The organism is Streptomyces sp. MspMP-M5, assembly GCF_000373585.1.
Lineage (GTDB): Bacteria > Actinomycetota > Actinomycetes > Streptomycetales > Streptomycetaceae > Streptomyces.
Genome location: NZ_KB891904.1, coordinates 1 through 57,671, shown reverse-complemented (window position 1 = coordinate 57,671; position 57,671 = coordinate 1). Strand labels below are relative to the sequence as shown.

The following is a 57,671-nucleotide window of genomic DNA, read 5'->3' as shown; positions in this document are numbered from 1 at the left end:
GGTTCCCCCTTATAGGTCAAGAGGAATCAGCCGCGTAACGGGGAGTCCAAGGGCATTGTCTGCAGGTCGTTTCAGGTCGAAGTCAGTGAACTGAGAGCCGACTTCCCGTTCAATTCTTCGCTGTTCGGCGCCCGAGAGAGGGAACACATGGCCTTGCGCGTGGGGATCGTCTACGGAACTCGCCCCGAAGCCATCAAACTCGCGCCGCTGGTGCTCGCGCTCGACGCCGCCCCCGGTTTCGAGCCCGTCGTCATCACCACCGGCCAGCACCGGGACATGCTCGACGAGATCAACGAGCTCTTCGGCCTCCGTCCGCAGTACAACCTCGACATCATGCGTCCCGGCCAGCGGCTCAACGCCATGGCGAGCCGCATCATCCACGAGCTGGGAGAGCCGCTGCTCAACGAACTCGTCGACGTCGCCGTGGTACAGGGAGACACCACCACCGCGTTCGCCGCCGCCTATGCCGCGGCGTGCGAGCGCATACCCGTCGCCCATGTCGAGGCCGGTCTGCGCACGGGAGAAAGATTCGAGCCGTTCCCCGAGGAGATCAACCGGCGGCTGATCACCCAACTCGCCGATCTGCACTTCGCCCCGACGGCCGAGGCCGCGGGAAACCTGCTCGCCGAAGGGGTGCGTTCCGACGACGTGTACGTCACGGGGAACACGGTGATCGATGCCCTGCACCTCGTGCTGGACCGTCCCGACGACACCGTGAGCCGTGAGCTGGGCGCTTTCGCCGACGGTCACCCGACCGTCCTTGTGACGATGCACCGAAGAGAGTCCTGGGGGCCTGCCATGGCCGGGGTCGCCGCCGCCGTGGCGGAGTTGTGCCGCGCCCAGCCGGCGTTGCGTTTCGTCATCCCGCTCCATCCCAATCCGGAAGTCCGTCGCGTTTTCCACAGTCGCCTCTCCTCCTTCGCGCAGGTGTTGCTCTGCGAGCCGCTGCGCTATTCCGAGTTCGTCAAGCTGATGCACCGAGCCGTGCTGGTCCTGACCGACAGCGGCGGGGTACAGGAAGAGGCACCGACGCTGGGGACGCCCGTGCTGGTGCTGCGGGACCGCACGGAGCGGCCCGAGGGCGTCGCCGCGGGCTGCGCCCGGCTGGTGGGCACCGATCCGGCACTCATCGTCAAAGAGGTCGGCCGACTGCTCGACGACCCCCAGGCGTACGAGGCGATGCGGCGCCCGGGCATCGTCTGCTACGGAGGCGGCGACGCCGCCGCACGGTGCCTGGAGGCACTGAGCGAGCGCTGGCTTCCCTCCCCCGATGAGCCGGCCGGACTGCGGACGTGCCGGTGAGGGGCCCACCCCAGGCCGTGCACACGGCACTACGACGCCGGGCCCGGCAACCACCCGACGCCCCCTCTCACGCACGATCGAGACCAGCCACGAGGAAAGGCAAGGACGCCATGACCCTGCGTCTGCTCGTCGAGCCCCAACAGGGCACCACCTACGACGCGGTGAGCACGTTCGCGCAACGGGCCGAGAACCTCGGCTTCGAGGCTCTCATGACCAGTGACCACCTGGTCCGCATCGGCGACGGGTCCCCCGGTCCCGGGCCGCTGCACGCCTGGACCCTGCTGGCCGGCCTGGCCCGGGACACGCAGCGTATGCGGCTGGGCACGATGATGTCCGCCGTCACCTTCCACCACGCGCCCGTCCTTGCGTTGATGGCCGCACAGGTGGACGCGATGAGCGGCGGCCGTCTCGAACTGGGGGTGGGGGCGGCCTGGTTCGAACGCGAGCATCAGGCGTACGGCATTCCTTTCCCCTCCGTCACGGAGCGGTTCTCCCGGCTTGAAGAGACGCTGGAGGTGATCCGGCGACTGTGGACGGCCGACCCCGGAGCGGAAGTCTCCTATCAGGGGCGGCACATCCGCCTCGACCGTTGCCCGGCGCTGCCCGTGCCGTATCAGAGGCCGCACCCCCCGCTCGTGGTCGGTGGTCTGGGCAAGCGGTGGACGCCACGTCTCGCGGCGCGCTACGCCGATGAGTTCAATGCTCCGTTCACCACCCCCGAGCAGGTGCGGGCGGCCGCCCGGCGGGTGGCGATCGCCTGTGAGGAGGCCGGGCGCGATCCGGGGGACATCACGGTGTCCGCGTCCGTCGTCCTGTGCCCCGGACGCGACCGGGCCACGGTGACGCGACGGGTGGCGGACACCGGTGAGCCCGCCGCGGAGATCGCCGGCTTCGGCGCCGTGGGGTCACCGGAGCAGGTGGCCGAGGTCCTGCGCGCCTACCGCGACGCCGGCGCCGTCCGCTGCTACGCGCAGATCAACAATCCCCTCGATGTGGAACTGCTCGACGAACTGGCCGAGGTGGCCGAACTGGCGGGCCTGCGCCTGCCCGGCTGACCGGCAACGCCGACGCCACGGGACTTCCCTCCTCGGAGCGTGCAGGAACGGGCCTTCCAAAGGCGCCCTGTCGGGCGGCCGCGTTGCGCTCCTTCGCCTCTCCTGCACGCACCGACGACTTCGTCCCGGCCGTTGTCCGCGACGTCCGATCGCTTGGACGTCGCGGACAAGGGCCGGGACGAAGTGCGCCGAGTCCGAAGGCGTCGAGACCACAGTGCGATGCGAGGAGGCGGTCCAGCGCTCTGGGCACCGGTGGCCGGTGGCGGTGACACCTCAGCGGCTCGACGCCCGGCAGACGGTCGGCGACCGCTCACGGCGGCGCCGGGATGCGAAAGCCTTCCGGGCGCTGCGGGAAGGGGCCGCCGCCGGGCCCGCCACGGCAGTCGCGTAGCGGGCCCGCCTTCAGTCCGACTCCCGGATGCCCAGGACGTGCGCCGCAGGGCCGGACGGTTCGGACGGCGGCGTGAGGACCAGGCTCTGGAAGAACAGCCACGAGACGGTGGACGGCGGTGGCTCGGGGAACAGTGCCGTCGGCGCGAAGAGACGGTCGCAGACCGTCCCCACCAGCCAGTCGGGCAGGAACAACCGACGGTTCTCGGGAGCGTAGAACGCCGCGGGGATACCCGTCATGGTCGTCACCGTCAGATCGTCGATGCCTCCCTCGGCCAAGGACGCCGCGTACATCAGCAGATCACGTTCGAGCGCGGACAGCAGGGCGGCTTGCGGTACCTGCTCGGCGGGCACGGAGTTCGGCTTCCGGTTCCAGACGGGAGGGACAAAAGCCGGTGCCCCGCCGTCGTCCTCGGCATACCGGCGCCGGATGCCGGCCAGGATCGGCCCCGGGATGCGCACCTGGCGACGGGTCGCCCAGCGTTCCAGCTCGTCGAGGTGGTTGCTGCTCCAGTCGAGGAGGGCCGTCGTCTCGTCCGCGTGCGGCTGCGCCGCACGGAGGGTGAAGGAATTCATGGCAATCTCCGGGCCCGTCAGTACTTGGTGGCGAATCGGGTGTGCGGGCGCAGCGGGCGCCCGTAGCGGAAGCGGTCCAGGCTCAGGCCGGGGGCCTCGTCGTCGACCAGTGCCGCCACGAGCCGGCCCGTGACGGGGGTGAGCAGCACCCCGTTGCGGTGATGTCCCGTTGCCACCACGATCCTGGGGTCGTCGGCGCGGCCGACGATGGGGAGTTCGTCCGAGGTCATGGGGCGGAATCCGCTCCACATTTCGTCGATGCGCCACTCCGCCGCCTCGGGGACGACGGCGCACAGCCGGCTGAGGACGGCACCGACCACGCCGGCCGTGTTGTCCGCCTCCGGCCGTAGGTACTCCTCGCTCGTGCCCACGATGTATTCGCCGGGCGACCGCGAGACGATCGATCCGCAGCCACCGCTGGGCATGAACACCACGCTGCGCAGGAGTCCGGGCGGGCCGGCCAGCCGTAGGATCTGCCCCTTCACCGGGCAGACCGGGATCTGCAGGCCGAAGGCGCGGCCCACCTGTCCGCTCCACGAACCCGCCGCGATGACCACCCGGTCGGCGACGATCGTGTCGCCCTCGCTCGTGGTCAGGCGCAGCCGGTCCTGCTCGTCACCGACCCCGGCCAGGCCACCGCCGAACACCTGGCTGCCCTCCTCGGACGCCCAGTCCGTCATCGCTTGGAGCAGGGCCCGTGGATTGACCACCGCTTCCCCCTTGATGCGGATGGCTCCGCGGAAGGCTCGGGGGGACAACTGCGGCTCCATGTCGCAGACTTCCGCGGCGCTGAGCCACCTGTTCTCGATGCCGTACTTGTCCATCCACTGTGTGCGGGGCTGAAGGCTGTCCGGGCGTTCCACGAGGTCCAGCAGGGTGAAATCAGTGGAGCGGTATCCAACCGTCTCGGGAGCGAAGCCGAAAGCGGACAGGAAGTGGGGGTAGTAGTCGAGTCCCTCGTGCAGTAACTCGTAGAAGGGTTCCGGCATCCAGGGGTCGTACTCGCATGCCGGGGTGAGCATCCCTGCGGCTGCGGTGGACGCGCGCCCCTGCGTCGTCCCCCCGATGACCGCGACGGACAGATACCTGCGACGCAGATGAAGGGCGGTCGACATGCCGATCAGGCCATTGCCCACCACTGCCACGTCAACACGGATGTTGCGGCTCATCGGGCCGTCTTCCTTTCAGGGAGTGCTGGTCGGATGGAGATACCACGGGAACGGCCGCTGACCGGTGCTCTGGTGATCGTCCGTGCGCCATGGCTGGTGCGGGCCGCACAGCTCGGCGTCGAGGCACGGCACCGTCAGGCGGGCTGCTTGCCGGTCCCCGCGTTTCCCAACGGGCTCGCCACGACGGTGGCCCTCCGGTGCCGAAGGCGAAGAGGAAAGGCTCGGCCTCGAAGAGCGGGGCCCGGTGGCAGAATCCGGTAACTCCGGCTCCTTTTCCGAGAATAGGGAATCACCGAAGAGATGGGATATCCCGCCGGCCCGCGATGGTGGAAGCCAGGGGACCTGGTGCAAGCCTCGGCGTCGTTGGCGCCCGCTGGGAACGGTGATTTCTCCGACGGCCGGTGGAACCATCACGGTCGGCGAATCCTTCATGACGCCTCCATGGAGAAGACTTCTGGCGAGAGTACACCGCATTTCTCTCGTTCGATAATTCCGGTCAGGAAAAAATTGCCGACGTGTGCGGCGAAAACCGTATGGAGATGGGCGGTGTTGACGGGTGAAAAGAAGCCCGCCGACCCGCACGGTGAACAGTCGGGCGTGTGGCCGGAGGTCCTTGCCATGGGCGGAATCGATTTCGGCGCGACGCCCGGGGAGGGGATTTCGGCGCACTGACCGGGGCCCTTCGGTGACGGCAGAGTTCAAAGCGGGCCGCACACGGCTTCGGGCGGCCCGATGCGATCGGGCCGCCCGACAGGGACAGCTGCCCTCACGGCGCCCTCCCGCCCGGCGCATCCCCGCGGGGCTGCGGTGCCTGGCTGCTCCCCGGCGTCACACCGGGGCCGTCACGACGTGAAGTTCAGCGACCCGTCCCGCCGGCCCTTGCCCGCGATGCGTTCGAAGAACACCAGCGTCAGCGCCGCCCACAGACCTGCGACGCAGATCTCAAGCCCGAGTTGGCCGACGACGACGGAGAACGGGCCGGCGGCCGCCAGGGTGCGCATGGCGGTGAGTCCGTGCGTAAGGGGCAGTACCTCTGTGGCCCACTCGATCGGTGTGGGCCAGAACGACCGCGGAACGTTCGCACCGCAGAAGGTCATCAGGAGCGTGAAGCCGAAGTTGAGGTACAGCCAGCGGAACTTGTGGTGGCGCAGCGAGCACGCGGCCAGGAACGTCCCGTACGCATAGGCGCTGATCCCGATCAGTGCCAGGCACGGCAGGGCGGCCACCGCCGCCCGCCAGTTCCAGTCGGGCCGGAACAGGCCCCACACGAGCGCGAAGACCAGGACGGAACTGCCCAGTCCGGCCGCGACCCAGTGCAGACCGCGGCCGAGGTACACCAGCCCCATGTTCGTGGGCGAGACGATGAGCATGGGGTAGGTCCCTTGGAACCGCTCCAGCGTCGCCGTGGTGATCACGAGCGTGGCCTCGATCGCGATGACCGTCACCGCGTTGCCCAACAGGACGTAGTCGGCGGTGATGTGGTCGCCGGCCATCTTGCCCACCAGGCCGAAGAAGACCACCTGGCTGACCAGGCGCAGCATCCATCCCGTCAGCCACGTCTTGAGGGTGTACACATGCTTGAACTCGGCGAAGCCCACGACGGCGGCATGGCCGATGACCTGCTTCACCGTCATGCCAGGCTCACCATCCCGGTGCGCCGGGCGCGGTCGGCTGCCTTGCGGATGAGGACGATGCCGAGGAGGAGCGCGACGGCGCCCAGGCCCGCGATCGCCCCCAGGCGCGGCACCACGTCATGGACTTCGTCACCGGCCAGGCTGTCGCGTAACAGGTCGGCCGACCAGGACAGGAAGATGACTCGCCCCACGGGCTGGATCCAGTCCGGCAGCACGGAGAGCGGGAACACTACGCCGCCGAGGATGTAGAAGGGATAGCTCAGCGCGTTCTGGTAGATCGTCGTATCGCGGCTGATCACGAAGAACGTCGCCAGCATCGTGGCCGTGCACGCGGTGGCGAGCAACGTCACGGTCAGGGCGGCCAGCGCGATGCCGGGGTGCCGCACGGACAGGTGGGCCCCGAAGCCCACTGTGGCCACCAGCCAGGACTCCAGCAGGGTGAGGGCGCCGATCAGCATCACCGGCAGGATGCGTCCGCAGACGACCAGGGCGAAGGCCCGCGGTGCCGCGAGGACGAGATCCAACGTGGACATCCAGCGCTCGTTCTGGATGACGCCGCCGGCAACGTCGACGGCCACGAACCAGATGCCGAACAGCCCGGTACCGATGACGGCGTTGGCCACGAGGTCGTCGCGGTCGTTGTACCGCACGATGGACAGGAAGATCACGGACATCACCGGCGCCGTGATGAGGATCGACATGTGCTCGGGGGCCCGCCGGCTGGTGTTCCACTGCACTTTGGCCGCCGCCGCCATGACGCGCACGCTCATACGGTCAGCCCCCGGTTCCCCACGAGATGGACGTAGACCTCTTCCAGGGTGGGCCGCCCCGTCCGCAGGGTGTCGACACCCGCGTCCAGCAACCAGCGCAGTACGGCGGGGTTCGCGTCCGCCGATGTGGTGTGGATCCGTGCGGTTCCCGGTTCCGAGAGCTTGTCGACCCGCTCCACCTGGGACAGGCCGGCGAGTTCGGCCAGCAGATGCGACTGCTCCTCGCGCAGGGTGATGTCGATGCGGTCGTGCCCGGAGAGCATCTGTCCGATGGTGGCGGTCGGCTCGGTCACGAGGACCGTTCCGTGGTCGACGAGGGACACCCGGTCGCACAGGGCCTCCGCCTCGGACATGTCGTGTGTGGTGAGCAAGATGGTGCGTCCCTCGGCCTTCAGCTCGTGGACCAGGTCCCGGAAGTCACGGGTGGCGAGGGGGTCCATGCCCATGGTGGGCTCGTCGAGGAACAACACGGCCGGGTCACCGATCAGGCCCCGCGCCAGGTGCAGCCGCTGTCGCATGCCGCGAGAGAAGCCCTCCACGGGCTCGTCGGCCCGGTCGGCGAGCCCCACCCGTTCCAGCAGTTCCTGGCTGCGTCGCTTGACCGCACTTGCGTCGACGCGGTACATCGTCGCCCAGAACGCCAGGTTCTGGCGGGCGGTGATCCGGGTGTAGAGGCCGTGATCGCCGCCGAAGACGATCCCGATGCGGCGGCGGACCCGGTCCGCCTCCGCTGTCACATCGTGTCCCGCGACCAGCGCCCGGCCGGAGGTCGGCAGGAGCATGGTGCTGAGAATCTTCACGAGGGTGGTCTTGCCCGCCCCGTTGGGCCCGAGGATGCCGTGGGTCTCGCCCTCGGGAACGGAAAGGTTCACGCCGTCCAGCGCGACGATACGGCTGTTGCGCGCCGCCGGTCCGCCCTGCCTGTCGCGTTTCGCCTTCCGCCCCCTTTTGACGAAGACTCGGCCGAGGCCGGTGACCTCGATCATGCGCTTGGCTCCTTGCTCGGTGTCAGTGGTGGGGCCGTTCGCTCATCAGCGGCCCGAACCGGGGCCCGCAACACCTGCCTCCCACAAGGTGGTCGGGGCGCCCCGACGTCTCCCGGCCCCTCGCGGCTGCGCGGTCACCGGTGGCTCGGCCGGGGCCGCGGAACACCCGGCATCGCTGTCCGCACGGTCGTTCCGCAGGACCGGCCCGGAAGTCGGCCGGCCCATGAACGATGTTCCTCCGGAAATCCCGGATGCCCCGGAACCTGAAATGCGTCCGGCCGTACAGACGATTGCACCGGGTTCGCGGACTCGGACACCGCCGCGTCCCAGGGGATTTCGGGGTCACCCGACGTGCCATTCTGCATAATCCCCCACACGCTCATATCGGAGGCAGCCGATGAGCAACTGCCATGCTGCCGGAACTTTTTCAAGCAGTTCCTCATAGCTGCCGGTAAGGGCTTGCGAGACACATGGCCGATGAAGTGCGGTTCCTGTGATCGTCGCCGACCCTACCGTCCCAACCAACGTTGTACCAGACAGCTTTGATGTGAGGGGACCGTGCAGCAAGGTGGCCCGACCGGTGGCCCCATTGGCGTCGACCGCGCGCTGCCGGCCATGCGGTACTTCGAGAAAATCCTCTTGGTCCCGAAGCGCACGCCGACGCGAAGGCGGCGACTTCCTCAACGGACATCGAAGGCAGCGGCGCAGGAATCGCAACGACGTGGCGGAATGCCTTCGGTGTTGCGAGAGGCGGCGGGACATACCGGTGGGTTCGCCCCGGGCACGAGGCCGGCGGCGGCCCGTTTTCTCGAAGGCTGCCCCTGGGCGCGCAGCGCACGGCGTCAGTGCAGGCGCTGGACGACGTACGGCGCCAGAGCCAGCGTGGTGAGGCTCGGGTTGGCCGCTCCTGCCCGGGGGAAGAGGCACGGACCGGCGACGGCCACGCCAGGGGCTTCCCGTAGCTGTCCGCTGACGTCTACGTGCTCCCCGTCCAGCGCCATGCCTCCGCTCTCGTGGTCGAGTTCCCCGATACTGGCGTCGTAGACCACGGCGGTGCCCGGTTGCGCCTCGGCCTGGGCCAGGGCTTCGTCGAAGGAGACGTACTCCTGGCGGAAGCGCGCGGTGAGCCCGGTGAGCCCGGCCAGTTTCCCCAGCAGATTGCGCTGTTCCCGGCGTACCACGTCCAGAGCGGCACGGGCCGGGGGCTCCAGGACGATGCTCGTCGCGTCGCCGATCACGACGGTGGACGTCGCCTGCGGCGGTTGCTCCCCCATGGTCCAGGCGTCCAGGAGGACCCCTTCGCCGTGCCGTTGGCGTTCAACGATCAGATTGGAGCGGGACGGCGCATCGAATCCCGCGTGCACCGAGGACTCCATCGCCTCGTGCTGACCGTCGCAGTGCACGACGAGCATCCCGCAGGCCATGTGGTCGACGAGGGAGTATCGCCGCGGTTGCGGGCTGCGACCGTGCAGCAGGCCGTCGACGAGTTCGATGTTGCCGACGGTGCCCGCGCACAGGACGACGTGCCGGGCATCGAGTGCGGAGTCGTCACCGTCGTCGAGGACCAGCGAGTAGCCGCCACCGGCTCGCTTGCGCACGGCAGTGACACGATGCCCCGCAAGGACACGCTCCGGCGGCAGGTCGGCGACCGGGGAGTACGCCTCCCAACGCCCCTGCCCCAACATCCGTATCGCCCGGGGAGTCGGCACGGCCGGGTATCCGAGCCCGGCCAGTTCCTTCACCATCGTCTCCTCCGTCGCGGTGCGGGCCCGTGTCAGCCCGACTCCCCCGCACCACGTCTGCAGGGCCGCCTCGGTTCGCGCGTAGAGTCCCGGCTCGTCGCCGGTTCCCAGCAAAGCGCGCTGTACCTCGACCGGCCACTCGCGCAAGACGTCGTCCTCGACGCGCAGGCAGATCCCGCGCCAGTACAGGCTCCGCCCGCCGAGGCGTCGCCGGTACCCGGACATCGGGCCGTACAGTGTGCCGGGCTGCGCGAGGAACGGGGCGAAGGACGGATCCTGCGCCGGGTCGGCCAGGTGAGCGGAGTCTTCGTCTGCGGCGATGTGCCGGCGTCCTCGGTTCGGGCCCGCCTCCAACACCATGTAGTCGCGACCGGCTCGCGCCAATTCGGCTGCCACCGCCGCCCCCGCCATTCCAGCCCCGATTACCGCCGTATCCAGCACAGTTCGGCCTCTTTTCCTTGTGGAAGACACTTCTGGTGTACCGCTGTGGCGCCGTTGCGCCGTTGCGCCTGTGAAGGATTTTGTCGTTCCGCATCTCCACAGGTGGGAATCTCGTGTGACGAGCGAGAGCGTCAAGAAGTGTCGAGCGCTCACCCGAGTGCGGGCAAGGTCGAAAGTCGGGCTGCACCGACGTCGGTTTCCGACGGGCTGGGGCAGTCCCGTCGGTACGGGAGCCGTGTACGTCAGCGTCACGCCCGCCCGCGCCACTCGTGTTCAACCAGGGAATTTCCCGGGTTGAACACCACCTCCCGTGACGGGATCACGAGGTCGCTCTGCCGCCCGGTGTATGGCAGAGCGACCTCGCGCGGCTTCAGCCGTGTTCTGCGACATCGCCCTTCGGACCCGTTGTCCTCGCGGCACCTCCGGCGCTGGAGAGGCGCTGGATCCTGCGTACCTCGTCCACCATGATGAGCAGTGCGTCCAGGTTTGCCATGGAGAGCCCTTCCGCACGCAGCGCGAGACTGCGGACCTTGGCGTGGCGCAGTTCCCCCGCCGGCGCGAGTTCGGAGTCGACTCGGTCGGCCGCTTCATCGTTGAGGAAGTACTCCGGGGGAACTCCGAAGAACTCGGCCAGTACAGCGAGTTGATCGAGCGTCACATTCCCTTTTTTCCCGGTCACAAGTTCCCACAGATACGTCCCGGAAATAGTCCCTCCGGTGGCTTGCCGGACTTCTCTGGCCAACCGGGCATATCCGGGGCGCGTATGTTCGTCGGGATAGATGTCGGAAATCAGCTGGTTGAGACGCTGACCGAATCTTCGCGGTAGTGCGCCCTCGCCCCACCGGGGGGCTGGAATTCTGGTCATCCCCGCACCTACTCGCAGTCGGGGTCGGCCGAACGTGACGGCTGACCGGCACGGACAAGATCTGTGCCGAATTCCTATCGCCATTCTTCCTGGTTTACAAGAGAGCTCGTAAGGGAACTGTTGGGAACCGGTTCGACGTCACCGCAGAGTCTCGTGCCCCTTCGCACACGTCACGCACCGGCCTGTCAGCGCCGCTCCAGTTGTGCGGCGAATTCCTGCCAGACCCCCGAACAGCCCCGCGCCAGTTCCGCGATGGCTGCCGTACAGTGCCTCGGCACGCTGTCCAGCAGGCGCTCCCATTCCTCGCCCTCCACTGCCTGAACCTCCAGCCAGCGCAGCAGGGCGCGCCCGACCTCGTTGCACCGCAGTGAGGGATCCTTGCGCAGCTTCCACAGCATGACGCGCCGGTTCTGCATCATGACTCTCGGATCAGCCGCCCCGCGCCGGCTGCCCGGTGCCGTGCCCCCGGCCGGTGACGGCGCAGCGGCCGTCCGCCGTCCGGCCGGGACCGGGTCCTGGCCACTGCGGATCCGCCGGCGCACGTCGGAGGCAGTGCCCAGCGACACCCCCGCCGCACGGGCGATCTGGCGCAGCGGGGCGTCGGGGCGCTCAGCCAGCAATTCGCCGGCCAGCATGCGTCCTTGCGCCCCGTCGAGCGGTCGGATCCGCCCGTCCCTGCCGATCCGGGCATCCACGTGAGGCACGCCCTCGGTGGACCGTCGCAACGCCGCAATCGTCTTCGCGTGCAGCCCCGTCACCTCGCCGATCGCCTGGTTCGACCACTGGGCGTGGGAACGGATGATGCGTTTGGCGGCCGCCGCGCGCTCCTCCAAGGACAGCGGAAGTCCGTGCACGATGTTGGACCTGACCGCGAGGGGGAAGCAATCCTGTTCCGCCCCGTCGAAGAACCGGACCTCGATCTCGGTCTCACCGCGGAGCACGGCTGCCCGCAGCCGGTGCATTCCGTCAATGACGCGCATGGTCGAGCGCTGCACGACGATGGGTGGCAGCCGCGCCCCGGATTCGGCCAGCAAGCGGGTGTGCTTGATGTTCTCTCCAGTCGCACGGGGAGAGTCGGCCGGCAAAAGCGACCTGATGTCCACCCGAGTGGTCCATTTCCCGACAGCGAGACCGCCGCTCTCGACCTCGGGTGCAGAAAAGTTTCGGTGGCTGTTCTTCACGGGCACATCGGCGTGAACTGTCTCGGTCACCAGGCAGCCTCTCGGTCAACGATCTGGTTGCTTGCCGGCCCCGTCACGGCGAAGCGGAACAGAGCCTTCTCGAGCCGATCCGAGTCACTCTCCGCTCAAGCGGCTATCGGATTCACGCAGCCTACGTTGGACAACAACTTCCTCGTCAACAACAGCGAATGACACAGCAAAGGATCAGCCATGACACGAGATCAGCCATTCTCTCCGAGGAATGCACGGGGTGGGTCGACAGTGTCGTTCCGCAGGTGTGACGGTTGAGCATGGGGTGTGAGCAGGAGCCTTGACGTTGACGTACTTTCCGGCCTGAAGGCCGGGGATTTGGGCCTGGGTCGTCCGGCCCTTCCGGTGGCTTCCTGCTTCGACGCGCTGTGCGGGGACTTCGCCCTGGTCTTACCGGCGCTCTGCGAGGCGTTTGGACGGTCCGCTCGTCCAGCGGACCGGATGTTGCGTGCTGCGTTCACGTCGCGGTCGTGGACGGCCCCGCCGGCATCGCGACGAACGTCGACCGGCCCGCGTCGGGTACGGACGTGGCCAGGCGGGTGCGGGCCAGGCCCTTGACCGCAAGGTCTTGCGCACAGGGCGCTTGGTTGTCGCGCATCGTGTCTGTGGAGAGCTTGTGCGGCCGGTCACGTCGCCGGTCCGTCACCTTGGCGTGCCGGCGTGCGACCTCGGCCCGTGCCTGGCGCGGTTGCAAGGGGCTCGGCTGGATGAGCTGGGATCGATCCGGGCCGCCGGATCGGTTCTCAGGGCCGGTCCGGGCGGCGCACCAGGGTCAGCAGCACCAGCGCGCACAGGCTCGCTCCCACGGCGACCGCCGTGAGCACCGTGCCGACCGAGAGCTGCTCGAACAGTACGCCCGCCACCCCGTAGGCGATCGGGCTCGCGACGAAGACGGCGGCGCCGAACACCGGGAACACGTGCGGCCGCAGGTGCTCGGGTGGGCGCAGCATCATCAACGACACGGCGGGCGCGGTCACCCCGGGCAGGAACATGCAGCTGGCCGCCACGGTCAGCACCAGTGTCGTGACCGGCTGGTCCCAGGGCAGCAGCCACAGCACGACCGCGGCGCCGGCACCGCCCGCCGCCGCCAACCGGGTCGGGGGGATCTTGCGGGCCAGCCGGGCGACCACGACGGTGCCCAACGCGGTGCCGCCGCCCCACGCGGCCAAGAGCCAGCCGGCCGCATGAGGGTCGGCGTCGTAGCGGCTCTTGGCGATGACGGGCAGCGCGAGCAGCACAACGGGCATGAGCGTGCCGTATCCGAGCGCGGCGAGCGACATCGTGCGCAGTACCGGGTCCTTGAACAGGTAGCGCACGCCTTCGGTCATGTGGTGCGTCGAGGACGCCACCGGCATCGGCGCGCGGTGTGGGAGCCCGGTCAGCAGTGCCGCCGACACCGCGAACGACGCCGCGTCGATCCACAGCACGTTGAGCGCGCCGAGCTGGGCGATGAGGAAGCCGGCGATGGCCGGGCCGACCAGGCGCGCGGTCGAGGTCGCCGTCTCGAACAGGGCGTTGCCCGCGGTGACGACGCCCTCGTCCAGGTCGATGGTCTCGGTGAGCAGCATGCGTTGCGCGGAGAGATAGGCCGATGCGACACAGCCGATGCCGGCCACGATCACCAAGAGGGCCCAGAACGGCAGCATGTCCGCGACGTACAGGAGGGGGACGGTCGCGGCCAGGGTCGCGCTGCACAGGTCTCCGACGATCGTGACGCGGCGGGCGCCCCAGCGGGCCACGAGCAGCCCGGCGGGCATGCTGAGCAGCGGCACCGGCAGGATCTGGACGAGGAAGACCAGGCCCATGCGGGCCGGTGAGCCGCTGGTCATCAGGACGAACCAGGGCAGCGCGAGCGTCGTCATCTGGGTACCGACGGACGAGGTGAACTCCGCGGCGATGACCCTGCGGAACTGCGGGCTGCGCAGGGGCGACCGCGCCGCCGTCACGGTCGTCACCGCCTCGCCCGCGTCGAGGCCGGGCGCAGGTCGAGCCAGTGGGACTCGACGTGGTCGACGCAGGCGTCCCGGGTGTCCGGGCCGAACACCGGCGACCAGCCGGCGGGCACGCGCAGGTCGTTCGGCCAAAGGCTGTGCTGTTGTTCTTCGTTGACGAGGACCTGGTAGACGCCGTCGGGGTCGTCGAACGGATGCGTCATCGTGCTCTCCTTGTCGCCGCTGCCGGTCACCACGTCACCGGCAGCCGGTGCACGCCGTAGACGGTCATGTCGGAGCGCATCGGGATCTCGTCCGGGTTCCCGGCGATGCGCAGGTCCGGGAAGCGGCGCAGCAGCGCGGTGTAGCCGATGCGCAGCTCCAGGCGGGCCAGTTGCTGCCCGAGGCACTGGTGGATGCCGTGGCTGAAGGTGAGGTGGCTGTGCCCGCCTCGGGTGATGTCGAGGCGGTCCGGGTCGGTGAACTGCTCGGGGTCGCGGTTGACGGTGGGGAGGTGGATCAGCACCGTCTCCCCCTTGCCCAGGGTCACGCCGTCGATCTCGACGTCCTCGGTGGGAGAGCGCTGTACGCCCACGTGCACGATGGTCAGGAAGCGGAGCAGTTCCTCGACCGCGCTGTCGATCAGTGCCTCGTTCGCGCGCAACAGCGCCATCTGGTCGGGGTTGTTCAGGAGTGCGTACGTACCGAGCGAGAGCATGTTGGCCGTGGTCTCGTGCCCGGCGACCAGGAGCAGCAAGGTGGCGCCGACGGACTCCTCGATCGTGATGTCGTCGCCGGTCACCAGGACGCTCAGTACGTCGTCCGCGGGGTCGGACTTCTTGCGCATGAGGAGCTCGCCGGTGAGGTCGACGAGGTCCTTCAGGGATGCCTGCACCTTCTGTGGCTCGATGTCCAGGCGGAGGAGGTTCTCCGAGTTGCCCACGAACCGGTCGCGCTCGGCGACCGGTACCCCGAGCAGCTCGCAGATCACCTGCGAGGAGACCGGTACCGAGTAGTCCGTGACCAGGTCGGCGGGCGGTCCCGTGCGCAGCATCGCGTCGGTGTACTGGGCGGTGATCTCCTCGATGCGGGTGGCGAGCAGACGCATCCGGCGCAGGGTGAACTGGCCGGCGAGCCGCTTGCGGAAGCGGGTGTGGTCCGGCGGGTCCAGATGCTCGAACAGGCCCGGGATGTCCGCTTCGAGGTCCGAGGGGCGGTTGGAGGGGAACGCCAGGTGCTTGTGCGAGGCGTGTGAGCTGAAGCGCTTGTCGGACAGGATCTGCCGGCCCTGCCGGTACCCGGTGACGAGCCAGCCCTGGTAGCCGTCGGGGAAGGTCATCCGGCGGATCGCGCCCCCGGCACGCAGCGTTCCGGGTGGGTCGAGTGGCCGTTCCCGGAGCGTCGGCAGGCCATTGGTGACGGCTGTGGTGGTGTCAGTCATGTTCTCTGTATTCCGCCGTCGATCGGGACAACGGCTGGTCTGGTGGTGGAGGTGGCCTGGCCCAGGTGGCGGTCAGCGGTCGTGTCGGTGGTCCGTGGTGTGGTCGTGTGCGGCCGTGCCGGCGTCCTGTCCGGCCCGTACCAGCTCGCGCAGCTGCGAGATAGTCAACTCCGGGTGGTGTGCGACGAGTTCGAGGACCCGTGGCCATTGGCGTACCAGCGCGCCCATGACCTGCGGCTCGATGGAGTCCGGGTCGTACACCCACAGGCCGTGCAGTTCGCCCTCGACGTCACGGGCCACCAGGTACAGGTCGAGGTTGTGCGGCTCGATGGCGGTGATCAGCTCCGGGAGCGGGGTCTCGTCGCCGATGCGCACGTCCAGGGGCGTCACCTCGAGCCCGTCCAGGGTCAGCGACTTGGCCGGCACACCGAGCAGGTTGAGTATCACGCGCAGCGGCAGCTTGTTGCCGTCGCCGATGACGCCGTCGTGCACCAGGGCGCGCACCGGCACGTTCTGGTGTATGTACGCGTCGAGTTCGCCCTGCAGGACCTGCTGGACCAGTTCGTGGAAGGTCGGGTCGTCGGCCATCCGTGAGCGGTTGAGGACCATGTTGATGAACGGGCCGACCATCGACTCGGTCTCCGGTCGTTCGCGGCCGGCCAGCGGGTGGCTGACCGCGATGTCTGTCGCGCCCGAGTAGCTGTGCAGGAGCACGTGGAACGCCGACATCAGCATCATGAACAGGGTCACGCCCTCGCGGCGTGCGGCCTCCTTCACTGCCGACATGACCTCGGCGTCGACCACGACGCTGTGGCTGAAGCCTTCGATGAGATCGTGGAGTTGGTGCTCGGGTGCCTCGAAGTCGAGGCTGCGCGCCGCACCCGCCAGTTCCGTACGCCAGTGCTCGATGTGCTCGTCGAGTGCGCCGCCGGCGAGCAGTGCCTGCTCCCACGCCGCGTAGTCCAGGTGCTGGACCCTCACGTCGGGCAGCTGCGGCCGGCGTGCCGCCGTGTGGGCGGCGTACAGCTCCGACAGCTCGTCGGTGACCACGAGGAAGCCCCAGTGGTCCACCAGGATGTGGTGCGCCACGAGGACCAGTGCGTGTTCACGGTCGGAGAGTTGTACGAGTTGGCCGCGGACCAGGTTGCCGTCCTCGATGCGGAACGTGCGCTGGGTCTCCTTGGTGAGCAGCTCGCGCAGCTTTTCACGCTGTGCTTCCCCCTGGTACGTGCGCAGGTCGGCCGTCTCGATCGGCCACTCGGGACGGCCGTCGGCGAACTGCAAGGTGGCCGAGCCGCGCTGGACGTAGCGCGTGCGCAGGATGTCGTGGCGGCGCACCAGGTCGTCCAGGGCGCGGCGCAGGGCGGGGGCGTCGAGTGCGCCGCTCAGCCGGAACGCGAAGATGACGGCGTGGTGTGCGTGGTTGGGGCCGACCGGCTGGAGCAGGAATTCCAGTTGTCCGAAGGACAGTCCGGCGCCGTCGCTGCGGTCGGCCGTGGGGATCGGGGCGGTCAGCGGGTCGGCTGCGCCGGGGGTCGCGGTGTGTTCGTGGTCGTCGCGGGCCAGTGCGACCGTGCCGTTCTCGACGGCGGCCGCGCAGCGGGTGAGGGCGCGCAGTGCGTCGAACCAGGCGTCCGCGAGTTCGCGGACCTCGTCCTCGGTGAGCAGTGAGCCTGCCCAGCTCCAGTTGGCCACCAGCTGCGGGCCGTCGGGCCCGTCCTGGGTGACGGCGTTGATCTCGAGCGGGTGGGTCAGCGGCCGGGTGCCGGTGGTGCCGGGGGTGGTGTCGTCGCGCAGTGGCAGCCAGGGTGTCTCCTCGTCGGTGACGGGTACACGGCCGAGGTAGTTGAACAGCACCTGTGGCTGGGGCAGTGCTGCGAGCAGCGGCGCGGTCTGTGGGTCCAGGTGGCGCAGGAGGCCGTAGCCGAGGCCGTTGTCCGGTATCGCCCGCAGCTGCTTGCCGGTGCGGGCGACGGCAGCGGCCAGCTCGCCGCCCGCATCGGTCACGTCCTGCCACGGCAGCGCGGCGCAGTCGAGGCGGACCGGGTGGACGCTGGTGAACCAGCCCACCGTGCGGGACAGATCGACGCCGTCGACCAGGTGCTCGTGCCTGCCGTGGCTCTCCACGTCGAGCACGACCGGGGCGCCTCCTTGGCCGGACCGGCGGGCGCGCCGGCGTCCGACGGCGAGGCCGAAGGCGGTCAGGAGGATGTCCTGGATGCCGCGCCGGAACACGGCAGGCACCTGCCCGAGCAGCGGCGCGGTGTCCTCGGCCGGCAGGGTCAGCGACAGGCGTCCCTCGGTGCCGGTGACGTCGCGGTCCGCGTCCAGCTTCCCGGCCACCAGGGGCTCGGCGTCGCGCAGGAGGTCCTGCCACACCGGCAGTTCGGCCCGGTGCCGGGCGAGGCTCTCGTCGCCGGCGACCCGGTCGGCCCAGCCGCGCAGTGATGTGGTCACCGGTGCGAGGACCGGCTCGCGGCCGGCGGCCACCGCGTCCCAGGCGACGGAGAGGTCGGACAGCAGGATGCGCCACGAGACACCGTCGACGGCGAAGTGGTGCACAGCGAGCAGCAGCCTGCCCGGGCGGTCTGCGCCGGTGTCGAACCACACCGGCTGCAGCATCACGCCGTCGGCCGGGTCGAGCCGTCGCTTGGCCGCGGCCGTCTCCTCGGCGATCAGCGTCCGTGCGTCGGCGTCGGCGAGCCCGCTGATGTCCACGCGGCGCAGGATGTCGGCGACCCGGACCGTGCCCGGCTCGTCCGCGTGCAGCGACCACTGCCCGTCGGGCGTGGTCTCCAACCGCATACGCAGGGCGTCGTGTTGGTCGACGACCGCCTGGAGCGTGGTGACCAGACGGGTCTGGTCCACGGCGGCCGGAAGGCCGACGGTCGCAGACAGGTCGAAGCCGACGACCGAGCCGCCCAGGTTCCGCTGGCGTTCCATCACGGGCAGCAGGCGGATCTCGCCGGTGCCGGTGTCGGTGACGCTCGCCGTGGCGTCCGCGTCGGCGGCCTTGGCCACCCGGGCGATGCCCGCCACCGTCTGCTGGGCGAACACGTCGCGGACGGTGAACACCAGGCCCGCCGTGCGGGACTGCGCGACCAGTTGGGTGGCCTGGATGCTGTCCCCGCCCAGGTCGAAGAAGCCGGCCTCGGCGCCGACTTCCGGCAGGCCGAGCACCTCGGCGAACACGGCGCACAGGGTCTGCTCGGCCGGCGTCCGTGCGGCGCGGGACTCGGTGCCCGCGCCGAGGGCGAGGGCGGGCAGCGCGCGGCGGTCGAGCTTGCCGTTGCCGGTCATCGGGAAGGCGTCGAGGACCATCACGACGACGGGCACCATGTACTGCGGCAGCCGTTCGGCCACGTACGACCGCAGTTCGGCGGGCTCGGCGTGCGCGCCGTCGGCGAGGACGACATGGCCGACGAGGTCCTTGCCGCCGGTGGGCTTGTGGTGCACCACGACGGCGGCGTCCGCTACGGCCGGGTGGGTGCCGAGCGTGTTCTCGATCTCGCCGGGTTCGATGCGGAAGCCGCGGATCTTGACCTGGTCGTCGGTGCGGCCGAGGTACTCGATCGTGCCGTCGGTGCGCCAGCGCACCAAGTCGCCGGTGCGGTACATGCGTTCACCCGGCGGGCCGTAGGGGCAGGCGACGAATCGCTGGGCGGTCAGGCCCGGCTTGTCGAAGTAGCCGCGGGCCAGGCCCGCTCCGGCGAGGTAGAGCTCGCCGGGCACACCGACCGGCACCGGGCGCAGCCGGTCGTCGAGGACGTAGGCGCGGGTGTCGTCCATCGGTGTGCCGATCGGCACGGTGCCGTCGGCCACCTCGCGGGTGCTGTGCAGTACGGCGAACGTCGTCGTCTCCGTCGGACCGTATCCGTTGGTCAGGACGGTCTTGGGCCATGCGGCCAGCGCCTTGGCGACCACGGGCGGCGAAAGCGCCTCACCGCCGGCGAGCACCTGGCGCATCCCGGCCAGGGCCTCGGGGTCGCGTTCGACCAGCAGATTGAACAGGGCGGCCGTGAAGAACGCCGAGGTCACACCGCGCTCGCGGATGGTGCGCACCAGCAGGCCCGGGTCGAGCTCACCGGCCGGTGCGACCACCACCTCGCCGCCGGAGAGCAGGGGCACCCACAGCTCGTAGGTGGAGGCGTCGAACGCGGTCGGGGCGTGCATGAGCACGCGGGTGTGGTTCTCGTCGCGCCACACGTGGTCAGCGGCGAGGCTCGCCACGTTGCGGTGGGTGACCGTCACGCCCTTGGGCTGCCCGGTGGAGCCGGAGGTGTACATGATGTACGCCGCGCGGTCGGGCCCGTCCGCGGCCCGGGGGACGGCGATGCCGCCCGACTGGCCTTCGGTGGCGGACAGTTCGGCCGTCACATCGAGTACGCGGACCCCGTCGGCGGTGGGATGCGCCGGTGCGTCGCCGTCCACGAGGAGCACGCTCGCCCCGGTGTCGGCCATGATCAGGCGCATGCGGGACTCGGGGTAGCGGGGGTCGAGCGGTACATACACACCGCCGGCCTTGAGCACGGCCAGGATCGCCACGGGCACCCGCACCGAGCGCTCCATCAGCAGGCACACCGCGTCCTCGGCGCCGTCGGCGCCGATCCCCAGGGCACGCAGCCGTGCGGCGAGCCGGTCGGCGGTGGTGGAGAGTTCGCGGTAGGAGAGCTGCTCGTCGCCGCAGCTGACCGCGACGGCGTCCGGGGTGCGGGCCGCCTGTGCCTCGAACAGTTCGGGCAGCCCGGCCACCGGCTGCCGGCCGCCCGTGCCGTTCCACTCCTCGAGTACGCGATGCCGCTCGGCCGGGGTGAGCAGGTCGACGTCGCCGACCGCCTGGTCCGGGTCGGTGATCATCGCCAGGACCACCTGGCGCAGCCTGCGCAGCATGGTGCGTACGGTGTCCGGGTCGAAGACGTCGGCGTTGTACTCGATGCCGCCGTCGATGCCGCGTGGTGTGCCGTCGCCCGCGAGGTGCTCGTGCAGGAGCAGAACGAGGTCCATGCGCGCCGTGCCGGTGCTCCGCACCACAGGCGTCGCCTCGACGCCGGGCAGGTCCAGGGTCTCGTCGGTCACGCTCTGCCAGGACAGCATGACCTGGACGAGCGGGTGGTGGGACATCGACCGGGTCGGGCGCAGGCTGTCCACGAGTGACTCGAAGGGAATGTCCCCGTGCGCGAGCGCGTCGAGGGTGCGATCCCGTACCGCGGCGAGCAGCTCCCGGAACGTCTGCCGTTCCTCGATCCGCGTCCGCAGCACGAGGGTGTTGGCGAAGAAGCCGATCAGGTTCTCGGTGGCCTGGTCGTCACGGCCCGCGGTGGCCACGCCGATCGGGATGTCCGTGCCGGCGCCGAGGCGGCCGAGCAGCACTGCCATGGCCGCGTCGAGCACCATGAACATGCTGACATCGCAGCCGCGGGCCAGTCGGGCCAGGCCCTCGTGCAGCTCCGCGTCCCACTGGAAGGTGAGCGTGTCGCCGTCGTGGGTGGCCTCGGCCGGGTGCGGGCGGTCGACCGGCAGGGCGATCCGCTCGGGCAGGCCGTCCAAAGCGCCGCGCCAGTAGTCGAGTTGGCGCGACCAGGTGCTGTCGGCCTCGTCCTGTGCACCGAGGTACTGGCGCTGCCACAGGGCGTAGTCGGCGTATTGCACGGGCAGTGGCGGCCAGTCGGGAGCGTGCCCGGCCAGGCGTGCCCGGTAGGCGGCCGCCAGGTCGAGCCGCAGAGGGGCGAGGGACCAGCCGTCCGCTGCGATGTGGTGGACGACGACGGCCAGGACGTGCTCGTCGGCGCCGAGCGAGAACAGTTCCGCGTGCAGCGGGATCTCCCGGGCCAGGTCGAACGCGTACCGGACCGCCGCTGTCACCGCGTCGTCCAGTCCCCTCTGGTCGGTCTCGGTGACCGGCAGGGCGGGGCGCGCCTGTTCGGGGGCGAGTATCTGCTGGCAGGCCACCGCGCCCGTGTCCGGGAACACGGTGCGCAGCGCCTCGTGCCGGGCGACGACATCGGCGAGGGCGTCCCGCAGGCAGTCCACGTCGAGGGCGCCGGTCAGGCGCAGCACCACCGGCAGGTTGTAGGTAGGCGAGGGGCCTTCCATCTGGTGCAGGAACCATAGGCGTCGCTGGGCGAACGACAGCGGCAGGGGGTCGGGTCGGGTCATCGGGCTCAGCGCGGGCCGTGCCTCGCCGCCGCTCTGCCGCAGCAGTTCGGCCAGCTCGGCCACGGTCTGCTTCTCGAACAGGGCGCGTACCGGTACCTCGACGCCGAGTGTGGCGCGGATCCGCGCCACCAGGCGGGTGGCGAGGAGCGAGTGCCCGCCCAGCGCGAAGAAGCCGTCGTCGATGCCCACTTGAGGCACCTGGAGGAACTGGGCGAACAGGTCGCACAGGGCCCGTTCCTCGGCGTCGCGGGGGGCGACGTACGCCGCCGTGCGGGTCTGCTGCCCTTCGGGCGCGGGCAGCGCGCCGCGGTCGGTCTTGCCGCTGGGGGTCAGCGGCAGCGCGTCGAGGAACACGAACGCGGACGGGACCATGTAGTCGGGGAGCTTCTCGGCGAGGGCGGCCCGCAGTCGGCGGCGCAGCTCGTCGGTTGCGTCGACCGTCGGGTCCGGCACCACGTAGGCGACAAGGCGCTGGTCGCCGGGCTGGTCCTCGCGGGTCACGACGACCGAGTCCTTGACGGGGTCCTGGCGCAGCAGAAGCGACTCGATCTCGCCGAGTTCGATGCGGTAGCCGCGCAGCTTGACCTGGTGGTCGAGGCGGCCCAGGTAGTCGACGGTGCCGTCGACGCGGCGCCGCACCAGGTCGCCGGTGCGGTACAGGCGGTCGGCGAGGTCGGACGCGAAGGGGTTGGGGATGAACTGCTGCTGTGTCAGCTGTGGTCGGTTGAGGTAGCCGCGGGCCAGTCCGCTGCCGCCGATGCACAGTTCACCGGGTACGCCCGGCGGTACGGGTCGGCCCTCGGGGTCGAGGATGTGGACCTCGGTGTTGGCGATCGGCCGGCCGATGGTGATCGTGTCGTCGACGATGCGGGTGCCCAGGGAGTAGATCGTGGTCTCGCTCGGGCCGTACATGTTCCACAGGTCCACGCCCTTGGCCAGCAGGCGCCGCGCCAGGTCGGGGGGCAGGGCCTCGCCGCATATGAGGCCGCGCAGGCCCGGGCGGCCGGGCCAGCCGGCGTCGAGCAGCATCCGCCAGGTGGACGGGGTGGCCTGCATCATGGTCGCGCCGGTGGCGGCCATCTCTTGCGCCAACAGTCTTCCGTCGGTGGCCACTTCGCGGGTGGCGAGCACCACGCGGGCGCCCTCGACGAGCGGAAGGAGCAGTTCGAGGGTTGCGATGTCGAACGACAGGGTGGTGACCGCGATCAGGCTGTCGTCGGCGTCGATGCCCGGCCACTGCTTCATCGCCCGGAAGAGGTTGCGCAGCGCGCGGTGCGGCAGCTGGACGCCCTTGGGGCGGCCGGTCGACCCCGAGGTGTAGATGACGTAGGCGAGGTCGGCGCCGTCGACCGGCTCGCCGAGGACCTCGGTGGACTCGGCGGCGAGATCCTCGCGCAGCTCGTCCACGCACAGCGTCGTGGCTGCGGAGTCCGGCAGGCCCGGCACCACCGAGCTCTGGGTGATCAGGACGGGAAGGCCCGCGTCCTCGATCATGAACGCCATGCGGTCCTTGGGCAGCTTCGGGTCGAGCGGTACGTAGGCGCCGCCCGCCTTCAGGACGGCGAGCACCGCGACGACCATGTCGAGCGAGCGGTCCAGGCAGATCCCGACCATGACATCACGCCCGACGCCGAGGCGCTTGAGGCGGTGCGCCAACTGGTTGGCGGATGCGTCGAGTTGGGCGTAGGTGAGTGTCTGGCCCTGGCAGTACACCGCCTCGGCGTCGGGGCGCAGTACCGCCTGCCGCTCGATGCGCTGGTGGGTCAGGAGTTCGTCGGGCCACTCGTTGCGGGTGTCGACCCGCTCCTGGCCCTGGGCGCGCTGCTCGTCCTCGGTCAGCAGCGCGACGTCCAGGATCGGCTGGTCCGGGTCGGTGAGGAGGTTGTCGAGGAGCACCTTCAGGTGGCCGGCCATGCGGTCGATCGTGTCCGCGTCGAAGAGTTCGGCGTTGTACTCGAACCAGCCGCCGAGCTCGTCGCCCTGCTCGAACACCTGGAGCTCCAGGTCGAACCGCGCGGTGGAGCTGGCCACGTCCATCAGCTCCAGGCGCAGCCCGCCGACGCCGAACTCCGGCACCGGGATGTTCTGGTACACGAACGACACCTGGAAGATCGGTGAGCGCGACAGGTCGCGCTCCGGGCGCAGTTCCTCCACCAGGCGCTCGAACGGCACCTCCTGGTGGGCGAAGGCGCCGAGGGCCGCACCGCGTACCCGGCCGAGCAGCTGTGTGAACGTCGGGTTGCCCGACACGTCGTTGCGGATCGCGAGCGTGTTGACGAAGTAGCCGATGAGCTGCTCGACCTGGGACTGTCCGCGGTTGGCCACGGGCACGCCGACGACGACGTCGTCCTGCCTGGTGTACCGGTGCAGCAGGGCGATGTAGGCGGCGAGCAGCGTCATGAACGGGGTGGCGCCGGTGCGCCGGCTCAGTTCGCGTACGCCGCTCATCACCGAGGCGGGCAGCCTGAACGGCCGTGAACCGCCGGCCGAGCCGAGCACCGCGGGCCGCGGCCGGTCGGTGGGCAGTTCGAGGATGGGTGTGGCGCCTTCGAGGGTCGTCTTCCAGTACTCCAGTTCGTCGGCGAAGCGTGGACCCGCCAGCTGTTTGCGCTGCCAGGCCGCGTAGTCGGCGTACTGGACGGACAGCTCGGGCAATTCGGCCTGGGTGCCGGTGAGGTGGCTTTGGTACAGGGTGACCAGCTCGCCGAACAGGACCGAGGTCGACCACAGGTCGGCGACGATGTGGTGCATGGTGAGCAGCAGGACGTGCTCGTCGGGGGCCAGGCGCAGAAACCTCATCCGCATGAGCGGCCCGGTGCCGAGGTCGAAGGGGCGGGCGAACTCCCGGCGCGCCAGCTCCTTGACGCCCTCCTCGCCCTCGGGGCCGCGCAGGTGCGCGCACTCCTCGACGGTCAGCTCCAGCTCACCGGTCTCGTGGACGACCTGCACGGGCTCGCCGTCGGCCTCTTCGAAGGTGGTGCGCAGCGATTCGTGCCTGCAGACGATCTCAGCGAGGCTGCGGCGCCAGAGCTCCACGTCGAGCGGGCCGTGTACGCGCAACGCGGCGGGGATGTTGTAGGCGGCGCTGCCCGGGTTGAGCTGGTCCAGGAACCACATGCGCTGCTGGGGGAACGAGGCGGCGAAGCGCCGCTCCCGTGCCGCCGGCCGGTGGCCGTTCTTGCGCCGCAACCGCTCTGCCAGCAGCGCGCGCTTCTGCTCCGGCGTGAGGCTGGTCAGGTCGATGTCGGTCATGCGCCAGTCTCCTGATCGTCGGTCTCGGCGGCGCGGAGTTTCCGCACGTGTGCTCCCGGCTTCGCGTCGGTCTGCGTCTGTGGTGTCCCCGGCTCACCGGCCGTGCCTTGCGGGGCCGCGGTGCCGGCGTTCGGGCTCGTCGAGCTGTCTCGACGCGGCCTGGTGGCCGGTCGGTTGGGGTGGGCGAGTACCTGAGAAGAGTTGAAGCCCCTGCGCTGTGCGGCCACGATCGGCCTCCGCTCGGAGCATCCCGTGCTTGTCTATCCAGCGGTGATCGATCTGTCCATGTTCGACACCCGCAGGCCGGCTGGTCGCACACCTGCGCTCGGCAGGGTCGAGCCGCGCCATGGATCATCGTCCTTCGGGGCGGACGGAGGCAACTGCGCACGCGCAGCGCCGAGTCGGCGCGGGTGAACGAGAGTGCGGCCGGCGAGGCCCGGACAGTGCAGAGCGCAGGCATGGACGGACCGTGCCTGCGCCGTGGGTTTGGCTCACCGTGACCGGGCGGAGGTCCTCCGGTATCAGGGGAAACCTCCTCCGGTACCCACCGGTGCGGCCTGTTGGACGCGTCGGCTCGGGGTTGACGTGAAGGGGGATGTTCCAGATCGTCGGCTGTCCCCATGGAGACCGACCGGGGATCGGCCGGAGATCCACGCCGACGGAATGCAGCGTTCCCAGGACTGCGGAGCCGTGCCTGTTCAACTGTTCGGTTCGACCAGTTGAACGCCCCCAGGGCGCCCACCCGTCACCCTCGCGCGACGGTTCCGCCGGACGGGCGGCTGGCTGCGCACCGGCCGATCCGCGGTGCCGGCGCGGAAAGCGTCAGCCTTCCTCGGACTCGGCCGACCTGCGCAACGCACGGGCAACGGACTGTGCAATCGCCCTGAGGTGAGGGCCCGCCTTCGAGCACCCTTCGATGCACCGTGTGCGAACCTTTGGCCACTGGACTCGGCCATCGGCCAAGTGTCAGCATTCATCCCGCACTTGCCTCCACAATTCGGCAAGGCGACCGCGGAACAGACACCAGGCGACTCCCCTTTGCGTTCCCTCTCCCGAGGAACGCAAATAAACCGCGCCCTGTTCTTCGCAGACCGAGCCGGAAAGAGGTCCGGAACCCATGCAAAAGATCCTCGATGCGATCCTCGCGGGCGAATTGGGCGAGGTGGGCCACCTGCCGGTGCCCGAGTTCTACCGAGGGGTGGTTCTCCACGCCGATGAGACGACGATGTTCGACGGCCTCGCGAGCCGGGACAAGGACCCCCGCCGGTCACTGCACCTGGAGGAGGTGGCGACGCCGGAGCCGGCCGCGGGCGAGGTGCTGGTGGCGGTGATGGCCAGCGCGATCAACCACAACACGGTGTGGTCCTCGATCTTCGAGCCGGTACCGACGTTCGGTTTCCTGTCCCGCTACGGCCGGACCTCGCCGCAGGCGGCCCGGCACGATCTGCCCTACCACGTCCTCGGCTCGGACCTGTCCGGTGTGGTGCTGCGCTGCGGCGAAGGAGTGACGGGCTGGGCCCCCGGCGACGAGGTGGTCGCGCACTGCCTGTCCGTGGAACTGGACCGCCCCGACGGCCACTCCGACACCATGCTCGACCCGGAGCAGCGGATCTGGGGATTCGAGACGAACTTCGGCGGGCTTGCGGAGCTGGCTCTGGTCAAGGCCAACCAGCTGATGCCCAAGCCGCGGCATCTCGCCTGGGAGGAGGCGGCCGCCTCGGGCCTGGTGAACTCCACCGCGTACCGGCAGCTGGTCTCCGCCAACGGCGCCCGCGTCAAGCAGGGCGACACCGTGCTCATCTGGGGCGCATCCGGTGGACTCGGCTCGTACGCCACGCAGTTGGCGCTCAACGGCGGGGCGATCCCGGTGTGTGTGGTGTCCAGTCCGCAGAAGGCCGAGGCGTGTCGGCGCATGGGCGCGGAGCTGGTGATCGACCGGAGCGCCGATGACTACCGGTTCTGGAAGGACGAGCAGACGCAGGACCCGCGTGAATGGAGGCGGTTCGGCGCCCGGATCAGGGAACTGACCGGGGGCGACGACCCGGACATCGTCTTCGAGCACCCGGGCCGCGAGACGTTCGGTGCGAGCGTGTACGTGGCCCGCCGGGGCGGCACCATCGTGACCTGCGCGTCCACCTCGGGGTACCAGCACGCCTACGACAACCGGTACCTGTGGATGAACCTCAAGCGGATCATCGGCACCCATTTCGCCAACTACCGTGAGGCGTGGGAGGCCAACCGGCTCATCGCCAAGGGCCAGATCCACCCCACGCTGTCGGAGGCGGTGCCGCTCGAACGCGCCGCCCAGGCCGTGTACGACGTGCACCACAACCTGCACCAGGGCAAGGTCGGGGTGCTGTGTCTGGCGCCCGAAGGCGGGCTCGGGGTACGCGACGCGACGCTGCGGGCCCGGCACGAGTCGGCCATCAACAGGTTCCGCACAAAGCCGGTGGGCGCGTGATGCGTCAGGGCGTTGTCTTCGCGCGGCCGCGATTCCGCGGGGTCCGCCACCTGCCTTCTGCATGCCGCTTGTTGACGGGTCGGCGGGACGTGATGGATGCTGCCGTGCGCATGGCGTAAATCCCGGGGGAATTCCGGTCGGCGTATCGACCGCTTTCTTTCCGGCCCCCTGGGCACCGCCTTTTCTCGATTCTCCCGGCCGCACTCCGGCCTCTTCGCTGAACACGGCGCACATGACAAGTACGGTCGGCAGCCGCATGGTTGCCCGTGACAGGCGTCCGGGCGCCGTCGCCGAAGTCGAGCTGAAGGCGAACGGAAAAAGGCAGCAGGAATGCGCGGCGCGCCCCGCGCGCGCAAGGAAGTTCACGCAAGGTCACGCATATGGAGAGGACGGTCGGATGCCGGGTCGGGACACACGATCGCTTGTCGACCATTCCCGCACGGTCCTCAGCAAGGACTCCGAGGACCGGATCTTCCGGTTCCTCGTGGACGGCGACGGTGAGCCACCGGCCCTCGGCGACGCCGCGTCGGGCCTGCGGGGCCGCACGGTCGCCGCGACGCTGTGGGACCGCTTCCCCGCCGGGGGACGGGTCCCGGTCATGTGCCCGGCCGGGCTTGACCACGTGTACGCCGACACCGCCGCCGCGCCGGCGCCGCCGCAGGCAGCACCCGACCGCGCGGGCGCGCCCGCCGCGGACGGCCCGCCGGACCTCGATGCGATGTCCGCCGCGGAACTCGAAGCACTTCTGACGGCCAAGACCACACAGATCGACGAGGGGGCTCAGCGATGACGCCATCGGGACCGGACGTGACAGCGGCTGACGCACTCAAGCGCGCCTATCTGACGATGGAGCGCCTCCAACACCAGGTCGCCGAGTACGAGCGGGCCCGCTGCGAGCCCATCGCCATCGTGGGCACCGGCTGCCGCTTCCCCGGCGGCGTCAAGGACACCGCCTCGTACTGGCGGATGCTGGCCGACGGCACCGACGCCGTGGGCGAGATACCGAGCGGGCGGTGGGACCACGGGGCCTTCTACGACGAGGAGGCCGGCAAGCCGGGGAAGATCTACACCCGCGCCGGTGCGTTCCTCGACGACCTCGAGCACTTCGACCACGACTTCTTCGGCATCTCCCGGCGCGAGGCCGTGGAGATGGACCCGGCCCAACGCCTGAGCCTGCAGGTGTGCTGGGAGGCGCTGGAGAACGCCGGGCAGGCCCCGTCGGACCTGGCCGGCAGTCGCACCGGGGTGTTCATGGGCACGGCCTCGTGGGACTACGTCACCGCGCAGCTGCGCCACCCCGACGACGTCAGCGCCTACACCAGCTCCGGCGCCGCGATGTCCTTCATCCCGGCTCGCATCGCCTACCTCCTCGATCTGCGGGGCCCCAACCTCACCGTCGACACCGCCTGTTCGGCCTCGCTCGTGGCCGTCCACCAGGCGTGCCAGAGCCTGCGCCTGGGCGAGTGCGACATGGCCCTGGCCGGCGGCGTCAACGTGATCCTCTCGCCGCTGATGATGATCTCCCAGTCGCAGTTCGGCTCGGTCTCCCGGCAGGGCCGCGCCATGACGTTCTCCGACAGCGCCGACGGTTATGTGCGCGGCGAGGGGTGCGGCGTCGTCGTCCTCAAGCGGCTGTCCGACGCCCTGCGCGACGGGGACCGCCCCCTCGCTGTGGTGCGCGGCGGCGCGGTCAACCAGGACGGCCGCAGCGCCGGCATCACCGCGCCCAACGGCGCCGCGCAGCGCGATGTGTTCCAGTGCGCCCTGGACGCCGCCGGGGTGGCGGCCGACCAGGTCGGCTACGTCGAGACCCACGGCACCGGCACCCGCCTCGGTGACCCCATCGAGGCCGAGGCCCTCGCCGATGTGTACGGCCGCGAGAGCGGCTCACCGGTCTACCTCGGAGCGGTCAAGACCAACATCGGCCACCTGGAAGCGGCCGCCGGCATCGCCGGACTCATCAAGGCCGCGATGTGCCTGGACCGCGCCGAGATCCCGCCGAACCTGCACTTCTCGCGGCTCAACTCCAACATCTCCTTCGACGGCACCACCTTCCAGGTGCCCACCGAGCTGACCCCGTGGCCGGACACCGACGGTCCCCGGGCGGCGGCGGTGAGCAGCTTCGGGCTGAGCGGCACCAACGTCCACATGATTTTGGAGCAGGCACCCGTGGCGCCTGCCCGCCCTGCCGACGACGACCGCAGGCCCGCCTCCGTCCTTGCGCTCTCCGCCCGCAGCGAGACCGCACTGGCCGCACTCGCCGACCGGTACGCCGAGCGGCTCGCCGGTGACGACGACGCCTCGCTGGCCGACCTGTGCCACTCGGCGGGCACCGGCCGCTCCCACTTCCGCCACCGCCTCGCCGCCGTCGGCGCCACCCGCGAGGAGGTCGCGGGCCAACTCGCGGCCTTCGCCCGCGGGGAGAGCGCTGCGGGCCTGGTCCAGGGCGAGGCCGACAGCCCCGAAGTCGTGTTCCTGTTCACCGGTCAGGGCGCCCAGCGCCCCGGGATGTCCCGCGCCCTGTACGACTCACAGCCCACCTTCCGGCGTGCCGTGGACGAGTGCGCCGAGATTCTGCGCCCGCTGCTCGAAAGGCCGCTGCTGTCCGTCCTGTTCCCCGACGACCCCGACGACCTGCAGATCAACGACACCGCCTACGCCCAACCCGCCACGTTTGCCGTCGAGTACGCCATGGCCCAGCTGTGGCGCTCCTGGGGTATCACCCCTGCGGCCGTCCTCGGCCACAGCTTCGGCGAATGCGTCGCCGCCTGTGTGGCGGGCGCGATGTCCCTCCAGGACGGTCTGACCTTCGCGGTGGAACGCGCCCGCATCATCCAGGAGCACTCGCTGCCCGGCATCATGGCCGCGATCTTCGCATCCGAGCAGGAGGTCGCCGCCGAACTCGCCGCGCACCCCGGCCGGATCGCCGTCGCCGCGGTCAACGGCCCGGCGAACACCGTGATCTCCGGTGACCGCGACCTCGTCGAGGCCGTGTGCGCCGCCTTCGCCGCCCGCGGAGTCAAGGCCAAGCAGCTGCGCATCGCCTCCGCCGGGCACTCGCCCCTGATGGACCCCGTCCTGGAGCCGCTGCGCCGGGCCGCGGAGAAGCTCACCTTCACCGCCCCGCGCATCCCCCTGGTCTCCAACGTCACCGGCGGTCTGTGGCCGTGGGACCAGGCGCCGGACCCCGACTACTGGTGCCGGCACGTCCGCGGCACCGTACGGTTCACCGACGGCGTCCAGACCCTGCGGTCCATGGGCTACCGCACCTTCGTCGAGGTCGGCCCCGCCCCCACGCTGCTCGGTGTCATCAACGATGCCCTGCCGCCCGGCCACGACGACCTGTTGCTGCCCAGCCTGCGGCCCAAGCAGGACGACTGGGAGGTTCTGCTGCCCACGGTCGCCGAACTGTACGCGGCCGGTGCCTTGGTCGACTGGGCCGGCTTCGACCGCGACTACACCCGCGCCAAGGCGCCGCTGCCCACGTACCCCTTCGATCCGGTCCGCTGCTGGCAGCCCCCGCGCCCCTGGGACGGCACCGCGTCGGCGGCCGCCGGCGCGGGCGACGCCTTTGATGCCGCGGACGGCTCGGGCACCCGGCCGGCCCGCTCCGCTCGCCGCTCCTCCCGCAACCGGCGCCGCGCCGGCCATCTCCCCACGGCCGCCGAACTGCTGGAGCTGACCGAGTCCGAGCGCCTGGAGACCCTCTCCGCCCAGTTCGTGCTCAGCGTCAAGGACGTCCTCGGCTCCCACTCCACCCACATCGGTGTGGACGAGCCGCTGACCGACTTCGGCCTGGACTCCCTCATGGCCGTCGAGCTGCGCAACGAGGTCCAGAGCAGGCTCGGTCTCACCCTGCAGATCACCGACTTCCTCGGCGGCGCGACCATCAGCAGCGTCACGAGGAGCATCGTCAAGGAGCTGACTGCGACCGGCGGGACCTCCCTGACGGAGACCAGGCACGACGGCACCGGGGCATCCCCTGCGATCCAGCGGATGCCCCGTGCCGTCGACGCAGCCAGGGCGCTGCTCGACGAACTGACCGACTCCAGCGCACCCGTGCCCGGCCCCAAGGAACGCTCGTGACCAACGATCTCGCCCAGCGGCTGGCCGCGCTCCCTCCCGAGGAACGCGCCCGTTTCGACGCCCTGCTCGCCGAGCGCTCGGCGGAGGACGTCTTCCCGCTGGCAGTCCTGCAGCGGGGCACCTGGTTCCTCGAACAACTCAGGCCCCGCAACCCCGGCTACATCGTGCCCGGTGCGATAAGCGTCGAAGGCCCCCTCGACATCGGCCTGCTGCGCGCCGCCGTCGCCGAGATCGTCCAGCGCCACGAGGCCCTGCGCACCACCTTCCAGCCACGCGACGGCGTCCCCGTGCAGGTGGTCCACCACCACGTGGCGGTGGACGTCCCGGAAACCGACCTCAGCGGCCCGCAGTACACCGGCGCCGACCATCAGAAGTGGATCGACGACGCCCTCGCCGAACCCTTCGACATCGGCTCCGGCCCCCTCGTGCGGGTGCGGCTGCTGCGCACCGGTCCCGAGCGGTCCGTCCTCGCCGTCGCGATGCACCACCTCGTCTCCGACCGCTGGTCCATCGCGGTCTTCCTGAACGAACTGTCCGAGCTGTACGAGGGCTTCGCTGCCGGGCTGCCCGCATCGCTGCCCGAACTCGCCGTCCAGTACGGCGACTTCGCCTCCTGGCAGCACCAGCAGCTCGACAGCGGCGGCTGGCAGCAGGACCTGGCGTACTGGCGCGACCACCTCGCCGGCGCCCCTGCCGTCCTCGATCTGCCCACCGACCGCCCCCGCCCGGCCGTTCAGGGCTTCAACGGCGGCTCCGTCCCCGTCGACCTGCCGCCCGCCCTGATCGGCGAACTGGCTGCGCTGGCCAGGCGGCACGGCGCCACCCCGTACATGGCGCTCCTCGCGGCCTTCCAGATCCTGCTGCACCGCTACACCGGCCAGGACGACATCGTCGTCGGCGTGCCCACCGCCCTGCGCGGGCACGCCGAGGTCGAGCCGCTCATCGGCTACTTCGTCAACACCCTGCCCATCAGGGCCGACCTGTCCGGCGACCCCGGGTTCGAGGCGGTCCTCACCCGTGTCCGCGACGCCTGCCTGGGCGCGTACGCCCACCAGGACGTCCCCTTCGAGCTGATCGTCGCTGACCTCAACACCACCCGTGACCTCAGCCGTCCCCCGGTGTACCAGGTCAGCTTCAGCTACGGCCGGGAACCGGTGCCCACGCTCGCCATGGCCGGCGCCCGCCTCAGCCGGCTCCCGGTCAGGAGCGAAGGCGCCCGCTTCGACCTGGAGCTCCAGGCGTTCGACACCGACGGCGGTGTCACCGGCTGGTTCGAGTACGACCGCGACCTGTTCGACGAGGCCACCGTCGTCCGCCTCGCCGGCCACTTCCGCCGCCTGGTCGAGCAGGTCACCACCCGCCCCAGCACGCCCATCGGCGACCTGGACCTCCTCGACGCAGCCGAACGCCACCGGGTCGTCGACGAGTGGAACGCCACCGACCAGCAGTGGCCCGACGGCCTGGTGCACGAGTGCATCGAGGAGCAGGTGCGCCGCACTCCCGGCGCCGAAGCCGTGCGGTACGCCGGTGCCTGCCTGACGTACACCGAGCTGAACGAGCGCGCCAACCGCCTCGCCCACCTGCTGCGCGGTCGCGGAGTGGGCCGGGACGTCCTTGTCGGCGTCGCCATGGAGCGCTCTTTCGATCTCGTCGTCGCGCTCCTCGCCGTCCTCAAGGCGGGCGGGGCGTACGTCCCCCTCGACACCAGCCTGCCGCCCGCCCGGCTGACTGCCATCGCCGAGGACGCCCAGCCGCCCGTGGTGCTCACCCACGGCGACCTGGCCGAGCAGTTGCCCGCCCTCGACTGTCCCGTGCTGCGGATGGAGGACCTCGCCGCCGAGCTGGCCGAGCAGTGCCCGGACGACCCCGGCGTGGTCGTGGACGGCGAGGACCTGGCGTACGTCATCTTCACCTCCGGGTCGACGGGCCGGCCCAAGGGTGTGATGAACGTCCACGCCGCCCTGCGCAATCGGCTGCTGTGGATGCAGGACGCCTACGGTCTGGACGCCACCGACCGGGTGCTGCAGAAGACACCGTTCTCCTTCGACGTGTCGGTGTGGGAGTTCTTCTGGCCCCTGATGACCGGCGCCGCCCTCGTCATGGCCCGGCCCGGCGGGCACCGCGACAGCTCCTACCTCGCCGCGACGGTCGCGGCCGAGCGGATCACCACCCTCCACTTCGTCCCCTCCATGCTGCAGCTCTTCCTGCGCGAACCCGCCGAGCACTCCGCCGGCCTGCGCCGCGTCTTTTGCAGCGGCGAGGAACTGCCCCGCGACCTGCACGACCGCTTCCTGGACGTGCACCGGGCCGAGCTGCACAACCTGTACGGGCCCACCGAGGCCGCCATCGACGTCACCGCCTGGCACTGCCGCCCGGGGGACGACACCCGCCCGGTGCCCATCGGCCGGCCCATCGCCAACCTCCGTGTGTACGTCCTGGACCGCTGCGGCCGCCCGGTCCCGGCCGGTGTCCCCGGCGAGCTGTGCATCGGCGGCCGGGGCCTGGCCCGCGGCTATCTGAACCGCCCGGACCTGACCGCCGAGCGCTTCACGGACGACCCCTTCGTCCCCGGGGCCCGCATCTACCGCACCGGCGACCTCGCCCGGCACCGCGCCGACGGCGCACTGGAATTCCTCGGCCGCCTCGACCACCAGGTCAAGCTCCGCGGCCAGCGCCTCGAACTCGGGGAGATCGAGGCCGTCCTGACCCGGCACGACACCGTGCGCGAAGCCGTCGTGATCGCCCGCGAGCACTCCCCCGGTGACGTCCGCCTGGCCGCCTACGTCACCGCTGCGGGCGCCGCCGCGCCCGCAGCCGGGGACCTCGCCGCCCATCTGCGCGAGCACCTGCCGGAGTACATGGTGCCGGTCTCCTTCACGGTGCTCGACGCCCTGCCGCTGACCCCCAGCGGCAAGACCGATCGCAAGGCCCTGCCCGAGCCGCGCGCCGACCGGCCCGACCTGGGGATCCGGTTCGTCGCGCCCAAGGACGGCCTGGAGCACGCGCTCGCCGACATGTGGCGCAGCCTGCTGGGCGTCGAGCGGGTCGGGGTGCGGGACAACTTCTTCGACCTCGGCGGGCATTCCCTGCTCATGGCCGAGTTCCGGACCGGCCTGGCCACCCTCGGCCACGAACTGACCATGGTCGAACTGTTCCAGCACCCCACCGTCGGGGCACTCGCCGCCTATCTCGGCGGCTCCCGTACCGGAACCGAGACCGCAGCGCGCGACGCCAAGGAGCGCGCACAGAACCGTCGTCAGTCCCGCAACAGGCGGCAGCAAGCAGCCGAACGCCGGGCTTCCTCCCGCCGAGACAGGTGATCGAAGTGTCACAGCCACAACAGGACCAGGGCCAGGACCAGGGCCAGGACCTCGACCGCATCGCCGTCATCGGCATGGCCGGCCGCTTCCCCGGCGCCGACGACGTGGAGACCTTCTGGGCCAACCTCGAGCACGGCCGCGAGGGCATCACGCTCTTCTCCGACGAGGAACTGGCCGACTCCGGCGTCGCCCCGGCGCTCCTGCTCCAGGACGACTACGTCAAGGCCAAGGGCGTACTGGACGGTGCCGACCTGTTCGACGAGGGCTTCTTCGGTTACAGCCCCCGCGAGGCCGAACTCCTCGACCCCCAGCACCGGGTCTTCCTCGAATGCGCCTGGCACGCTCTGGAGTCCGCCGGCATCGACCCGGCCCGCTGCGACGGCCGTATCGGCGTCTTCGCCGGCTCCGGGCTCAACAGCTATCTGCTGTTCAACCTCATGAACAACCAGCGGGTCCTGGACGCATCCGGCATGTACCAGGTGATGCTCTCCTCGGACAAGGACTTCCTGGCCACCCGCGCCGCCTACAAGCTGGACCTGAAGGGCCCGGCGGTGACCGTCCAGACCGCCTGCTCCACGTCGCTGACGGCGGTGCACCTCGCCGCCCAGAGCCTCGTCAACGGCGAATGCGACATCGCCCTGGCCGGCGGCGTCTCCGTTTCGTCCCCGCTGCGCGGCGGCTACCCGTACGAGTCCGGCGGCATCCTCTCCCCCGACGGCACCTGCCGTGCGTTCGACGCCGACGCGGCCGGCACCGTACCCGGCAACGGCGTCGGCATCGTCGTGCTGCGCCGGCTGGCCGACGCCCGGGCCGCCGACGACGCCGTCGAAGCGGTCATCCTGGCCACCGCCGTCAACAACGACGGTTCCCTCAAGGCCGGTTACACCGCGCCGAGCATCGACGGCCAGGCCGAGGTCGTCGCCGAGGCCCTGGCCCTGGCCGACGTCGACCCGGCCACCGTCGGGTACGTGGAGACCCACGGCACCGGCACTCCCCTCGGCGACCCCATCGAGATCGCCGCCCTCACCCGCGCCTTCCGCGCGTCCATGGACGGCCGGGGCACCTGCGCCATCGGGTCGGTCAAGAGCAACGTCGGCCACCTCGACGCCGCCGCGGGCGTCACCGGTCTGATCAAGGCCGTCCTCGCCCTCAAGCACGAGGCCATCCCGCCGACGCTGCACCACCAGCGGCCCAACCCCGGCCTCGAACTGGACACCAGCCCGTTCTACGTCAACACCGAACTGCAGCCCTGGCCGCGCACGGACGAGCCGCGCCGGGCCGGCGTCAGCTCCTTCGGCATCGGCGGGACGAACGTCCACGTCGTCCTGGAGGAGGCCCCCGCCGGGCTGTCGGACGCACCGGCCGCCGGCGACCGGGAGAGGGCCACGACCGAGCCCGCGGCCCGGCTGCTGCCGCTGTCCGCGAAGTCCGCACCCGCGCTCGCCGGCGCCGCCGAGCGCCTGGCCGACCACCTCGCGGCCCACCCCGGCGCCCCGCTCGACGCCGTCGCCCACACCCTGGCCCACCGCCGGGCCGAGTTCGCCCACCGCGGCGCCGTCGTCGCCCGCACCACCGAGGAAGCCGTCGACGCGCTGCGCCGGCTCGCGCAGAGCACCTCCGTTGCTGCCGCGCCCGACGACGCCCCGGTCGCGTTCCTCTTCCCCGGGCAGGGCGCCCAGTACCCGGGGATGGCCCGCGGCCTGTATGACCGAGAGCCCGTCTTCGCCGCCGAGTTCGACCGCTGTGCGCAGCTGCTCGCCCCCCATCTGGGAGAGGATCTGCACGCCCTGGTGCTCGACGGGGACGCCCCGCAGGCCGCCGAGCGGCTGCGGCAGACCCGCCTCGCCCAGCCCGCGCTGTTCTGCGTGGAGTACGCCCTGGCCCGGCTGTGGCAGTCCTGGGGCGTCCAGCCTCGCGCCATGCTGGGCCACAGCGTCGGCGAGTTCGCCGCCGCCTGCCTGGCGGGCGTGTTCTGCCTGGAGGATGCCGTACGCCTGGTCGCCGCCCGCGGCCGGCTGGCCCAGCAGATGCCGGGCGGCGCCATGCTCAGCGTCTTCCTCTCCGAGGAGGAGACCACCGCCCGCCTCGGGGACGGCCTGGCGCTGGCCGCCGTCAACTCCAGCGCCCTGACCGTGGTCTCCGGCACCGCGCAGGCCGTCGACGCCCTGGAGCAGCGGCTCACGGACGAGGGCGTGGGCTGCCGTCGCCTGCACACCTCGCACGCCTTCCACTCGCCCGACATGGACGCTGCCGCGGCCGCGTTCACCGACGAGGTCCGCACCGTTGCCCTGCACCCCCCGGCGATCCCGTTCCTGTCGAACGTCACCGGCACCTGGATCACCACCGAGCAGGCGACCAGCCCCGACTACTGGGGCGCCCACCTGCGCCGGCCGGTACGGTTCCGCGACGCCCTCGACGTGCTGCTCGCCGACCCCGTCCTCGTCCCGCTGGAGGTCGGCCCCGGCCAGAACCTCACCAACTTCGCCCGCGCCCACCGGGCCTGGACACCGGGCCGCCCCGCCGCCGGATCCCTGCGCCACCCCGGCGAGCACGTCCCCGACGACGCCCATCTGCTGGCGGGCCTCGGGGCGGTGTGGAGCGCCGGTGCCGCCGTGGACTGGGCCGCGGTCCAGAGCCCGGAGCGACACCGCCCGGTGCGGCTGCCCGGCTACGCCTTTCAGCGGCGGCGCTACTGGGTCGAGCCGGCCGGGCTCCCCCGCGCTGCGGAGCCCGCCGCCACCACCGCGGACGGCTGGTTCTACACCCCCGGGTGGCAGCGGCTCGCCCTGCCCGTCCGGAGCACGGCCGCGGCCACCGGCGACACGTGGGTGATCCTCGGCGCCGGACGCGCCCTCGGTGACGCCCTCGCCGACCGCCTGGCGGCCGCCGGCGACCTTGTCGTGCGCGTCACTGCGGGCACCTCCATGGAACGCACCGGCGAGGGCTCTTGGACTGTGGACCCCGCCGACCGGGACCACCTGTCCGCGCTCGCCTCGTCCCTGGCCACGCCCCCCTTCGCGGTCAGGGACGGGCAGCGCTTCCGCTTCGTCCACCTGTGGGGCGCCGCCGAGGGCCCCGTGGACGGCGCGGCGCCCACCCATGAACGGCTGGACGCCGCGCGCCGCACCGGCTTCGACAGCCTGCTCGCCCTCGCCCAGGCCCTGGGCGCCGCGCGGCTGCCTGCCCCGGTCGTTGTGGACCTGCTCTGCCGCGGCGTGTACGACGTCACCGGCGACGAACCGCTGCAGCCCGAGCACGCCCTGCTGCTCGGCGCGGCCACGGTGATCCCCCAGGAGACCGCCGAGACCGCCTGCCGAGTCCTGGACATCACCGGCACCGACCCGGACGCCCCGGGCCAGGACGCCGTCCGCGCCGTGCTCACCGCCCTCACCGACACCGACGCCGGGGCCGAACTCGCCCTGCGCGGGCGCCACTTGTGGGCGCGCGGCTTCGACCGGGTGGACTGGATCGACCGGACCGCCCCCGGTGACGGCGACCGCACCGGGCTGCGGGACGGCGGCGTGTATCTCGTCACCGGCGGCCTCGGCGGCCTCGGTCTTGCCCTCGCCGAGCACATCGCGTCCGCGACCGACCGGCCGGTCCTCGGCCTGCTGGGCCGTGCCGCGTTCCCGCCGCCCGCCGACTGGGACGCCCATCTCGCCGCCCACGACGACACCGACGCCACCAGCACCCGTATCAGGCGGCTGCGGCACCTCGAATCCCTCGGTGCCCGCGTCGTGTTGCTGCGCGCCGATGTCACCGACGCGGAGCAGATGCTGCGGGCCGTCGGCGACCTGCGGGCGGCGGGCGGCCCCCTCAACGGTGTCGTCCATGCCGCCGGGCTGCCCTCCCAGGGCATGATCGTCACCAAGTCCCCGGCCGACGCCGACCAGGTCCTCGCCGCCAAGACCCACGGCCTGCTCGTCCTGGACCAGGTCTGCCGTGAGGACGACCTGGACTTCATGCTGCTGTGCTCCTCCGTGACCGCCGTCCTCGGCGGCCCCGGCCAGAGCGACTACGCGGCCGCCAACGCCTTCCTCGACGCGTGGGCGCAGTACAAGCGCCGCCAGGACGGGCTGCCCGTCACCTCCGTCGGCTGGGACACCTGGCAGGACGTCGGCATGGCCGCCGGCCTCGGCTCCCGGTTCGGCCTCGACGCAGGCAGCCCGCTCGACGGCCACCCCCTGCTGCGGCGCCTGGTCCGCTCCACCGCCACCTCCCGGACATACGCCACGGTCTTCAGCACCGACGACAGCTGGATCGTCGCCGACCACCGCATCCAGGGCCATGGCCTCGTCCCGGGCACCGCCTACCTGGAACTGGTCCGGGCCGCCGTCGCCGAGCAGGCCGCCGGGCGGGGCATCGAGATCGGTGACGTGCAGTACATGATCCCCGTGGTCGTCCCCGACGGGCAGTCGCGCGAGGTCTTCACCACCATCGAGGAACGTGACGGCCGGTGGCACTTCGCCGTGCAGAGCCGCACCGGTGCGCCGGGGGGCGTGGCCTGGACCGACCACGCGCGCGGCACCGTCGCCTTCTTCGAGCCGGAGCCGGACACGGTGCGCGACCTGGATGAGCTCCGTGCCGGCTGCGCGGTGACGGAGGTCCTCGACACCGACGAGTCGATCAAGCTCGGGCTGCGTCTGGACCGGTTCGAGAAGGGCGGCCCGATCGAGTTCTCCTTCGGGCCGCGCTGGGGGTGCATGCGGGAGATCCAGGTCGGCCCGAAGCGGGTGCTGGCGACCCTGCGGCTCGACGAGGAGTACCACGGCGACCTCGACCACTACCTGCTGCACCCGGCACTGCTCGACGCGGCCGGCGGCACCGCCCGGGTGCACGCACCCGACACGTACTACCTGCCGTTCAGCTACCGCAGCCTGCGCGTCTTCCACGGCCTGACCGGCACCGTCCACGCCTATGTCGAGATGAAGGGGGCGGCGGACTCCGCGGGCGAGACCAGCACCTGCGACATCGAGATCCTCGACCCGGACGGACGGCTCCTGGCCCGGATCGGCGACTTCACCATCAAGCGGATCAACGACGTGGGGGGCCTGCGCGACCAGATAGCGCGCGCCGCCGAGCCGCCCGCGCACGACGCGGAGGCGGACGCGGACCGTCCCGGCGAGGCGGCCGGCGGGGTCCTGCGCACCCTCGCCGAAGGCATCACCGAGCAGCAGGGCAAGGACGTCTTCGCCCGTCTTCTCGCCGCCCCCGCCCTCCCCGGTCATCTCCTCGTCTCCCACCGCGACTTCGCCGCCGTACGCGAGCTGGCCCGCTCGGTGACCCCCGCGCTGCTCGAACGGGAGATGGGCCGGCTCGCGCCGCCCGGCAGCCACCCCCGCCCGGACCTGGACACGCCGTACGTCGCTGCCCGCACCCCCCGCGAGCGGGAGGTCACCGAAGTCTGGCAGGAGCTCCTCGGCCTGGACCGGGTCGGCGTCGACGACGACTTCTTCGCCCTCGGCGGCCACTCCCTGGCCGCGGTTCAGATCGGCACCCGCCTCAAGAACCGCCTCGGGGTGGAACTCGACCTGCGGGCCTTCTTCGAGCACCCCACCGTCGCGCACACCGCGGCCTTGCTGGACGCGGGCCCCCGCCCCGCAGCGGATGGCCCCGAGGACACCATCGAGGTTCTCAGCCGCGACGAACCGGAGGCGGAGGCCGACCCGGATCTGCTCGCGGGTCTGTCCGACGAGGCAGTGGAAGCAGAGCTGCGCCGCCTGCTCGCGGCGGACGAGGACCGAGAGGACATGGCATGAGCGGTATCGACCCGACCCGCGCGGACCAGGACGCCCCGGTGGCGCTGGTGGCGGGCGGCTCACGCGGGATCGGCCGCGCCGTCGCGCTGCGGCTGGCGCAGGACGGCTTCGACGTGGCGGTGTGCTACGCCTCCGACACGGCCGCCGCGCAGAGCCTGGAGAAGGAGATCGGCGCGCTGGGCCGGCGGATGTACCTGCGCCGGACCGATGTCGGCGACAGCGTCGCGGTGGAGGAACTCGTCGACGGGATCGAGGACACCCTCGGTCCGATCGCGGCGGTGGTCACCTCGGCCGCCGTGCTGCGCGACGGTCCGCTGGCGGCGATGGAGGACGAGGACTGGACCGACGTCCAGCGGGTCAATCTCGACGGTACGTACTACGTCTGCCGGACCGTCATCAACGGCATGATCGAACGCAGGCGCGGTGCGATCGTGACGATGTCCTCCATAGCCGGTCTGTACGGCAACTCCGGACAGACCAACTACGCTGCGTCCAAGGCCGGGATCATCGGGTTCACCAAGTCCCTGGCCCGCGAGGTCGGCCGGTACGGGATACGAGCGAACGTGGTCGTGCCCGGCTTCGTCGCCACCGATCCCGTCATGGACCTGCCGGCCGAGGTGCGGGAGCGGTTCAAGGAGCGCATCCCGCTGGGGCGGTTCGGCGAGCCGCACGAGGTCGCCGACCTGGTCTCGTTCCTGCTCTCGGACCGGGCCGCGTACATCACCGGCTCGGCCTTCCAGATCGACGGCGGCGTGACCGTCTGACTCCGCAAACACCACGGCACGGGGATACGACCTTGCAGATCCAGGCTGATACGGAACGCTGCTTCGGCGCGGGCATGTGTGCGCTGACCGCACCCGATCTCTTCGACCAGTCCGATCACGACGGGACCGTCGTGCTGCTGCGGGCCGCTGTGTGCGGGCAGGAGGCCGCCGAAGCCGCGCGAGCGGCGGTGGAGCGCTGCCCGTCGGGTGCCCTGACCCTGACCGGCTGACCGCCTCCGGCGGCGTCCGCGTCCGGGCGAACCACAGTGAGCTTCTTCGGCGGTGATCCAGATGGGCGCGGTGACCCACTTCACGCGTGCGTGCGGCAGGTCGGATACGGCTCGATGGGCGGCCAACGAGGCTCCTGGGCAGGCGAGTTGAGATATCGATCGATCGCTCGACCGTCCGGGAGCCTGTCACGGGGCCGCCTGCCGTAACCCGGTCAATGGCCAGGCTGAAGAAGCTTCAGAGACGAAGGAGAGCACCCCATGCGCAACCGATGGTTTGACCAGGCAGAGCCGCAGGACGATGCCGGGGTCCGCCTCTTCTGCCTCCCGTACGCGGGCGGCAGCGCGTCGGCGTACCGGAGCTGGCGCGATCTGGCCCCCGACGATGTCCACGTGCACCCGCTGGAGCTTCCCGGCCGCGGCGCCCGTTGGGGCGAAACCCCGGTCAGCAGGATGCCGTTGTTGGCCGAGATGCTGGCCGACGCCCTCACGGGGCACCTGGATCGGCCCTATGCGCTGTTCGGCCACAGCATGGGCGCTCTGATCGCCTTCGAGCTCACCAGGACCCTGCGCGGGCGGGGCCTGCCACAGCCGGTGCACCTCTTCGTCTCCGGCTCCGCCGCCCCCGACCTGCCGCGCACTCGGCAGCCGATCCATGCGGCGCCGGACGTCGATGTGCTTGAGGAACTGCGCTTCCTCGGCGGCACGCCGACCGAGCTCCTGAACGACGCCGGGCTGATGGAGCTGGTACTGCCCGCGCTGCGCGCGGACTTCTCGCTGCTGGAGACCTACCGGTACCACGCGCAACCGCCGCTGGCGGTGCCCTTGACCGTGTTCGGGGGCGATGCCGATCCCCTGGTGGCGAGCGAGAAGCTGCACCGGTGGCTGCGGCAGACCAGCGCTGCCTCGCGGCTGGTCGTCCTTCCCGGCGAGCACTTCTTCCTGCACTCAGCGGTGGCCGACGTGATGGCGACGATCGCCGACGCCCTGGTCACGGTGGCGCCGAAGGCCCTTCCCCACGCGCATGGTGGCGTGGCCGGGCCGGTCGGCCCGCCTCGTGGCTGGGCAGTTGAACACGGCAAGCTTCCCTGACCAGCGGCGTTGGCCAGGGGGCGGGGACTTTGTCCACGGTTTGTGCGGGTTTTGAGTGAGGGCCCGCACCATGGCCGTGGGATCCCGTCCAGGGCGGGAGCTCCAGGGAACGACGATCGGGGGGCGGCATGCGCAGCCAGTGGTTCTACACATTCGGCCCGGTGAGCAACGGGGCGTCACGCGACGGGGACGGCACCCGGCTGATCTGCTTCCCGCATGCGGGTGGCGCGGCGAGCGCGTACGTTCCGCTCTCGCGTGCGCTCCCGCCGGCGGTCCGGGTGCTGGCGGTGCAGTACCCCGGTCGGCAGAACCGCCTGCGGGAGCAGCCCGTCGCGGACATCGGCCGGCTGGCCGACCTGCTCGCCGATGAGGTGCACGAGGCGCACGAAGGGCCTTTCGCGTTCTTCGGGCACAGTATGGGAGCGGTCCTGGCGTACGAGGTCGCACGGCGGCTGGAAGCCCGAGGAGCGCCCGTTCCCGTACGGCTGTTCCTTTCCGGCCGGAACGCCCCGACGCGGGTGCCGGGCACGCACGACCAGCTGCACGGCGACGCCGATGTGCTGAAGATGGTACGGGTGCTCGGGGGGACCACCGCGTCGGTGCTGGAGGACCCCGAGCTGCTGGCGATGGTGCTTCCCGCGCTGCGAGCCGACTACCGCGCGATCGGGTCGTACCGGTGGAGTCCGTGCCCGAAACTGAGCGTTCCCTTCACGGTGCTCGTCGGTGACCGTGACCCTGTGGCGAGCCGGTCCGGCGCCTCGGCCTGGTGCGAGCTGACGTCGGCGCCCACCGATGTGCGGGTCTTCCCGGGCGGGCACTTCTACCTCGACCACCACATCGCCGGCGTGGCCGAAACCGTCGGCCGGGCGCTGTCCGTGCCCACCGCGGTGACGGGCGCCCGGATCGCCGCCGAGTAGGGCCGTTTCTCGGCCGGATCGCCGGCCGGATGCCTGCGGACCGTGGGGGAGCTATGCACTTTCGAATTCTGGGGCCTTTGGAAGCCCTCGCCGATGACCGGCCGATAGGGCTCGGCGGGACCAAGCAGCGTGCCACGCTCGGGTTTCTTCTGCTGCAGGCCAACCATGTCGTGGCCACGAGCCAGTTGCTCGGGGCGCTGTGGGCCGCGGACGACGCGCCGACGACCGCGCGCAAGATCTTGCACAATGCCGTGTCCGGGATACGTGGTGCGCTCTCCGGTGGGTACGGCGCACACGTTGCACGGAGCGCGGCGCTGTTGACCCGGCCGCCGGGTTACGTGATGCAGGTCGATCCGGAACTGGTGGATCTGCATCTGTTCGAGAAGTGGGCCGGCGTCGGCCGGGAGAAGCTGACGCAGGGCTTGCTGGAGGAGGCCGCGCGGCTGCTGCGGGAGGCGCTCGCGCTGTGGCGGGGCCCGGTGCTGGCCGATCTCGTGGAGGCCGGGGTCGATTGGCCGGAGCTGGCGGCCGTGCAGCACGCCCGGCTGGACGTGCTGGAGGACTACTTCGAGGCACAGCTGGGCTGCGGCCGGCACCACCGGGTGCTCACCGAGTTGGAAGCGATGGTCAAGGCCGAGCCGCTGCGGGAGCGTTCGTGTGGTCAGTTGATGCTGGCGCTGTACCGGTGTGGCCGGCAGGCGGACGCGCTCAGCGTCTACCGGCGGATGCGGGACGGGCTTGTGGAGAACCTGGGTCTGGAACCGGGCCGTGGGCTGAAGCGGCTCCAGCAGGCCATCCTCGCTCAGGACCCCGTGCTGTCACTGGGCGGGGCGGCGTCACCGTACGCCCCGTTCGACGTGGTGGCGCGCGGCAATCTTGCACGGCAGGTCATTCGGTCGGCGCGATCGGCACTGGTCTGCGCAGAGGGAAGCAGAGGCGAGGACGGGTCCCGGGCGGCCCTGGCCGAGGTGGGGGCCGGGCAGGAGGTGCGGCGGTCAGCCGAGGGCGCCTTCGGATGCGTTCCTGCCGCAGAGGCCGCCGCCGGGTGGCGGGGGGAGGCTCCCGTGCCGGAGGGCCGTGGCGAGGGCGCTGCACGGCAGCCGTCGGAGCTGGGGTATGAACTGCTGGCGTTGCGGGGGCTGTTCGGTATCACCAGGCACCGGTCCGTGCCGCATCTGGTGACGGTCGTGGGCGAGCCGGGAGCGGGCAAGAGTCGTCTGCTGCGGGAATTCGGGGGCCAGGCAACGGATTTGCCTGGGTCGCCGCTGTTCCTGAGCGGACGGTTCCCGGCCGTTGCGCACGGGGATCCGCTCACCGCTCCGGCGCAGATCCTGTCCGCGTACTGCGGTCTGCGGCCTGATGACGCGGCGGCGACGGCCTGGGCCAGGCTTGCGGAGACGGTGCGGTCGCTGTTCGGGTCCGCGCAGTCCGCGGGCTGGACGCTGGCCCGGCTCGTGCCGCTGGTCGATCCGACCTCCGACTCCCGGTGCGGCGGCACACCGGGCGAAGTGATGGTGGCCTGGCGGGAGTTCTTCCAGGCGGCGGCGCGGCGGCGGCCGGTCGTGCTCGGGTTCGACGATGTGCATCATGCGGACGGCAGTGTGCTGGACGCCGTGGAGGAGTTGGCCCAGTGTGCGGGCCCGGTGCCGCTGTTCATCGTCGCGGCCGCGGACCCGGAGCTGCTGCTGCGGCGCCGTTCCTGGGCCGGGGGCAGCAGTCAGGCGACCACCCTCACCTTGGGGCGGTCGACCCGGGACACCACTGACCGGCTGGTGGCGTCGCTGTCGTCGGCCGTGCGGGGGGAGCGGCCGACCGCTCCCCACGGTGTCGAACACCAGCTCTTCGACGCCTGAACGATCGAGAACCGACAAGTGATCAAGGATGAGGACACCGAGGAATCATGGAAGCTGCAGTGACCGGACACAGACCAGCGGGGCCGGTCGAACTGACCGAACCCCACCTGCGCGAGACGCTCGCCATGGCCGGGCTCGACGTCGAATATGTGCGGGCCGAACGCAACACCCTGTATTTCCACGACGAGAACGGCGCGGAAGTGCCCGTGGTCGACTTCACGGGTGGCTACGGGTCGCTGCTGCTCGGGCACAACAACCCGCAGATCGTGGCCCGGGCCAGAGAGATCCTGGACGGCCAGGTGCCGGTGCACGCTCAGTTCGCGCCGAGTTCCCACGCCAACTCCGTGGCTGTCCGTCTCAACGAGATCCTCCAGCGCGAGCTCGGCAGCGACGAACCCTACTTCGCCATCTTCGCCAACAGCGGTGCGGAGGCGATCGAGGCCGCGGTCAAGCACGCCGAGATGGACCGGGTCATGCGGGCCGGCGTGCTCGCCGCCGAGCTCGCCGCGCACGCCGAACAGGTCCGTGCGGCGGTGTCCGCGGGTGCGGCGAAGGTCACCGCCGATGCCCTGGCGCAACTGGGCCTCGAGGCCGGCGGCGTGGCCGAGCTGCTGGCCGAGGCCGAGCGTCGCAACGCCGAGCAGATGGCCCGGCCGCCGGTCTTCCTCGCGCTGGAGGGCGGGTTCCACGGCAAGCTGATGGGCAGCGTTCAGCTCACCCACAACCCGGACTTCCGTGCCCCCTTCTCCGCGCTGGCCACGCAGTCCCGGTTCGTTCCCCTCGGGTGCCCGGGCGCGGTCGGGGAGGCTCTTGCCGCTGAGCGGGCCGTCGTCTTCGACGTCGTGGTCGAGGGCGGCGAAGTGCGGGTGGCCGAGCGGGACTTCCCGGTGGTGTGCGCCTTTCTTGTGGAGCCGATCCAGGGTGAGGGCGGCATCGTGGAGGTGAGCCGGGAGCTGGCCGAGGAGATCGGGCGCGAGTGCACGGCCGCCGGCTGCCCGGTGATCGTGGACGAGATCCAGAGCGGCATGGGCCGCACCGGCTCGTTCCTCGCGTCCTCCCGTCTCGGGCTGCGCGGCGACTACTACACACTGGCCAAGAGCCTGGGCGGGGGTATCGCCAAGAACTCCGTCATGCTCGTGCGGCAGAGCCGCTATCGGCGGGAGTTCGAGATGGTGCACAGCTCGACCTTCGCCAAGGACGCGTTCTCCAGCCTGATCGCACAGAAGGTTCTGGAGATCTTGGAGGCCGACGGCGGGCAGGTCTATCGGCTCGCCGCCGAGCGCGGGAACACGCTCAAGGGTGTGCTGCTGGCACTGCACGAGGAGTTTCCCGGCGTGGTCAAGGAGGTACGCGGCCGCGGCCTGATGCTGGGGCTGGAGTTCATGGACCAGACGTCGGCCTCCTCCGAGACCTTCCGGGGTTTCGCTCGGGCCGGGATTCTCGGCTATGCGCTCGCGGGCTATCTGCTCAAGCGGCACCGGGTCCGTACGTTCCCGACGGCGAGCGCGGTCAGTACGCTCCGGTTCGAGCCGTCGGTGTATGTGAGCGACGGCGAGATCGACCAGTTGGCGGCCGGGCTGCGTGCGCTGTGCGAGATCCTGCGCGACCAGGACGAGGCGCGCTTCTTCGGCTCTTGAAGGAGGCGCACCCGCCGCTGCTGAGGTCAGCCGCGCGTACCCCGGACGGAGGGCTCCTTTCCGTCCGGGGTATGCGCATCAGAGCACGTCGGTGCCCGGGTCGAGGCCGAGCAGAACCCTGCCGTGCAGTTCGAGGTTGACGTGCGGGGCCATCATGCCGTGCAAGGAGAAGCCCATCATGTCGCGGAAGTGGCGCTGGAAGGGGTCCTTGCGCGCGATGACCGAGGCGCCGCTGATGGAGTGCAGTTCGGTCACGGCGTCCCGTACGAGCTGCAGCGCGTAGCCGGACTTGCCGTGGAAGGCGGCCATTTCCTCCACCGTCGGTAGCTCTCCTGCGTCCGCCCGCTCCTGCATCAACGCGATATAGCTGTCGGAGAGTGCTTCGGCGGCGGCGATCTGGTTGGCGGCGGTGGCGACCTTGATCTGGGTCAGCGGGTGCTTGTGCTGCTCGGTCCAGCTCGTGTACGAGATCCCGCGGCGCTGTGCGGTGGCGGTGAACAGTTCCAGCACGGCCTTGGCGATACCGATGTAGGTGGCGATGGCACAGGAGTTGACGAATCCGGTGAGGTAGTAGTTGCGTCCCGGCGTCATGTCGGCGGATCGCTCGGGGGAACCGCCCGTCGTGGCCTCCATGCCGGAGGCCACCCGGTGCGCGGGGACGAAGACGTCCTTCGCGGACACGCTGCAGCTGCCGGTGCCGCTGCCTGAGGTGACGTCCCAGTCGTCGGCGACGGTCAGGTCCGCCATCGGCACCAGTGCGAAGACCTGCTCGACCTGGCCGTCGGGGTGCTCCTGGAGGGCTGCCAGAATGTCCCAGTGCGCGCCGCGGCAGCCGGTGTTGAAGCGCCAGGTGCCGTTGAGGACGAAGCCGCCGTCGGCGGGGACGACGCTGCCGGAGGGGGTGAATCCGCCGGATATCCGCGCCGGGCTGTCGGCGAAGACCTCCTGCTGGGCCTGCTCCGGGTACAGCGTGGCCAGCCAGGTGCAGGCGGCCCAGACCATGGCGACCCAGCCCGTGGATCCGCAGCCGCGCGGCAGCTCGGTCAGGATCTTGATCTGCTCGGCGAGCGGCAGGTCGAGGCCGCCGAAACGCCGCGGCACCCCCATCCGGAAAATACCCGTCTTCTCCAGCAGGGCGATGTTCTCGTCCGGAATCCAGCGGCGTTCCTCCGCCTCCAGGGAATTCTCCCGCAAGCCGGGGAGGATGCCCTCCACCGCCTCCAGGATTGCCGCAGCCTCGGTGCCGATGGCAGTCATAACGTCTCCTCGATCGAGTTGTTTCCGGGTGTCCGATTTCTGCGTGACCGCGCAGTAATGGAGGTGGCCGGCCGTTACTTGGTGCCGCTGTAGGGGCTGTCGACGGCGTGCCGCCATCTGCCGTCCGCGCCGCGCCGTACGACGTCGACGCCCACGCCGGAGTCGGACCGGCGGCCGTCGGGGGTGTCGATCTCCATGGTCCAGTCGACGAACAGCAGCGCGGTGTCGCCGGTGATGTACGACTCGCGGGTCTTGGCCGTCATCACGGGGTTCATGGTGAGGAACTCCGCCAGTGCCGCCTTGCGCGCCGCGCCGGTGAGCGGCTGCCCCGGCTCCCATACGGCGATCGCGTCGTCGGTGTACAGCGCGTTGAGGGCTTCGGCGTCGCCGGAGTTGAGGACCTGCGCGTACAGCTCGGCGTGCTTGTCGATATCGCGGGTCGGCTCGAATGTGGCCATGACGTATCTGCTCCGATTCTGTGCAGTGCGGAAATCACGCGGAAAACGCGGTGCGAGGGTAACCGGTGCCGCCACACCTGGTATCAACCCCCGGGTAACGGCGCACTCATCATGGCTCGGGAAAGCCAATTACCGCTTTGTGGACGGCGGCTGAGAAGGGCGTGGCACAGGTCGCTTAAAGTGCGGCTTACATGTGAGTACGGCGTTTGCGAGCGGCGGACCCAGGTGCCTTCGGCAGCACAACGTCTTTCCAGTCCGGGCAGGCCGCGCCGTCGGCCCGGGACGCCTTCGGCGTTCCGCGGCGCAACGGATGTGCGCCCAGGGGACTCACCCAGGGAAGGGATTCCGAGCGCGATGACGAGCGAGCACGGTGTTGTTGACGCGAATCAGGAGGCGGACGGGCGCGGTGCGCCGATCGCCGTGGTCGGTATGGCGTGCCGTCTGCCCCAGGCGCCGACTCTCGCGGCGTTCTGGGACCTGTTGCGCGAGGGCCGCAGCGCGATCACCGATGTACCGGAGGGCCGGCGGTCGGAACTGGACGCTCTGACGGCGGATTCGGCTGCGGCACCCGGCCTGCTGCGCGGCGGATTCCTCGATGACGTCGGCGGGTTCGACGCCGCGTTCTTCGGCATCTCGCCCCGCGAGGCGGTCGCCATGGACCCGCAGCAGCGGATCGTGCTGGAGCTGTCCTGGGCCGCGCTGGAGGATGCCGGGATCGTTCCGGCCACGCTGCGTGGCAGCCGCACGGCGGTGTTCGTCGGATCGCTGCGTGACGACTACGCCTCGCTCGTCCATCAGTACGGTGCCGACGCCGTCACCCAGCACACGATGACCGGTGTCAACCGCGGTGTCATCGCCAACCGCGTCTCGTACGTCCTGGGGCTGAACGGTCCGAGTCTGACCGTGGACGCGGCCCAGTCCTCCTCGCTCGTCGCCGTCCACCTGGCCTGCGAGTCGCTGCGTACGGGCGAGTCCACCACGGCGCTCGCGGCCGGCGTGAATCTCAACATCCTCGGCGAGGCCGCACTGACCGAGGAGCGGTTCGGTGGCCTGTCCCCCGACGGGTGCACCTATGCCTTCGACTCCCGCGCCAACGGGTTCGTCCGCGGCGAGGGGGCCGGAGTCCTTGTCCTGAAGCCTCTTGAGCTGGCCCGCGCGGACGGCGACCGGATCTACGGGGTGATCCGCGGCAGCGCCGTCAACAACGACGGTGCCACCACAGGGCTGACCGTGCCCAGCGCGGCCGCCCAGGAGCGGGTGCTGCGCCGGGCGTACGCGCAGGCCGGTGTGGACCCGGCTGCCGTGCAGTACGTGGAACTGCACGGCAGCGGTACGCCGGTGGGCGACCCGATCGAGGCCAGGGCGCTGGGTGCGGCGCTGGGTTCCGGACGGGCTCCCGGCGACCGGCTGCTGGTCGGTTCGGCCAAGACCAACATCGGCCATCTGGAGAGCGCGGCGGGGCTGGCCGGCCTGATCAAGACGCTGCTCAGTCTCTGGCACCGGGAGATCCCGGCCAGTCTCAACTTCGCATCGCCCCATCCGGCCGCTCCGCTGGAGGAGTTGGGGCTTTCGGTGGTGTGTGAGCGCTCACCGTGGCCGCGTACGGACCGGCCGCTGCTGAGCGGGGTGAGTTCGTTCGGCATGGGCGGCACCAACTGCCATGTGGTGGTGGAGCAGGCGCCCGAGCCGGTGACACCGGCGGATGCGGAGTCCGAAGAGCACGGCGGTGAGAGGGGGCTGGCGTCGCTGGTGCCGTGGACCGTGTCCGGCCGGGGCACCGCCGCGCTGCGGGCGCAGGCCGCGCGGCTGGCCGCGTACGTCGAGGCCAGGCCCGCGCTGCGGCCGCAGGACGTCGGCTGGACGCTGGCCACGGCTCGTACGGCCTTCGAGGACCGTGCGGTGGTGGTGGGCGGTGAGCGTGCGGAGTTGATCGCCGGGCTGCACGCGCTGGCCTCCGGCGAAGCCGACCCGAACCTCGTCGAGTCCGGCGGCGGTGGCGAGGGGGGGCAGGCCGGGAAGCGTGTGGTGTTCGTCTTCCCCGGCCAGGGCTCTCAGTGGGCCGGAATGGCCGTAGAGCTGTGGGACTCCAGTCCGCTCTTCGCCCGCCACATGCGTCAATGTGCCCAGGCGCTGGCAGAGTTCACCGACTGGGACGGTTGTGGGCTGGAGGACGTGCTCCGGGGTGCACCGGGCGCGCCCGCCCTGGAGCGTGTCGATGTCGTCCAGCCTGCGCTCTTCGCCGTCATGGTCGCTCTGGCCCGTCTCTGGCAGGCGCACGGCGTCACGCCCGACGCGGTCATCGGCGCCTCCCAGGGCGAGATCGCCGCCGCGCATGTGGCGGGCGTGCTGACCCTGCGCGACGCGGCCCGCATCGTCGCCCGCCGCTCGCAGACGCTCCTGGCCCTGGCCGGACGCGGCGGCATGGTCTCCCTCGGCCAAACTCCCCGGCAGGCGGACGAACTCATCGCCCCGTGGGGCGACCGCCTCGCCCTGGCCACCGTCAACGGCCCCGCCTCCGTGGTCGTCGCGGGCGAGGAGCAGGCGGTGGGGGAACTGCTCGCCCTGTGCGACGAGAGGCATCTGCGGGCCCGCCGGATACCGGTCGACTACGCCTCCCACTCGGCGCAGGTCGAAGAGCTGCGGGACGAACTGGCCACGGCTTTGGACGGGGTCGCCCCGCAGCCCGCGCAGGTGCCTTTCTACTCGACCGTGACCGCCGGCGCGCTGCAGGGGACGGAACTCGACGGGGGCTACTGGTACGAGAACCTCCGTCGAACCGTTCGCTTCGAGGAGACGGTCGCCGCCTTCCTCTGCGACGGTGACGCGACGTTCATCGAGGTCTCGCCCCACCCCGTCTTGGCCGTCGGCATCGAGCAGACGGTGGAGGCCCACGGAGCTTTTGGCTCCCACGTCCAGGGCACGCTGCGCCGCGGCGAGGGCGGAGCCCGCCGCTTCGTCGCCTCGCTCGCCCATGCCTGGATCCATGGTGTCCCGGTCAGCTGGCAGGGACTCTTCGAGGGGACCGGCGCCCGCCGCGCCGAGCTGCCCGCCTACGCCTTCCGGCACCGTCGCTACTGGGTCGGCGAGGACGTCCGTGCGCAGGCCGACGCCGGGGACGAGGCAGCGCTGCGGGCGCGGTTGACCAGCGCGGACGGGCACGAGCGTCGGCGCGCGGTGGCCGAGTTGGTGCGGGCGCAGATCGCGGCGGTGCTGGAGTACGCGGCCGACGAGGTCGAGGACCGGCGCGCCTTCAAGGACCTGGGCTTCGACTCACTCACCTCTGTCGAGCTGCGCAACCGGCTGCGGGCCGCGACCGGTCTGCCGCTGCCCTCCTCCTTGCTCTTCGACCACCCGACGCCGCGGGCACTGGCCGAGCACCTGACCGGTGAGCTCCTCCACGCGGAGGGCGCGTTGCTCGACGTCGAGGAGGCGGCAGCGGCGCCGGTGCGGCCGCTGCGGCGCCGCGAGCGCGCCGGTGAGGCGATCGCCATCGTCGGTATGGCCTGCCGTTATCCCGGGGACGTCGCCTCCCCGCAGGAGCTGTGGCGGCTGGTGGCCGATGGCCGGGACGCCATCACCGACTTCCCGGCCGACCGGGGCTGGGACGAAGAGCTGTACGACCCGGACCCGGAGCAGGCCGGCAGGAGCTATGTGAGACGGGGCGGATTCCTGCACGGTGCGGGCGAGTTCGACGCCGCGTTCTTCGACATCTCCCCGCGCGAGGCGCTGAGTATGGACCCGCAACAGCGGCTGCTCCTGGAAACCGCGTGGGAGGCGGTGGAGCACGCAGGGCTGGACCCGCGTGCGCTCGCCGGAAACCGCGCGGGCGTCTTCGTGGGCGGGACCGCGCTCGACTACGGGCCCCGGATGCACCAGGCGCCCGAGGGCCTTGCGGGACATGTGCTGACCGGCGGGCACCCCAGTGTGCTGTCCGGCCGCATCGCCTACCACCTGGGCCTGGTGGGACCCGCCGTGACCGTCGACACCGCGTGCTCCTCCTCGCTGGTGGCGCTGCACCTCGCGGTGCGATCCCTGCGGCAGGGCGAGACGACACTGGCGCTGGCGGGCGGGGCGACCGTGATGTCCGGCCCGGGGATGTTCGTGGAGTTCTCCCGGCAGCGCGGGCTGGCGCCCGATGGCCGCTGCAAGTCCTTCGCGGCCTCGGCCGACGGCACCGGCTGGGCCGAGGGTGTGGGCCTGCTGCTCCTGGAACGGCTCTCGGACGCACGACGCAACGGGCACCGGGTGCTCGCGGTGATTCGCGGCACGGCCGTCAACCAGGACGGTGCCAGCAACGGCCTGACCGCCCCCAGCGGCCCCGCCCAGCAGCGGGTGATCCTCGAAGCGCTGGCCGACGCCCGGCTGGACGCCCGGGACGTGGACGCCGTCGAGGCCCACGGCACCGGCACCCGGCTCGGCGACCCGATCGAGGCACAGGCACTGCAGGCCACCTACGGACGGGATCGCCCGAAGGACCGGCCGCTCCACCTCGGCTCCCTCAAGTCCAACATCGGCCACGCCCAGTCCGCGGCCGGGGTGGGCGGCGTGATCAAGATGGTGGGGGCGATACGGCACGGACTGCTGCCCAGGACACTGCATGCCACCGAGCCGTCCCCCCACGTGGACTGGGACTCAGGCGGCCTCGCACTGCTCACACAGGAGCGTGCCTGGCCGGTGACCGGCCATCCGCGCCGCGCCGCCGTCTCCGCTTTCGGCATCAGCGGCACCAACGCACACGTCATCATCGAACAGGCCGAGGAGTCCGGCGACGAGCAGGCCGGGAAGCCGGCCGCCGACCGGCCCGCGGCCCCCGTCCCGTGGCTGGTCTCCGCCCGCACTCCGCAGGCGCTGCGGGCCCAGACCGCCCGGCTGCACTCCTACGTGACCGCGCGCCCCGAACTCACCGGGCCGGACATCGGCCGCTCGCTGGCGGCCCGTGCGGCCTTCGAGCACCGGGCCGTCGTCGTCGGCGCCACGCGGGAGGACCTGCTCACGGGGCTCGACGCACTCGCCCACGGTGCTACTGCCGCGCACACGGTGGCGGGCAGTGCCACCGCGGGCGGGCTGACCGCCTTCCTGTTCACCGGGCAGGGCGCACAGCGCATCGGCATGGGGCGGGAACTGTACGAGGCGCACCCGGTCTTCGCCCGGTCCTTCGATGCGGTCTGCGCCGAGCTGGACCGGCATCTGTCGCGTCCGCTTCGGGACGTGGTGTTCGGGCGGGAGGTCACCGAGGCCGAAGCGGCACTGCACCGCACCGAGTATGCCCAGCCCGCCCTGTTCGCCGTCGAGGTGGCGCTGTTCCGGCTTCTGGAGCGGCACGGGCTGGTCCCCGGCCTGCTCGCGGGCCACTCGGTCGGGGAGCTGGCCGCCGCGCACGTCGCGGGGGTTGTGGAACTGCGGGACGCCGCAAGGCTCGTCGCCGCCCGCGGGCGTCTGATGCAGTCGGCTCCCGAAGGCGGGGCGATGACCGCGATCCAGGCGACGCAGGACGAGGTCGCCGCCTCGCTCGGCGGCCGGGAGGACCGGGTGGTGATCGCCGCCGTCAACGGCCCCGATTCCGTGGTCGTCTCCGGTGACCGGGACGCCGTCGAGGCCGTCGAGGCCCTTTGGCGCGAGCAGGGCCGCAAGACGCGTGCCCTGAAGGTGAGCCACGCCTTCCACTCGCCGCACATGGACGGCATTCTCGCCGAGTTCCACGAGGTGGCCGCGTCGGTGAGCTACCACGAGCCGCGTATCCCGATCGTCTCCACCGTGACCGGCGCCCTGGCCACCACCGCCGAGCTGACCTCCGCCGACTACTGGACGGACCAGATCCGCCGGACCGTGCGGTTCCTGGCCGCGCTGCGTACGCTGCGCGAGCGGGGCACCACCGTCTTCGTCGAGGTCGGCCCGGACGCCGTCCTGACGGGGCCGGCCCAGGAGGTCGGCGGCCCGGAGAGCACCGCCGTCGCCCTGCTGCGCGCCGGCCGCCCGGAGCCGCGGTCCGTGGTCACCGCCGTGGCCACGGCCCAGGTCAACGGCGCGGACCTGGACGCGGTGTCCTTCTTCCCCGACGGCCGCCGCATCGAGCTGCCCACCTACGCCTTCCAGCGCGAGCGGTACTGGCCGGCCTCCGAACCCGGCGCCGACCCGCAGCCCTTGGGCCTGGACCCGGCCGGGCACCCGATGCTGTCCGCGGCCGTCCAACTGGCCGACCGCGACGGCCTGGTGCTCACCGGACGGCTCTCCCGGGCCACCCACCCGTGGCTGGCGGACCACACCGTGGGCGGAGCCGCCCTGGTGCCCGCCACCGCCTTCCTGGAACTGGCCGTGGCAGCCGGGGACCGCGTCGGGGCCGCGCGGGTCGAGGACCTCACCCTGGAGTCCCCGTTGCTCCTCCCCGAGCGCGGCGCCCTACGGGTACAGGTGGCCGTCGGCGCCCCGGACGGCACCGGCGGTCGTCCGTTCCTCATCCACACGCGCCCCGACGGCGCGGCCGGCCAGGCGCTGTGGACGCGGCACGCATCGGGGACGCTCGGCGAGCGGTCCCCCCAGCCACCGGAGACGGACGACGGCGCCCTTGGCCAGTGGCCGCCGCCGGGCGCCGTCCCCGTGCCGGTGGACGCCTCGGAGGGGGCGGGCGACGCCTACGACCGGCTGGCGGACCTCGGTTACGCCTACGGGCCTGCCTTCCAGGGCCTGACCGCGCTGTGGCGCAAGGGCGAGGACCTGTACGCAGAGGTAGGGCTCCCCCAGGAGCAGCATGAGCATGCGGCACGCTTCGGCATCCATCCGGCGCTGCTGGACGCCGTACTGCACCCGCTGGTGCTCCGGCTCGGCCAGGACACCGAACCGGGGCTGATCCAGCTCCCGTTCGCCTGGTCCGGAACGGTCCTGCACGCGTCCGGGGCCACCGCCGTGCGGGCACGGATCTCCCCGGCAGGCGGCGGTGCCGTCGCGCTGACGGTCGCAGACACCACCGGCGCGCTGGTCGCCTCGGTGGAATCGCTGGCTCTGCGCCCGGTGGAACGCGGCGCGTTGGCGAGCGCCGGGAGCGTCTCCGGGCCCGGGGCGCTGTTCGCACTGGAGTGGTCCGCGGTGAGCGCGTCGGCCCAGGCCGGTGGCACACATCTGGTGGAGACGGACGGGGAAGACCTGGGCGAGGGGGGCAGCCTCGGCGCTGACGTCCTCGTCGTACGGGCCGACCGTTGGGCGCTGGACGGCGAGCCGCCGGCCGCCGCACACGCCATGGCGCACCGTGCGCTGAGCCTGGTGCAGCGTTTTGTCTCCGACGAGCGGCTCGACGCGGTCCGGCTGATGTTCGTCACTCGTGGTGCGGTCGCGGCGCTGCCCGATGACAGGGTTGCCGCACCGGCAGCCGCCGCGCTGTGGGGCCTGGTCCGCTCCGCGCAGGCCGAGCACCCTGGCCGGCTGCTGCTCGTCGACCTCGAAGCCGGCGACGGCGCCGTGGCGGCCGAGGAAGCTCTTACCGCTGCCGCGGCGGCCGTCGAACCCCAACTTGCCGTGCGTGATGGAGCGTTGTACGTCCCCCGGCTGTCCGGGGCCGCACCCCGACCGGCCGTCCGTGCCCCCCGGCTGGACCCGGAGGGCACCGTCCTGATCACTGGTGGTACCGGCGCGCTGGGGAGCCTGTTCGCCCGGCATCTGGCCGCCAGGCACTCGGTCCGCCATCTGCTGCTGCTGGGCCGGCGCGGCGAACGGGCCCCGGGTGCGGCCCGGCTCCGGGCGGATCTCGCAGCTTTGGGGGCCGAGGCCACCATCGTGGCCTGTGACGCCGCCGACCGGGACGCCTTGGCGGCGGTGATCGACGCCGTTGCGGTCGAGCATCCGCTCACCGCGGTGCTGCACGCCGCCGGCACGCTCGCCGACGCCACCGTGGAATCCCTCGACGCCCGGCAGCTGGATACCGTCCTGCGCCCCAAGGCGGATGCCGCGTGGAATCTGCACGAGCTGACCCGCGACACCGGCCTCGCCGCGTTCGTCCTCTTCTCATCCCTCTCAGGCATTACCGGTACGGCGGGGCAGGCCAACTATGCCGCCGCGAACACCTTCTTGGACGCCCTGGCCGAGCACCGCCACGCCGAGGGGCTGCCCGCCCTCTCACTGGCGTGGGGGCTGTGGGAGGGGGCGACCGGGATGGGGGGTGGCCTCGACGAGGCGGGCCTGTCGCGGTGGCACCGTATCGGCGTCACACCGCTGACGGAGGATCAGGGTACTGCCCTGTTCGACGCGGCGCTGGCCGTAGGTGCCCCCCTTGTGGTCCCCGCGGCGCTGGCGCCGTCGCGGATGCGCCCCGACGACGGCTCGCTGCCCGTGGTCCTGCGCGGTCTGGCAGCGGCCGGCGCACGGCGTGCCGTGCGGCGTACGGCGCCGGGGCAGGGCGGCGGCGCGGAAGGGGACGGCGGCGGGTGGGCTCAGCGGATGGCACGGCTGCCGGAGTCCGAGCGGGCCGAGGCCGTGTTGGAGTTCGTGCGCGGCGCGGTCGCTGACGTCCTGGGGCACCCCGGCGTCGACGCCGTCGTCCCCGACCGCGCCTTCAAGAGCCTCGGCTTCGACTCCCTGGCGGGCGTCGAGCTGCGCAACCGGCTCAGGAAGTCCACGGGTCTGCGGCTGTCCAGCACGTTGGTCTTCGATCATCCGACGCCCGTCGCCCTTGCCGGGCATCTGGCCGCCGAGATCGCGGGCGCCCCTGCCGGGACGGCGTCGGCCCCCGCGGCGGTCGCCGGCGTGGACGAGCCGATTGTCATCGTCGGTATGGCCTGCCGCTATCCCGGCGGCATCACCTCGCCCGACGATTTGTGGCAACTAGTGGCGGAGGGCGGGGACGCCATCGGCGACTTCCCCACCAACCGCGGCTGGGACCTGGAGAACCTCTACCACCCGGACCCCGAACACCCCGGCACCTCCTACGTCCGC

At 71.2% G+C, this 57,671-nt stretch carries 30 protein-coding genes; 15 read left to right on the top strand and 15 right to left on the bottom strand.

Features of this window, described 5'->3' with window-relative positions:
- Positions 1-147: 147 nt before the first annotated feature.
- Both wecB and B073_RS0123970 read left to right on the top strand, forming a co-directional pair.
- Complete coding sequence (gene wecB / locus B073_RS40880; RefSeq protein WP_018540622.1) at positions 148-1,302, top strand: non-hydrolyzing UDP-N-acetylglucosamine 2-epimerase; 1,155 nt, start codon at positions 148-150, stop codon at positions 1,300-1,302.
- A 110-nt stretch (positions 1,303-1,412) separates the two neighbouring features.
- Positions 1,413-2,357 carry an LLM class F420-dependent oxidoreductase gene (locus tag B073_RS0123970; protein WP_018540621.1) on the top strand — a complete coding sequence of 315 codons (945 nt, stop codon included), beginning with the start codon at positions 1,413-1,415 and terminating at the stop codon, positions 2,355-2,357.
- Between the two features lie 402 nt (positions 2,358-2,759).
- Here the strand turns inward: B073_RS0123970 and B073_RS0123965 are convergent, their stop codons facing one another.
- Together B073_RS0123965 and B073_RS0123960 are read right to left on the bottom strand one after the other, a co-directional pair.
- The gene (locus tag B073_RS0123965) at positions 2,760-3,323 is read right to left on the bottom strand and encodes a hypothetical protein (protein ID WP_018540620.1); all 564 of its coding nucleotides are present in this window, start codon (positions 3,321-3,323) and stop codon (positions 2,760-2,762) included.
- A gap of 17 nt (positions 3,324-3,340) precedes the next feature.
- Positions 3,341-4,492, bottom strand: a complete 1,152-nt coding sequence (locus tag B073_RS0123960; RefSeq protein ID WP_018540619.1) for an NAD(P)/FAD-dependent oxidoreductase — start codon at positions 4,490-4,492, stop codon at positions 3,341-3,343.
- Between the two features lie 441 nt (positions 4,493-4,933).
- On the opposite strand from B073_RS0123960, the gene B073_RS46595 reads away from it, so the two are divergent.
- Positions 4,934-5,164, top strand: a complete 231-nt coding sequence (locus B073_RS46595) for a hypothetical protein (RefSeq protein WP_158690196.1) — start codon at positions 4,934-4,936, stop codon at positions 5,162-5,164.
- Positions 5,165-5,334: 170 nt separating this feature from the next.
- Here the strand turns inward: B073_RS46595 and B073_RS0123950 are convergent, their stop codons facing one another.
- From B073_RS0123950 to B073_RS0123900, 11 genes are all read right to left on the bottom strand, one after another.
- Complete coding sequence (locus B073_RS0123950; RefSeq protein ID WP_018540617.1) at positions 5,335-6,126, bottom strand: ABC transporter permease; 792 nt, start codon at positions 6,124-6,126, stop codon at positions 5,335-5,337.
- Positions 6,123-6,896 (bottom strand): ABC transporter permease, encoded by a 774-nt coding sequence (locus tag B073_RS0123945; RefSeq protein WP_018540616.1) that lies wholly within the window; start codon positions 6,894-6,896, stop codon positions 6,123-6,125. The genes B073_RS0123950 and B073_RS0123945 overlap by 4 nt, the downstream gene beginning before the upstream one ends.
- The gene (locus tag B073_RS0123940) at positions 6,893-7,882 is read right to left on the bottom strand and encodes an ABC transporter ATP-binding protein (RefSeq protein ID WP_018540615.1); all 990 of its coding nucleotides are present in this window, start codon (positions 7,880-7,882) and stop codon (positions 6,893-6,895) included. The genes B073_RS0123945 and B073_RS0123940 overlap by 4 nt, the downstream gene beginning before the upstream one ends.
- Before the next feature lie 842 nt (positions 7,883-8,724).
- Positions 8,725-10,065 carry an FAD-binding protein gene (locus B073_RS0123935; protein ID WP_267881433.1) on the bottom strand — a complete coding sequence of 447 codons (1,341 nt, stop codon included), beginning with the start codon at positions 10,063-10,065 and terminating at the stop codon, positions 8,725-8,727.
- Positions 10,066-10,435: 370 nt separating this feature from the next.
- Complete coding sequence (locus B073_RS40875) at positions 10,436-10,930, bottom strand: hypothetical protein (RefSeq protein WP_051094167.1); 495 nt, start codon at positions 10,928-10,930, stop codon at positions 10,436-10,438.
- A gap of 185 nt (positions 10,931-11,115) precedes the next feature.
- Positions 11,116-12,141 carry a ParB/RepB/Spo0J family partition protein gene (locus B073_RS0123925; RefSeq protein WP_234025151.1) on the bottom strand — a complete coding sequence of 342 codons (1,026 nt, stop codon included), beginning with the start codon at positions 12,139-12,141 and terminating at the stop codon, positions 11,116-11,118.
- A 457-nt stretch (positions 12,142-12,598) separates the two neighbouring features.
- Positions 12,599-12,739, bottom strand: coding sequence for a hypothetical protein (locus B073_RS49085; RefSeq protein WP_199788187.1), 141 nt, complete (start codon positions 12,737-12,739; stop codon positions 12,599-12,601).
- 145 nt (positions 12,740-12,884) lie between these two features.
- Positions 12,885-14,096 carry an MFS transporter gene (locus tag B073_RS0123915; RefSeq protein WP_018540610.1) on the bottom strand — a complete coding sequence of 404 codons (1,212 nt, stop codon included), beginning with the start codon at positions 14,094-14,096 and terminating at the stop codon, positions 12,885-12,887.
- Positions 14,093-14,296, bottom strand: coding sequence for an MbtH family protein (locus B073_RS0123910; RefSeq protein ID WP_026247675.1), 204 nt, complete (start codon positions 14,294-14,296; stop codon positions 14,093-14,095). The genes B073_RS0123915 and B073_RS0123910 overlap by 4 nt, the downstream gene beginning before the upstream one ends.
- 26 nt (positions 14,297-14,322) lie before the next feature.
- Positions 14,323-15,513 carry a cytochrome P450 gene (locus B073_RS0123905; RefSeq protein WP_018540608.1) on the bottom strand — a complete coding sequence of 397 codons (1,191 nt, stop codon included), beginning with the start codon at positions 15,511-15,513 and terminating at the stop codon, positions 14,323-14,325.
- Positions 15,514-15,585: 72 nt separating this feature from the next.
- Complete coding sequence (locus tag B073_RS0123900) at positions 15,586-24,921, bottom strand: non-ribosomal peptide synthetase (RefSeq protein WP_018540607.1); 9,336 nt, start codon at positions 24,919-24,921, stop codon at positions 15,586-15,588.
- A 1,117-nt stretch (positions 24,922-26,038) separates the two neighbouring features.
- Between B073_RS0123900 and ccrA the strand changes: the two genes are divergently transcribed.
- The 11 genes from ccrA to B073_RS0123845 all read left to right on the top strand — a co-directional run bounded on the left by ccrA (position 26,039) and on the right by B073_RS0123845 (position 47,037).
- On the top strand, positions 26,039-27,382 hold the full coding sequence (ccrA, locus tag B073_RS0123895; protein ID WP_018540606.1) for a crotonyl-CoA carboxylase/reductase: 1,344 nt from the start codon (positions 26,039-26,041) through the stop codon (positions 27,380-27,382).
- Positions 27,383-27,614: 232 nt separating this feature from the next.
- Positions 27,615-28,172 carry a hypothetical protein gene (locus B073_RS0123890; protein ID WP_158690194.1) on the top strand — a complete coding sequence of 186 codons (558 nt, stop codon included), beginning with the start codon at positions 27,615-27,617 and terminating at the stop codon, positions 28,170-28,172.
- Positions 28,173-28,189: 17 nt separating this feature from the next.
- Positions 28,190-31,468 (top strand): type I polyketide synthase, encoded by a 3,279-nt coding sequence (locus B073_RS0123885; protein WP_018540604.1) that lies wholly within the window; start codon positions 28,190-28,192, stop codon positions 31,466-31,468.
- Complete coding sequence (locus B073_RS0123880; RefSeq protein WP_018540603.1) at positions 31,465-34,788, top strand: non-ribosomal peptide synthetase; 3,324 nt, start codon at positions 31,465-31,467, stop codon at positions 34,786-34,788. Before B073_RS0123885 ends, B073_RS0123880 begins: the two co-directional genes overlap by 4 nt.
- Before the next feature lie 5 nt (positions 34,789-34,793).
- Positions 34,794-40,547 (top strand): SDR family NAD(P)-dependent oxidoreductase, encoded by a 5,754-nt coding sequence (locus tag B073_RS0123875; protein WP_106731933.1) that lies wholly within the window; start codon positions 34,794-34,796, stop codon positions 40,545-40,547.
- A complete protein-coding gene (fabG, locus tag B073_RS0123870) occupies positions 40,544-41,311 on the top strand; it encodes a 3-oxoacyl-ACP reductase FabG (RefSeq protein WP_018540601.1) in 768 nt (255 codons plus the stop codon). Before B073_RS0123875 ends, fabG begins: the two co-directional genes overlap by 4 nt.
- A 32-nt stretch (positions 41,312-41,343) precedes the next feature.
- Positions 41,344-41,541: a ferredoxin gene (locus B073_RS0123865; RefSeq protein ID WP_026247673.1), complete on the top strand. Its 198-nt coding sequence runs from the start codon at positions 41,344-41,346 to the stop codon at positions 41,539-41,541.
- A 258-nt stretch (positions 41,542-41,799) separates the two neighbouring features.
- Entirely contained in the window at positions 41,800-42,630 is an 831-nt protein-coding gene (locus B073_RS0123860) for a thioesterase II family protein (RefSeq protein ID WP_018540599.1), read from the top strand.
- Between the two features lie 161 nt (positions 42,631-42,791).
- Complete coding sequence (locus B073_RS0123855; RefSeq protein ID WP_234025150.1) at positions 42,792-43,547, top strand: thioesterase II family protein; 756 nt, start codon at positions 42,792-42,794, stop codon at positions 43,545-43,547.
- Positions 43,548-43,600: 53 nt separating this feature from the next.
- Positions 43,601-45,400, top strand: coding sequence for a BTAD domain-containing putative transcriptional regulator (locus B073_RS42920; protein ID WP_018540597.1), 1,800 nt, complete (start codon positions 43,601-43,603; stop codon positions 45,398-45,400).
- A 47-nt stretch (positions 45,401-45,447) separates the two neighbouring features.
- Positions 45,448-47,037 carry an aspartate aminotransferase family protein gene (locus tag B073_RS0123845; protein ID WP_051094164.1) on the top strand — a complete coding sequence of 530 codons (1,590 nt, stop codon included), beginning with the start codon at positions 45,448-45,450 and terminating at the stop codon, positions 47,035-47,037.
- A 78-nt stretch (positions 47,038-47,115) separates the two neighbouring features.
- Here B073_RS0123845 and B073_RS0123840 read toward each other — a convergent pair whose 3' ends face one another.
- Both B073_RS0123840 and B073_RS0123835 read right to left on the bottom strand, forming a co-directional pair.
- Complete coding sequence (locus B073_RS0123840) at positions 47,116-48,294, bottom strand: acyl-CoA dehydrogenase family protein (RefSeq protein ID WP_018540595.1); 1,179 nt, start codon at positions 48,292-48,294, stop codon at positions 47,116-47,118.
- 74 nt (positions 48,295-48,368) lie between these two features.
- On the bottom strand, positions 48,369-48,752 hold the full coding sequence (locus tag B073_RS0123835) for a YybH family protein (protein ID WP_018540594.1): 384 nt from the start codon (positions 48,750-48,752) through the stop codon (positions 48,369-48,371).
- A gap of 354 nt (positions 48,753-49,106) precedes the next feature.
- Between B073_RS0123835 and B073_RS40860 the strand changes: the two genes are divergently transcribed.
- A partial coding sequence (locus tag B073_RS40860; RefSeq protein ID WP_018540593.1) for a type I polyketide synthase occupies positions 49,107-57,671 on the top strand: 8,565 nt, incomplete at its 3' end.

What these genes read in the sequence shown, in the direction of transcription:
- B073_RS0123940 (WP_018540615.1), bottom strand. Translation starts at nt 7,882, where the DNA reads ATGATCGAGGTCACCGGCCTCGGCCGAGTCTTCGTCAAAAGGGGGCGG.
- B073_RS0123890 (WP_158690194.1), top strand. Translation starts at nt 27,615, where the DNA reads ATGACAAGTACGGTCGGCAGCCGCATGGTTGCCCGTGACAGGCGTCCG.
- B073_RS0123945 (WP_018540616.1), bottom strand. Translation starts at nt 6,896, where the DNA reads ATGAGCGTGCGCGTCATGGCGGCGGCGGCCAAAGTGCAGTGGAACACC.
- B073_RS0123965 (WP_018540620.1), bottom strand. Translation starts at nt 3,323, where the DNA reads ATGAATTCCTTCACCCTCCGTGCGGCGCAGCCGCACGCGGACGAGACG.
- B073_RS0123905 (WP_018540608.1), bottom strand. Translation starts at nt 15,513, where the DNA reads ATGACTGACACCACCACAGCCGTCACCAATGGCCTGCCGACGCTCCGG.
- B073_RS42920 (WP_018540597.1), top strand. Translation starts at nt 43,601, where the DNA reads ATGCACTTTCGAATTCTGGGGCCTTTGGAAGCCCTCGCCGATGACCGG.
- wecB (WP_018540622.1), top strand. Translation starts at nt 148, where the DNA reads ATGGCCTTGCGCGTGGGGATCGTCTACGGAACTCGCCCCGAAGCCATC.
- B073_RS46595 (WP_158690196.1), top strand. Translation starts at nt 4,934, where the DNA reads ATGGAGAAGACTTCTGGCGAGAGTACACCGCATTTCTCTCGTTCGATA.
- B073_RS40875 (WP_051094167.1), bottom strand. Translation starts at nt 10,930, where the DNA reads ATGACCAGAATTCCAGCCCCCCGGTGGGGCGAGGGCGCACTACCGCGA.
- B073_RS49085 (WP_199788187.1), bottom strand. Translation starts at nt 12,739, where the DNA reads ATGCGCGACAACCAAGCGCCCTGTGCGCAAGACCTTGCGGTCAAGGGC.
- B073_RS0123950 (WP_018540617.1), bottom strand. Translation starts at nt 6,126, where the DNA reads ATGACGGTGAAGCAGGTCATCGGCCATGCCGCCGTCGTGGGCTTCGCC.
- B073_RS0123910 (WP_026247675.1), bottom strand. Translation starts at nt 14,296, where the DNA reads ATGACGCATCCGTTCGACGACCCCGACGGCGTCTACCAGGTCCTCGTC.
- B073_RS0123960 (WP_018540619.1), bottom strand. Translation starts at nt 4,492, where the DNA reads ATGAGCCGCAACATCCGTGTTGACGTGGCAGTGGTGGGCAATGGCCTG.
- B073_RS0123835 (WP_018540594.1), bottom strand. Translation starts at nt 48,752, where the DNA reads ATGGCCACATTCGAGCCGACCCGCGATATCGACAAGCACGCCGAGCTG.
- ccrA (WP_018540606.1), top strand. Translation starts at nt 26,039, where the DNA reads ATGCAAAAGATCCTCGATGCGATCCTCGCGGGCGAATTGGGCGAGGTG.
- B073_RS0123900 (WP_018540607.1), bottom strand. Translation starts at nt 24,921, where the DNA reads ATGACCGACATCGACCTGACCAGCCTCACGCCGGAGCAGAAGCGCGCG.
- B073_RS0123845 (WP_051094164.1), top strand. Translation starts at nt 45,448, where the DNA reads ATGGAAGCTGCAGTGACCGGACACAGACCAGCGGGGCCGGTCGAACTG.
- B073_RS0123970 (WP_018540621.1), top strand. Translation starts at nt 1,413, where the DNA reads ATGACCCTGCGTCTGCTCGTCGAGCCCCAACAGGGCACCACCTACGAC.
- B073_RS0123860 (WP_018540599.1), top strand. Translation starts at nt 41,800, where the DNA reads ATGCGCAACCGATGGTTTGACCAGGCAGAGCCGCAGGACGATGCCGGG.
- fabG (WP_018540601.1), top strand. Translation starts at nt 40,544, where the DNA reads ATGAGCGGTATCGACCCGACCCGCGCGGACCAGGACGCCCCGGTGGCG.
- B073_RS0123840 (WP_018540595.1), bottom strand. Translation starts at nt 48,294, where the DNA reads ATGACTGCCATCGGCACCGAGGCTGCGGCAATCCTGGAGGCGGTGGAG.